Origin of the sequence: Pseudomonas sp. SD17-1 (genome assembly GCF_029201585.1) — a bacterium.
GTDB classification, from domain to species: Bacteria; Pseudomonadota; Gammaproteobacteria; order Pseudomonadales; family Pseudomonadaceae; genus Aquipseudomonas; species Aquipseudomonas palmensis.
The window spans coordinates 623,008-675,000 of the sequence record NZ_CP104044.1; the positions used below are offsets into that span (position 1 = coordinate 623,008).

Consider the following 51,993-nt stretch of genomic DNA (forward strand, 5'->3'; position numbering starts at 1 on the left):
GGGCTCAAGCTGGAGGGGCCGTTGCTGGCCTCGCCGCTGACCGTGACCAACACCAGCGACAAGACCGTGTACCAGCAGTTGACCGTGTCGGGTTACCCGCGCTTCGCACCCCGTGCGGTGGGCACCAACATGAGCATCTACCGCGAGTACCTGGGCATGAATGGCCGGGCACTGAACATCAAGTCGCTCAAGAGTGGCGACCTGGTGCTGGTGCACATTGGTATCCGCGCCAACGAGCGGGTGCCGGACGCGCTGATCGTCGACCTGCTGCCGGCGGGCCTGGAGCTGGAAAACCAGAACCTGGCGCAAAGTGCCGCCAGCCTGGACAACGCCAGCAGTGCAGTGAAGGAATGGCGTGAAGCAATGCAGAACGCCAACGTGGTGCACCAGGAGTTTCGCGATGACCGCTACGTGGCGGCGATGAACGTCGACCCGTACGGCGTGACGCACCTGCTGTATCTGGCCCGTGCGGTCACGCCGGGCACCTATCGCGTGCCGCCGGTGCAGGTGGAGTCGATGTACCGGCCCAACTGGCAGGCGGTGGGCGAGAGCCCGGGTGACATGGTGATTCTGGGACGCTAATCAGGCCCCATCGCGGGTCAAGCCCGCTCCCACAAGGGGCGCAGTAATCCCTGTGGGAGCGGGCTTGACCCGCGATGCTGTCACCGCACCACCCAGCTCAACACCCACAACCCCAGCATCAGCCAGATGATCCCCATGATGATCGAGGCGCGCATGAACGCGCGCACCGCCGAGTACAGCAACAGCAGGCCGATCACCAGCATCAGGATGCTGACCAGCGAGGTGTCCATGCCCAGTGTGCGTGCCAGGCCGTCGATGAAGTTGCCGCCGGCATTGGCCAGCAGATTGAACAACCCGCTCAGGGCATCCACCACGAAGCGGATCACCGCGCCGAGCGCTTGCCCCAGCCATTCGAAAAAACCTTCTACATGCATAATCGCTTCCTGATCGACGCTACGGCGCAGTCGCCGTGCCCAGAGCTTTGGCCATCATCCTGCCGGCTCGGTTCCTCACCCACGCAAAAAGGTGTCCGCGCCTGATGTTCAGCTTAGCCCGACCCCGCTCGCGCATCGCCCGGCTGCTGTGCGCCGCCTTTGCCTGCGTGCTGTTGCTGTGGCTGGCTGATCGCCTGTGGCCATTGCCGATGCCGGCCGACGATCTGGCGCGGGTGGTGCTGGCCGAAGACGGCACGCCGCTGTGGCGCTTTGCCGATGCCGAGGGCGTGTGGCGCTACCCGGTCACCCTTGATCAGGTGTCGCCTTACTACCTCGAAGCCTTGCTCACCTACGAGGACCGCTGGTTCTACCGGCACCCCGGGGTCAACCCGCTGGCCCTGGGCCGTGCCGCCTGGCAGAACCTCACGGGCGGGCGCGTGCTGTCGGGCGGCAGCACGCTGTCGATGCAGGTGGCGCGCCTGCTCGACCCGCACTCGCGCACGCTGCCGGGCAAGTTGCGCCAGGTGTGGCGCACCGCGCAGCTGGAATGGCACCTGTCCAAACGCCAGATCCTGGAGCTGTACCTCAACCGCGCACCGTTCGGCGGCACCCTGCAGGGTGTGGCGGCGGCCAGCTGGGCGTACCTGGGCAAGTCGCCCTTGCAACTGACCCCGGCCGAGGCTGCGCTGCTGGCGGTGCTGCCCCAGGCGCCCAGCCGTCTGCGCCCCGACCGCCACCCGGAGCGCGCGCGCCTGGCCCGGGACAAGGTGCTGCAACGCCTGGGCGAGTACCAGGTGTGGCCGCAGCAGCGCATCGCCGAAGCGCAGGAAGAACCGCTGCTGCTGGCACCACGCCAGGAGCCGGCGTTGGCTCCGCTGCTGGCTCGCCGGCTGAACCGTGCCGACAGCCCGCCGCTGATCCACACCACCCTCGACGCTGCGCTGCAACGGCGCCTGGAAGACCTGCTGCTGGGTTGGCGCGCACGCCTGCCCGAGCGCACTTCGGCGGCGATCCTGGTGGTGGAGTCGCAGACCATGGCAGTGCGCGCCTACCTGGGGTCGGTGGACCTTGGCGATGAGCGCCGTTTCGGCCACGTCGACATGATCACTGCCCTGCGTTCGCCGGGCTCGACCCTCAAGCCGTTTCTGTACGGCATGGCCATGGATGACGGCCTGATCCATTCGGAGTCGTTGCTGCAGGATGTGCCACGCCGCTATGGCGACTATCGCCCCGGCAATTTCTCGATGGGTTTCAGTGGCCCGGTGGCGGCCAGCTCGGCATTGGCGTTGTCGCTCAACCTGCCGGCGGTGCAGTTGCTCGAAGCCTACGGGCCCAAGCGCTTTGCCGCGCAGATGCGCATGGGCGGCATGCCGCTGAGCCTGCCGACGGCGGCCGAGCCGAACCTGTCGCTGATCCTGGGCGGCGCCGGCAGCCGCCTCGAAGACCTGGTCAGTGGCTACAGTGCGTTCGCCCGCGACGGCATGAGCGCGCCGCTGCGCCTGCAACCGGATGCGCCGCTGGTCGAGCGCCGGCTGCTGTCGCCGGGCTCGGCGTGGATCATCCGGCGCATCCTCAGTGGCCAGGCGCGTCCCGACCGCGACCCGCACGCCGAACTGGTGCAGCGCCCGCAGCTGGCCTGGAAGACCGGCACCAGCTACGGCTTTCGCGATGCCTGGTCGATCGGCGTGGGGCCGCGCTACCTGATCGGCATCTGGATCGGCCGCCCCGACGGCACCCCGGTGCCGGGGCAGTTCGGCCTGGCCTCGGCCGCGCCGCTGATGCTGCAGGTGCATGACGTGCTGAGCAACCGCGACAGCCAGCGCGGCATTGCCGCCCCGGTGCCGGCAGTGCCGGGCAACGTCGGGGTGGCCGCGATCTGCTGGCCGCTGGGCCAGCCGATGGCACGTACCGACCCCAACTGCCGGCGCCAGCGCTTTGCCTGGACCCTGGACAACACCACGCCGCCGACCCTGCTCGCGCAGGACCAGCCCCTGGGTGTCGGCCTGCTGGAGAAGGTGTGGGTGAATGCCCGGGGCCTGCGGGTGGATGCAGCCTGTGCGGGGGCCGCGCCGCGCGACATCGCGCTGTGGCCGGCACCACTGGACCCGTGGTTGCCGCGCCTGGAGCGGCGCGAGGCGCGTTTGCCGGCCATCGACCCGAGCTGCCCGCCGCAGGTACCGGCCAGTGCCGCGCCGTTGTCGGTGGTGGGGATACGCCCGGGCGACCAGTTGCGCCGTCCCGCCACCAGCCGCGATGCCCTGCACCTGAGCGTTTCGGCGCTGGGTGGCGAAGGCCAGCGCTGGTGGTTCCTCAACGGCGCACCCCTGGGCGAGACCACAGCCCAGGCGGCGCTGGCCGTGAACCTGGAGGAGGTGGGGCGCTACGAGCTCAGCGTGCTGGATGCCAGCGGGCAGACCGCGCGGGTCGAGTTCCAGGTCAACGACTGACCCGGCACCCGTAAGATGGATATAACGCGAAAGGGGAAGGGCTGCCAAAGCACCTTCCCCTTGCTTTCAAGTGCCTGAAGCAAAAGGGCTTTTGCTGGTGCTGCGACTGTATATATCGGGTTAATACCAAGCTCAGAATTGTTCCCATTGCGCCTGCGCGCTCAGATAGCTGCAACGGACGTGGAGTGGCCGGAAACCCGGTGCTTCACACCTATAAAAGCAGCGGCAGCAGTAGCAGGGAGTCGCCATGAAAACTCAAGCGTGGATCAAAGCAAGTACGGCAGTGATGTTGATCTTGACCGTGAGCCTGGCCGGTTGCAGCAGCGGCGGTGGCGGTCACAAGAGTCACGTAAGCAGTTCCACACCCGATTCGGGTACCGATGGCGGCAGTGGTGGTGGCGGTACCGGCGGCGGTACTGACGGTGGTGGCGGCACAGGTGGTGGCGGTACGGACGGCGGCGGTGGTACTGGCGGTGGCGGTACGGACGGCGGTGGTGGTACTGGCGGTGGCGGTACGGACGGCGGTGGTGGCACCGGCGGTGGCGGTACGGATGGCGGCGGTGGCAACAACGGCGGTGGCGGTAACAATGGCGGCGGTGGCAACAACGGTGGTGGCACGACCTCGACCACGGTCGTCGGCCAGGTGGTGGCTCAGGTTGGCAGCGGCGTGTCGGGCGTGGGCACGGGCGTGTCCGGCGTGGGCAACGCCGTCAGCGGCGTACCGGTAGTGGGCAGCACCGGTGCCGGCGACCTGGTGACGGCCACCGGCAACGCCGTCACCAGCATCGGCGATGGCCTGGGCAAGGGCCTGGGTACGCTTGGCACTGGCAGCAATGCCCTGGGCGAGACGGTCAAGGGCGTGGGCAACGGGGTGTCGGATATCGGCGGCGGGGTCAAGTCGGTGGCCAGCAGCCAGTTGATCGAACAGATACCCGTGGTCAACGGTGTGGTGGACAAGGTCGGCGACGTGGTGGTGATGCTTGGCGATACCCTCAGCACCCAGAGCACCACCGGCAAGCTGGGCAACCTGAACCAGCAATTGAGCAACCAGGTGGTCAAGGTGGTGTCGCTGGTGGAAGGCGCCACCGGCAAGGTGGGTGATGCCACCGGGGTGGGTGCACCGGTCAGCGGCCTGTTGAACAAGGTTGGCAGCGCAGTCGACGGGGTGGGCGACAAGGTCGCCAGTGCCGGCAACGGCAACCCGCTGACCACCGCCGTCGGCGGGCTGGTAAGCCATGTCGGCACGGCGGTCGGCACCAGCGGTGGCCTGGTCAACACCGGCACCGGCAGCGGTGGCAGCGCCCCCGGTGCGGGGCTGCTGGAAACCGCCGGTGGCGCCGTGGCGGGCCTGGGCAGCGGGCTCGGCGCCGGCAGCAGCAACGGCCTGCTCGACGCCGCAGGCAGCACGGTCAACAAGGTGGGCCAGACCGTGGCCTCGCTGGGGCCGGTACTGGGCGGCAATGGCGTGGCCAGCGTGCCGGCCGGGGTGCCCACCGCTGCGCTGGGCAACAGCGTGGGCGCCGGCCTCACCCCGGTGGTGAGCGGTGTGACCAGCGTTACCCAGCAGGTAGGCGCGGCAACCGGCATCGGTGCGCCGGTCAACGGCCTGGTCACCCAGGTGGGCAGCGCAGTCAGCGGGGTGGGCAATCAGATTGCCGCGGCCGGCAACAACCCGGTCACCACCCAGCTGGGTGCGACGGTCAATGCCGTGGGCGGCACCGTGGGCCAGGTCGGTACCCTGGTCAACGGCAACGGGCAAGGGGGCGGCGGCGTGGGCGGTCTGCTCAATGGCCTGACCACCGGCCTGAAAGGCGGCCTCGGGGGTAACAAGTAACTAAATGGCCATCATCGATTAGACGATTTTACGGGCAACACCTACGCTTGAGGCTGACGAGGGAACCGTCTTTGGTTCCCTCGTATTTTTCAGGATCATGGAGTGTCCTATGCGATCGATGTTCGTCGCGTTATTGGGTCTGTCCTGGGTGGCTTCGCTGCATGCCGAGCCCCTGCCGAGCTTCCTCAACAGCAACGAGACCGAGCGCAAGCTGCCAGCGCCCAACCTGCCCGCCGATGCCTTTCGCCCCGTCACTCCCCAACTGAACCTGCCCGCACCGGATGCCGGCCAGCAGCCACAGCCGCTGCTGATGGGCACGCGGGTGCGCGTGCAGCGGGTGCGCATCGAAGGCGGCACCATCTACCCGCTCAGCGAACTGCGCGACAACTACCAGGGCCTGCTCGACCGCGAGGTGACCCTGGGCGAGCTGATCGAGGCCACCCGCCGCCTCACCCAGCGCTACCAGCAGGATGGCTACCTGTTGTCGTATGCCTACCTGCCGCCGCAGGACTTCGCCGAAGGCCGTCTGCGCGTGGTGCTGGTGGAAGGCTACATACGTGATTACGAACTGCAGGGCGATGTGGGGCCGGTGTCGGCCTACCTCGACAAGCTGGTGGGCAAGCTCAAGGCCGAGCGCCCGCTCACCCGCAAGACCTTCGAACGCTACACCGCGCTGATGAGCCGGGTGCCGGGCCTGACCTTGCAGGCCCAGGTGCCGCCGCCGGGCACCACCGACGGCGCCACGCGGCTTATCGCGCAGGCCTCGCGCAAGCCGTTCACCAGTACCTTGAGCCTCACCGACGGCAGCCGCGACGACACCCAGGCGCTGCTCGGCCTGAACAGCAACGCCCAGACCGCGGTGGCCGAGCAGTTGAGCTTCAGCGCGCTGTTCCCGCCGGGGCAGGATGACGAACGCTACTACCGTCTCGACTACTCGCAGTACGTGGACGCCGAAGGCACCCAGCTCAATCTTTCGGCTTCGACCTACCGTAGCAATCCGGCGGCACGGGTGCGCCTGGAGAACGGCATCGACCTCAAGCAGCACCGCGAGAACGACCGTTACTCCATCGGCCTGAGCCAGGCGCTGATCGCCTCGAGCAACGAATGGCTGAACGTGGCAGCGCGCTTCTATGCGGTGAACGACAGCACCGACTACCGGGTGGTCGGCCTGCCATTGAAGGTCAGTACCCGCACCGATGTGCGCGCCTTTGCCTTCGAGGCAGACTGGAGCAAGTCGGATGCGCAGCAGCTGCGCATCCTCAGTGCCGGTGTGTACCAGGGCCTCGATCACTTCGGTGCCAAGACCGACAGCGACTACGACCTGGACTTTTTGCGCCTGCGCCTGTCGGGGGTGCAGAGCGACCGGTTCTTGCAGAACTGGCAGGGGGTGGCATCGGCGGCGCTGTACTGGACCGACGACAGCCTGCCCGACAGCGAGCGCGCGGTGTTCGGCGGGCAGAACTTCGGCCGCGGCTACCCCAGCGATCAGGCTTCCGGCGACAAGGGCTGGGGTGCGGCATACGAGGTCAACTACAGTTTCAAGCGCGATGGCAGCTGGCTCAAGGTACTGCAGCCGTACGTGGTGGTGGACGCCGCGCGTACCTGGTTCAACGAGCTGGCGGTGCGTGATTCACGGCTGTCGTCGGCGGCGCTGGGGCTGCGCTTTGGCGATGCGCGCTACTACAACATCTCGCTGGAGGCGGCCAAGCCGATGTCGGATATCGCGCTGGACAGCTTCAATCGGCGGCCACGGTATACGTTGAGTTTCAGTTACCAGCTGTGACGACCGATCGCGGGTCAAGCCCGCTCCCACAAGGTATGCGCACTACCTGTGGGGAGCGGGCTTGACCCGCGATGGCCGCGTGGCGGCCAGGCGCTACTGAACCAGTTGCAGGCGGGGCTTGGGGAACAGGTTGTCCAGGGTCTCCAGCAGGCGCAGGTGGTAGATCGGCTTGCGGAACAGGTCGAGTACCTGCAGGCGCAGCAGATCGCTGACCGCATCCATGTCGGCATGCCCCGAGGTGACGATCACCGGCAGGTGCTGACGCGCCGTGTGCTCGCGCAGGCGCCTGATCAGCGAGATGCCGCTCTCTTCCGGCATGTTCAGGTCGGTGATCACCAGGGCAATGTCGGGATGTCGCGTCAACTGCTGCAGGGCGAGCTTGACCGAGGTTGCCGTGTGACAACAGAAGCCCTCGCCCTCCAGCAGCTCGGCCAGCTCCAGCAGTGCGTCTTCTTCGTCATCCACCAGCAGCAGCTGTTGACGTGAGTGGGAAGCCGGCATGTTCAGTTCCTGTCATCAGGCTGAGGGCAGGGCGGCGACGATGTCGTCGAAGACCTTTTTCACCCCGCCCCCCACATCGGTCGAGACCCCGATGATCACCACGGCCACCATGGCGGCCACGATGGCATATTCGATACCGGACGCGCCGTCCTTGCGATGGAAGAACAGCTTGCAGTGCTTGAGGATGCGGGAAAGGACCATGGTACTTCTCCTTGCGCCACAGGCGCGGGTAATGGGGCCCGGAAACGGTGATTCCCCTTTGCCATCACAGCATCGTCAAGCGGTTCGAAACCGGCAAATGTAAGAAGGCATTAATACCAAAGTAAGGGTGTCAACGCTGGCGCCAATAAGCTGTTGTTTTCAGGGGGTGTCGGGTTTCGGACCGAAAAAAAACTGACGGGTAATGGCGTTTCGTCCTAGCTGCGCTACCGTCAAATAGCGAAATAGTTACTTGCAACTTCATGTTTGCGGGCCAGTTCGCACACCGCGCGGCCGAAGGGATGTTCAGGCAGAGGGAGCGCCGACATGAGCAGTCGCATCACCATGATCCTTGCCGTGCTGTTCCTGATCGGTGCCGTGCTGGCAGGTTACTGGGGGCTGGTGCTCAGCCGTGCATCCGAGGCACCGGAGCCCCCGCAAGCGGCGGCGCCAGGGCCGGCCGGCCCGGCTCAGCCGGTGGACCAGGCCACGGAGGCTGGCACCGACGCATTGCGCAAGCCCGTGCTGGTGCTGCGCCGCGACGTACCCGCCTACACCGTGCTGACAGCCGAGGATCTGAGTGTCGAGCGCCTGCTGGTGGCCCCGGCCGGCAGCTTCCAGCGCCCCGAGCAGGTGCTGGGCCGCACCAGCTGGCGGGCCCTGCCTGCAGGTACCTGGCTGGAGGAGAGCAGTTTCGAGGCCGGTGGGCCACTGGCGCGCATGATCCACCCCGGCGAGCGCGCCCTGGCGGTGGCGGTGGACGAAGTGGTCGGCGCCGCCGGACAACTGCGCCCCGGCGACTACGTGGATGTGCTGCTGTACCTGCGCGAAGACAACCTCAACCCGCAGGCCTCGGCCCAGGTGGCCGTGCCGGCCTTGCGCCTGCTCAGCGTGGGCGAGCAACTGGGGCTGGCCAACGATGGCCGCCCGCCGGAGGCCGACACCGATGCCAAGGCGGCCCAGGAACAGCGTCGCGCCATGGCGCGCACCGTGGTGCTGGCGGTACCTGAAGCCCTGGCCAGCCGCCTGTTGCTGGCCGCCCAGGCAGGCAGCCTGCGCCTGGCGGTACGCAGTGCCGAAGAGAAACGCCTGGCCAGCTACTGGGCCGACCCGCAGGCCGCTGCACCGCAACTGGACAACGCCAACCGCGACCTCTTTCGCTTCAGTCAACTGGCCATGACCCCGGCCGCAACCCCGGTTGCAGGCCAGGCGCCCAGGCACCAGATGCAGATCATTCGAGGCCCCCAGGCTTCAACGCCCACCCCCTGATCGAAGCAAGGATGCCCGTTGATGAGCAGTCGTTCCGAGCTGATGTTCAAGCGTTCCATCCTGACCCTGTTGTTGCTGGGGGGGCCGGCTGCCCATGCCCTGGCGGCGCCGTCGGGTTGTGCCGGGCTGAGCCCGGTGCCGGCCAGCATCGAGCTGGACCAGGGCCTGCAGCAGGAGATCCGCCTGCCGGTGCCGATCACCCGGGCGGCAGTGGGCGACCCCAACATCGCCGATGTGCAGGCCAGTGGCGAGCGCGGCGTGGTGGTCAGCGCCGTGGGCCCCGGCGCCACCAGCCTGATGCTGTGGACCGCATGCGCCAGCGTGCCGCGCCAGAGCATGCTGTTCATCAAGGGCCGGGCCACTGCCGAGATGGCCGACAGCGCCTTGCCGCCCAGCCTCGACCCGTTGCTGCCGAGCCAGGTGCAGGCCGATATCCGCTTTGTCGAGGTCAGCCGCACCAAGCTCAAGGAGGCCGGTACGCGGCTGTTCTTCAAGGGCTCCAACAACTCGCTGTTCGGTTCGCCGGGCAGCGTGCCCAACACCACGGTGTCGCCGGGCTACGTGCCGGGTGCGGTGACCAGCCCCGATGGTGGCGGCGTTGGCGGGCTGGTCAAGGTGCGCCCGAGCATCCCGCTGAACAACGATGTGTTCAATATCGTGTGGGGCGGCGGCAGCAGCCGCTTCCTGGCGGCCATCGATGCGCTGGAGAGCAGCGGCTTCGCCTACACCCTGGCGCGCCCCAGCCTGGTGGTACTCAGCGGCCTGACCGCGAGCTTTCTGGCCGGCGGCGAAATCCCCATTCCGGTGCCCAGCACCGGCAGCGACACGGTGACCATCGAGTACAAGGAGTTCGGCATTCGCCTGGCGTTGTCACCCACGGTGGTCAGCCGCGACCGCATCACCCTCAAGGTGGCGCCGGAGGTCAGCGAGCTGGACTACAACAACGCGGTGCGCATCGCCGGCGTCACCGTGCCGGGCCTGACGGTGCGGCGCACCGACACCAGCGTGTCGCTGGCCGATGGCGAGAGCTTCATCATCAGCGGCCTGATCAGCAGCAGTGCGCGCTCGGCGGTGGACAAGTTTCCGGGCCTGGGCGACGTGCCGATCCTGGGCGCGTTCTTTCGCCAGTCGTCGATCAGCCGTGAGGAGACCGAGCTGCTGATGATCGTGACCCCGCGCCTGGTGCAGCCGCTGGCGGCCAATGCCAAGTTGCCCGAGCTGCCCGGCGAGCGCCTGCGCACCTACGACCCGAGCTGGGGGCGCCTGTTCTTTCTCGAGAACGGCAATTTCGAACAGCGCAGTGGATTGAGCCAATGAGCCAGAGCCTGAGCCAGACCTTCCTTGCGATCACCCGTGACGACGGTGACCTGCAATGGCTGAAAACCGCCCTGGCGCCGCTGGGCCAGGTGGTGGGGGCCGGCAGCGGCAGCCTCGACGAACTGCTCGCACTGGTGGATGTGACCTTCGCCAACCTGGTGTTCGTGGGCCTGGACCGCGAGCAGGTGGTGAGCCAGTGCGCGCTGATCGAAGGGGTGCTGGAGGCCAAGCCGATGCTGGCGATCGTTGCCCTGGGCGATGGTATGGACAACCAGCTGGTGCTCAATGCGATGCGCGCCGGTGCGCGGGACTTCGTCGCCTACGGCTCGCGCTCAAGCGAAGTGGCCGGGTTGGTGCGCCGCCTGAGCAAGCGCCTGCCACCGGTGACCAGCAACCCGCACCTGGGCGGCCTGACGGTGCTGTACGGCACCCAGTGCGCCAGCGATGGCGCCCTGCTCACCAGTCACCTGGCGCGGGTGGTGCAGGGCAGTGGTCAGCAGACCCTGTTGCTGGACCTGGGCCTACCCCGTGGCGACAGCCTGGCGCTGCTGGGGCTGGAGGCCTCGTTTCACTTCGGTGATGCGCTGCGCCACCTGCGCCGCCTGGATGCCACCCTGATCGACAGCGCGTTCGCCCGCGAACCCTCGGGCCTGCGCCTGCTGGCCTATACCGACAGCGACGAGGCACTGGAGCGCACCAGCGCGGCCGAGCTGTACATGCTGCTCAGCGCGCTGCGCCAGCACTTCCAGCATATCGTGGTGAACCTGGCCGGGCAGCCCGACAGCGAGCCCTTGCGCACCTTCGTCAGCCATTGCGACAAGCTGATCTGGTACACCGACCAGAACGTGCTGGACTGCCGGCGCAACCTGGAGGTGCTGACCCTGTGGCGCGAAAAGGGCATGAAGCTGGAACACGCGAGCCTGCTGGTGGACCGCTACCTGCGCAGCGTGGCGCCCGACTCTGACGCGCTGGGCAAGCGCTATGGCCTGCCGGTGCTGGTGGTGCTGCCCTACAGCCCCGAGGTGCGCCTGAACGCCAAGAACCAGGGGCTGTCGCTGTTCGAGGTGGCCCCGCGCGAGGCCTTGACCCAGGCGCTCAAGGCCTTGGGCGAGCGGCTGGCACGACGTTCGGAAAGCCTGCAACCGAAGGCGGGCAACTGGATGAAGCGCCTGTGGGGGCACAAGTAGATGAGCGGCGACGAGCTGTTCGGCGGCCCGCGGCAAAACCCGGGCAGCGACCCGCAGGGGCTCAAGCGGGCCTTGCACCGGCACATCATCGATGCCATCGAGGACACCGGCCTCAACCTGCTGGAGGGCGCCCGCCCGGCGCTGGCGCAGTTCGTGGTGGAGCAGGTGGGCGACTACATCGCGCGTCAGCACCTGGCCGTGTCGCGCTACGAGATGGAGCGCCTGGCCGAGGAGATCGTCGACGAGCTCACCGGCTTCGGCCCGCTTGAGGTACTGCTGCGCGATGCGGGCGTCACCGAGATCCTGGTCAACGGCCCGCACCGGGTGTTCATCGAGCGCGCGGGCGTGCTGCAGCAGACCGACCTGCGCTTTATCGACGCGCATCACGTGGAGCGTGTGATGCAGCGCATCCTCGCGCCTTTGGGGCGGCGCCTGGACGAGTCGTCGCCGATGGTCGATGCGCGCATGCCCGACGGCAGCCGGGTGAATGCGATCATCCCGCCGGTGGCGCTGGACGGGCCGTGCCTGTCGATCCGCAAGTTTCGCAAGGACATGCTCAAGAGCGCCGACCTGCTGGCCACCCGCGCCATCGACCAGGCGATCCTCGACTTTCTGCAACGAGCCGTGGGCAAGCGCTGCAACATCCTGGTCAGCGGCGGCACCGGCACCGGCAAGACCACCTTGCTGAACATTCTCAGCCAGTTGATCAGCCCCCGTGAACGCCTGGTGACCATCGAGGACGTGGCCGAGCTGCAGCTGGATCACCCGCACGTGGTACGCCTGGAAACCCGCCCGCCCAATGCCGAGGGGCATGGCGAGATCAAGGCCAGCGAGCTTATTCGCAACGCCCTGCGCATGCGTCCGGACCGCATCATCCTGGGCGAGATCCGCGGGGTCGAGGTGCTCGATGTACTGACCGCGATGAACACCGGCCACGACGGTTCGATGAGCACGGTGCACGCCAACAACGCGCAGGACGCGCTGCTGCGCCTGGAGACCCTGGTGGGCCTGACCGGTCGCCAGGTGGCCGAGAAGACCTTGCGCCAGATGATCTGCGCCGCGCTCGACGTGGTGATCCAGCTGGCTCGCCTGCCCGATGGCCGTCGCTGCGTGAGCGAGGTGCTGGAGGTGGTGGGGGTGCGCGACGACGTGTATGTCACCAACACGCTGTTTCGCCTCGACCGGCGCGGCGGCGACACCTTCCTGCGCGAGGCGGTCAACCCGGCCAGCGACAAGCTGCGTCGTGACCTCAACGATGCGGAGCCCGGGCCGTGAGCGGCGCGGTGTGGTTGTGGCTGGGGGGCGTGGTCATGCTCGGCATCTCGATGCGCCTGTTCTATACCAGCCTGCACCGCTCGGGCAACGAACGCATTCTGCAGCGCCTGGGCCAGCACCAGCAGGCCGCCGACAACAGCGGGCCACGTGGCCCCGACTGGCTCGAGCTGATGCTGCTGCGTGCAGGTTTCGACCGCCGCAATGATCGGCTGATGGCGTGGGTGGCAGGCTGGCTGCTGCTGGCCGTGTGCGCCGGGCTGTACGGCGGCTGGCCTGGCCTGCTGCTGGTGCTGCTGGCGGGGCCGTTGCTGTTGCGCCTGTTCCTGGCCTGGCGCTACCAGCACCGGGTACGCCGCCTTATCGAACAGTTGCCGGTGCTGCTCGACCATTGCGTGCGCAGCCTGAAGGCCGGGCGCACGCTGAGCGATGCGGTGCTGGGGGCCATCGATGCCTCGCGCGAGCCGTTGCTGGGGGCCATGCAGCGGGTCAAGCGCAACGTGCAGTTGGGGGTGAGCCTGGACGATGCGATGTCGGATCTGGCCGAACTGTACGCGCGTGAAGAGCTGCGCCTGTTCGCCCTGGGCCTGCGCATCAACCACCGCTATGGCGGCAATGCCAGCGAGTTGCTGGAGAACCTGATCAAGGTGATTCGCGAGCGCGAGCAGGGCGCGCGGCAGCTGCGCGCGATGACCGGTGAAACCCGCATCACCGCCGTGGTGCTGGCGGTGCTGCCGGTCAGCGTGGCCGGCTACTTCATGTTCAGCAACCCCAATTACCTGCTGACCATGTGGCATGACAGTGTCGGGCAGCGCCTGCTGTTCAGTGCCTTCGTGCTGCAGGCGCTGGGGTGTCTGGCGCTGTGGCGCATGTTGCGGAGTATCTGAGATGGCCTTGTTGCTCAGTGCGGTGTTGTTGTTTGGCGTGTTCGCCCTGCTGCTGGGTCAGTGGCTGCGTCAGCGGCGCAGCCAGCGCCTGGTGGAGCAACGCCTGCAGGGGCGTGCGCCGGACGAGCCGGCACTGCGCGGCTGGTTGCAGCGCATGGGCGACAGCCGGCTGGGGCAGCGTTCGCTGAACCTGGACGGCGAGACCCGCCAGTTGCTCGACCGGGTGGGTTGGCGGCGTTCGCGCCAGCGCTCGCTGTTCGCGGCCTGCCAGGTGGGCTTGCCGCTATGCCTGATGGGGGCGGCGGTGCTGGTGCAGGAGGTGTTCTTTCGCGAGAGCCGTTCGCCCTGGTTGTTCCCGCTGATGGGGCTGGGGTTGGGCTACCTGCTGCCCAAGCGGTTGCTGGCGCTGCTGGCGGCACGCCGTCAGCGCCAGGTGGCGCAGGAGGTGTCGACCTTCATACCGCTGCTGCGCATCATGTTCGAGTCGGGCCTGGCGGTGGAGCAGAGCCTGCGCCTGCTGAGCCTGGAGGGGCAGCGCCTGCTGCCCGTGTTGAGCGAGGAGTTGCGGCTGTTGCTGGCGCGGGTCGATTCGGGGTTGGCGCTGGCGCCGGAGCTGGAGAAGAGCGCGCAGTTGCTGGGGGTGGAGGCGTTCAGCGACACCTGCATCATCCTGCGCCAGTTGCTGACCCAGGGGGGCGGGGCGATGAAGTCGCTGCTGGCACTCAAGCAACTGCTCGATGACCGGCGCCTGACCACCTTGCAGGAACGGATTTCGAAGATGTCGGGAAAGATGTCGGCAGTGATGATGCTGTTTCTGTTCCCGGCGTTGCTGATCGTACTCGCCGGCCCGGGCTTCACCGCCCTGGCCAGGGCATTCGGGGCTTGAGAGGAGTGGACGCAATGAAGGCATGCATCGCGGCGCTGGGGTTGTTGTTGCTCGGTGGTTGCGCCACGGATGGCTCGGCGCCGTGGCTGGCCATGCCGGGCTCGACGGCCAGTTGTGCCAAGCCCGATTCGAGCCAGGAGCTGTCGCTGAACATGGCCGACGAGATGCTTGCCGACGGGCGCCCGCATGCCAGCCTTGCGCACCTGGAGGCGCTGCCGGCCGATCTGGCCCAGGTGCGGGTGCGCAAGGCCAAGGTGCTGCGCCTGCTTGGACGCAGCGAGGCCGAGCCGCTGTACCGCAGCCTGCTCGGCGGGTGCCTGGCGGCCGAGGGTGAGCATGGGCTGGGGCAGATGGCGGCGGCCCGTGGCGACAACGCGCAGGCGCTGCAGCATCTGCAACGGGCCATGCAACTGGCCCCCACCGACGAGAAGATCCGCAACGACCTGGGGGTGGTGTACCTGAACCAGGGCAAGCTGGAGCAGGCGCGCTTCGAGTTTCTGACCGCAATCGAACTCAAGGACAGCGACCGTCTGGCGGCGGTCAACCTGGTGACCTTGCTGCTGTACCAGGACAAGTGGCAGCAGGCGGCCGACCTGGTGAGCCGGCTGGGCCTGAGTGCGGCGCAATTCAACGAAGCGCAGGCGCGCGCCCAACAACTCAAACCTGGCAGTGTGGCTGCCGTGCAGAGGTCGTCATGAACAGTCGGATGCTGGTGATGCTGGTAGTGCTGCCGGGCCTGGCCCAGGCGATCGAGCCCGGGCCTTCGTCTAGGGCACAGTCGGCCACCGAGGCGTGGTTGCAGGTGCAGGCCAGCGGCGCGCAGGCCTCCAAGACCCCGCAGAGCGCCACCCCCAAGGAGCGCGACCAGAGCATGCAACGCTGGCTGGATACCTACAAATACGTGATCCCGGATTTCTTCCGGTGGGAGAAGACCAGCAATAGCGACAAGTGAGTCATGCCCAAGAAAAAGCCCAGCGTCGGCTGGGCTTCATTCACGATTTGGGCTTGGCGGAGAAGTTTCTGAGCACCATGCTCTTGAGGGCTTCCCGGGTTTGCTCGGAGGAGCGCTTGCTGGGGCTCTCTTCCTTGTATCTGGTTTTTAGTACTTTTAGGGAGGTCATCTACGGCTCCTGAAAGTAATGGAAATATACGCTGAGTGTCATGTTTCAGGTTCTATTTGCGCTAGGGATACTAGCATTTTCCCGAAATGATAGCAAATCGGCTCCAGAAGTTGAGCAAAGTTCATCGCGCTGTCTTCATCGCGGAAAATCCCCTTTTTGTTGCGGTATATATTCATTACGGCGATGGTTTCATAGACAGGTAGTTGTTCCGCATCCGCCTCGCGTCGAACCTGAATGGGAATGGAGAGTATCGACTGGGCTTCTTCTATATCGTTGTAATACTCCAGTACATCATGTTTGAAGCGATTGCAGAACTCGCGGTTCTTGTATGCAAGATTGTCCAGAAACAGAGATATTTCGCTTTGGGTATGGTGCAGGTATTGCGCCATACCGAAACTGGCGCACATGGGGGCACCGGGGATGATGGGTTGCGTTGTGACACCGGCATAACCCTGTTCGACATAAGGGAAGCAAATCGGCTCTTTTATGAAGTCGTCCCGCTCGCCGAACTCGACTTTGGTAGACACTGTGAAAGTCGTATCTTCAAGCACCAGGATGCCACTGCACTTTGCAAGTTTGCCAAGTGTTGAGTTGTTGTACAGAAATAGCTTGCTGGAATCGATGATGCGGGCAATGTTGTCCATGCTGCCGTCGGCAAGCGTTACCGTATCGAGAAAACCCGACGGCACCAGGGTCATGATGTTGGCTCGATAGACCGACGACTTGCCTTCATTGCCATCCCAGTCCTTGGCCAGCGACAACACACCGTGCAGGCACTCGCGCATCAGCTTGTGGACCACGTCGGGTTTGGGCGCCTCGCTGTTGAGCTCCGCTTTGATTTCCAGACGCCGGGCGCCGAGGATACGCATGTAGGCAGAGTAGTTTCCGAGAAACGACTTTGACGGAGTGCTTTTTATGTAACTGTGCAGTTGGCTGCGCGCCGAGTTGTTTTCCCGGTTGACGGCTATTTCCCGTAGCAACAGGAACAGGCCGAGGTAGAGCAACAGCCTGAATGCCGTGGACGCTTCATTCAGCGGCGCCCCCTCGCAGGTGGGTAACAGCCCAAGGCACAGGTTGTTGAACTGTCCTGTTATTGCCGAGCTGTAAAGGGAGATGTAAGCACCCACCAGAACGGTAGCGAAAATGGCGATAGAGCCGAAGAACGCACCGCTGGGGGCAAACAGCCCTTTGAGAAATGAAGTCATGCTTGAGCAGGCCACACATCGACGAGAAGTGGCCCGGATTCTTGCATAGCCCAAGGGGGCTGGCATATCCAATTTGTTTCAGGTTTCACCGCTGCCTTCGAAGGCTCGAAGGCAGCGGTGACCTGTTCAATGCGCCGTTATGCGCTGACGCAGCGCCGAGGGGTTGGGCGCCAGCGCCAGGGCCAGCTGGGTGCGGTTGTGCATGTGGGTCAGGCGCAGCACCTGCGACACATACAGCTTCACCGTGTTCTCGGTAATGCCCAGCTCGCAGGCGATCTGATAGTTGGTCTGGCCCTTGCCCACCAGCCGCGCGACGTCCAGCTGGCGCGGTGACAGCTGGTCGAAGATCGCCGGCATGCTCTCGGCTGCCGTTGCATCCTCGCCACCCAGGCCCGTGCCCACCACCTGCTCGCGGGCCTTGCCCAGGTCCTGGTAGAGGTCGTCGATGGATTCGGCCAGGTACTGCAGCTTCTGGTTGAGGTGGCCCAGGTGCTGGAAGTTCTTCTGCCGCTCCAGCAACGCGGTCTCCTGGCGCTTGAGCCCTTCGAGCAATTCGGGGAGGTCCACCGGCTTCTGGTAGTAGTCGGCGAACCCCTCGCGCAGCGCCTTGATCACATCCTGCTTCTCGGCCCGCCCGGTGAGCATGATCGCCTCGAAGATCCGCTGCTTGCCGGCAATGGCCTTGAGCGCCTTGACCAGCTCGATGCCGTCACGCTCGGGCATGTGCAGGTCGCACAGCACCAGGCCGATTGCCGGGTCTTCGGTAAACCGCTCGATGGCCTGCTGGCTGCTGTGGCACGGTACGCACCGGTACCCGCTGCCCTCGATGAATTCACACAGCTCTTCGACGATCAACGGCTGGTCGTCGACGATCAACACCTTGAATGGACTCACTGGCTTGTTCACACGCAACTCCCTGCTGACGTGCCCTTCCTGGTACGGCCATGAAGCTTGTGGTATCGAGGGGCAGTGACTAGAAAAATAGACGCAGTTGGCGGCTATGTACAACGTATGTACAGCAGGTTAGACGGGTTGTTCGATCAATGGATCCATACCGCAGCCAATAAAAAGCCGGCCAGCACGAAGGGGGCGAAGGGCTGTTTTTTTGACGCTTCTTCGATCACCTGCCTGAAGCGTTGCTTAACCTTCTGACTCAGAAGGGACCACAGCCAGCGGCGGCTGAGCAACCAGATCACCACCGCCACCCCGGCACCGATGAAGGTGCCCAGCAGGTACATCCGATCAGTGGCAAGCGCCAGCGCACCCAGCAGTTTCACATCGGCGGCGCCCAGGCGCCCGAGCATGTAGCCGGGCAGGGTCAGCAGCATCACGATCAGCAGCGCCCAGCCGCCTTCGCTGGCATCGGCGCCGATCCAGGTGTGTCCGGTGATGAAGAGATAGGCCAGGGCGCAGGCTGCGGCGCCAAGGGTCAAGGTGTTGTTGATCTGCCTTTCTCGGGCATCCTGTTCGGCACACAATGCGAGCCACAGCAGCAGGACGATGCTTTGCATAGGCGAAATGCCATCCCTTGGTCGTGATTGATTCTATGCTTGATTGCGGGTGTCATTGTCAGGGTAGACGCGATCATGAAAGCAGGCCTTGCAAGACGGCAAAAAGGTGCGGCGGCGATCGAATTCGCCGCCGTGTTCGTGGTGTTCTTCGCGGTGTTCTACGGGGTGGTCAGCTACGCCCTGCCACTGCTGATGCTGCAGTCGTTCCACCAGGCCAGCAGCGAGGCGGTGCGTCGCTGCATGGCGCTGGACCCGACCAGCGCCACCTACCGCACCGATGTGCCGGCACTGGCCCGCGAGGTACTGGCCCAGCAGCTGGCGTGGATGCCGGGAACGCTGAAGTTCCAGCCCGGCACCGACGCGGTCGTGACCCTGAGCAACACCAACCTGCTGACCGTGCGCATCAACTACGCCAAGGCCCGGCTCACGACGGTGCTGCCGGTGCTCGACCTGCCGGTGGTGGGCGAGGTGCCACGCCTGCCGGCAACCCTTGGCGCCACCGCGAGCCTTCAGCTTTGAGCGGTGGCCACGGCCTGTTCGAGCGCTGGCGCGGGCGCCCGGCCGCCGCGGTGGCCGCACCGCAGGCCCCGGTACCGGCGGCGGTGGGCCTGCAGCTGTGGCTCGATGACAAGGGCCGCGTGCTGCGCCTGGGCGGCCCGCTGCGCAGCGCCCTGGCGCTGCCCGCGCAGGCTGCTGCGCGGGTGCAGGACTACGTGCAGGCGCACAGCCTGCTGGTGCTCGAAGGCGAGCCCGCCGACTGGCAGGCACAACCGCTGGACCTGGACTTCAGAACCGCCAATGGCAGCACCCTGCACACCCGCGGCTGGTTGCTGGCCCAGGGCGAGGACTGGCTGTTGCAGTTATTCGATGTGGGCGATCTGCTGCAGCAGCGTCAGCAGGGCCAGGATGCCCGGCGCCAGCAGCAACTGGCCCGCCAGGTCGGCGCAGCACTGCGCGATTGCAGCCTGGAGCGCCTGCCCCAGGTGGCCGCCGAGCAGTTGCAGCGCCTGGCCTGGCACTGGCGCATGGGCTGGGCGGCGCTGCTGCTGCGCACCCCCGGCGGCTGGCACACCTTCGCGCGGGATGCATCGAGCGTGCCCTGGGCCGACGATGCACGCCTGAGCGCGGTACTCGACCGCCTGCCGTCGGGGCGCGTGCTGTGCAGTGCCGAGTTTCCGGCCTTGCAGGTGCTCTGCCCGACTCACCCGCTGTATGTGGTGGGCCATGCGCAGCAGCATCAGGCCCAGGCCTGGCTGCTGTGCGCGGACGAGGGTGGGCAGGCCCGGCCCGAGGCGGCCCCCCTGCTGCTCGATGCCATGGCCGAGCCGCTGCTGGCGCGCCTGGCCGGCGACCGGCTGCAGGCCAGCCAGCAGCGCCTGGACAATGTACAGGGGTTGCTCGGTGCGGGCTGGTGGGAGTGGTCGCTGCGCGAGCCCTACCTGCACCTGGCACCGGGGCTGGCGGCCAGTTTCGGCGTGAGTGCGCAACTGGCGCTGCCGGCCTGGTGGGAGCTGCTGCACCCGGCCGACCGGGAGGCGGCGCAACTGGCGTTCGAGGCGCTGCAGCGCGAGGGCTGCAGTCTGCAACTGTGCGTGCGCCTGCAGGCCGCGTCGCTGCGCTGGTACCGCATCTGTGGCGATGTGCACGGGCAGGGGCAGCAGCGACGTCTGCAGGGTTTCATGCTCGACATCAGCGATATCAAGGCCCAGGAGCAGCAGGCCAGTGCCGCGCACGCACGGCTGGACAACCTGATCGCCAGCTCGCCGGCAGTGATCTATATCCAGCGCTATGACGCCGGCGCGCTGCAGGCCGAATTCTTCAGTGCCAGCCTGCAGCCGCTGCTTGGCTGGACGCCCGCTGCCGACCTGCAACCGGCGCACTGGGTACACCCCGACGACCAGGCGCTGTGGCTGCAACGTACCCGCGACCTGCTGCGCGAGGGCCAGGTGCGCAGCCGCTACCGCCTGCGCGATGCGCAGGGCATCTACCACTGGGTGCTGGATGAAGCGCGCCTGCTGCGTGACGACCTGGGCCTGCCGGTGGAAGCCGTGGGTATCTGGCTCGACGTGACCGAGGCGACCCTGGCCGCCGAGCGGGTGCGCGAGAGCGAGGAACGTTACCGGGTGCTGGTGGAGGACTCGCCGGCGATGATCTGCCGCTACCGGCCCGACCTGACTGTGTTGTTCGGCAACCGCCCGCTGGCCGACTACCTGGAGTGCCTACCTGACCAGTTGCCCGGGAGCGACCTGGGGCAGTGGATGTCGCCGGCCCAGCGCGAGGCGTTCGTGCAGCGCCTGGCCGGCCTGACCCCGCAGCAGCCGGTGAGCAGTGCCGAAATCTGCCTGGAGCTGCCGGGGCGCGAACATGCCTGGTGGGTGTGGTCCGACCGCGGCCTGTTCGATGAACAGGGCCGTCTGCTGGAGGTACAGGCGGTGGGGCGCGACAACACCGCGCTGCGGCGCAGCCAGCAGCAGCTGTTGCAGAGCGCGAAGATGGCCACCCTGGGCGAAATGGCCACCGGCCTCGCCCACGAGATCAATCAGCCGTTGAACGTGATGCGCATGGCGGTGGTCAACGCGCTCAAGCGCCTGGAGAACGGCGACGTGCAGGTGGAATACCTGCAGGACAAGCTCAGGCGCATCGATGCGCAGGTGCTGCGGGCCTCGAAGGTGGTGGACCACATGCGCGTGTTCGGGCGACGTTCGGAGGTCGAACAGCAACTGTTCGAGCCTTGGCAGGCGGTTGAGGGTGCCGTGTCGTTGCTGGCCGACGGCCTGGCCGGCAAGGGCGTGGCGCTGAACCTGGGCCCGGCGCTGAGCGGCTGCCATGTGCGCGGCCATGCCGATCAGCTGGAGCAGGTGCTGATCAACCTGGTGGTGAATGCCCGCGACGCCTTGCTGGGCCGGCGTGAGGCCGACCCGCAGTTGCGCCCCTGGATCGCGGTGGAGGCCGAGCCGGTGGCGGGTGGGGTGCGCCTGCAGGTGCGCGACAATGCCGGCGGCATCGACCCGCGGCTGCTGGAGCGGATTTTCGAGCCGTTCTTCACCACCAAGCCCAGCGGCGTGGGGACCGGGCTGGGCCTGTCGGTGAGTGGCGGAATCATCGAGGGCATGGGCGGGTTGCTCAGCGCACACAATGGCGCCGAGGGCGCGTGTTTCGTGATCGAGCTGCCGGTTCAGAGCATCAACTGAGCGCGGTTGCCGTCACAGGTGAGGTTGGCACCGACCTCGACGTTCACCAGGTCCAGCCCCAGTGCCTTGAGCAGTGTGTTGACCAGCGGGTCGACCAACTTGCCGAGCAGGTTCCTGATCACTGGCTGCAGCAGCGCCTTGACGTCATCGAGCAGGTTGCCGGCCACCACCAGCACGTTGCCGAGCAGGTTGCCGTTGAGCGGGCGGTACACCTGCAGCTCGATGCCATTGATGGTGTTGTTCAGGCTCTGCACGATATCGCTGGCCGAGGTGGCCATGTAGGCCGGTGGCAGGTCGATGTCCGGTGGTGCGCTGGCGTTGCGAAACAGCAGGTCGGTGGCAGGCCCGGTGGAGTTGCTGCCCAGCAGCGGCGCATCGACCTTGAGCCCTACGCCACCGCCAGCGAAGGCGGTGCGCGCGCCGCAGGTGGACGGCAGTATCAGGAAGCGCGTGCAGTATTTGCTGCCGATGTCGATCAGCGGCAGCGGCGAGATGGCGGTGTTGCCCGTGCTGAAAAAGGCTTGGGGATCGCTGAACATGCCCACCGAAACGTTGAGCGCCGAACTGCGGGTGCTGGCGGTCAGGGTCTTGTCCGGCTTGCAGCTGTAGCGGGTGACCTGGCTGCTGGCGCTGGCGACTTCCAGGCCGATGTCCAGGTGTACCACCCCAGGCAGCAAACGGACGTCGCTGACCTTGCACGGGATCGCCAGCAGGCAGAACACCGACTCCAGCGTGGCCACCAGATTGAGGCTGAGCAGGTTGCTGACCACGTTGGTCAGCGGTTCGGCCAGGTCGAGCACGGCGTTGAGCAGGCCGGTGATGCTGTTGAGCAGCGGCAGCTCCAGGCTGACCAGCGCACGGACCTGAGCGGTGTGCACCTTGATGGTGTCGTACTGCGGGTTGCCCACGGCGGAGATCTGTTCGGGTTCTATGACCTTGAGGCGCAGGTTGGCCTTGACCAGCGGCGGGATGTTGAGCGGCACCTCGGCGGTGGCCGCAGTGTTCTTGTTGGCCAGCATCACCGAGGCCTTGAGCAGTTGCAGCAGTTGCATCTGGGCATCCAGGCCGGACTGGACCGCGCCGTTCTGGATGTCGAGGATATCGCCCAGCTTGACCAGCGGGTTGTTGCCGGCACCGAGTACCAGCTTGCCGAGGTCAGTCACCACCTGGGCCGCCGCGCCGCCGCGCCGGGCGAGGTCGACGGCGACATCGAGCAGGTCGGTCAGGTGCAGCTGTTTGCCCAGCAGTTCATCGTAATTGCCCACCTGCACCCCGGCCTTGATGGCCAGGGCATCGAGAAAGCTCAGCAGGTCGACGTTGACGTCGGCGATGCCCTGCCAGCCCAGTACGTCGAGGTTGACGTTGCCGCCAAGGGCCTTGAACAGGGCGTTGAGCACATCGGACTTGCGTGTGTCGATGGTCAGCAGGGTGCTCTTGAGACGCAGCATCGCCTGCGGTGGCTTGGGCAGCGAGGCCACCGCACTGGCGTGCAGGGTGGTGGTGGCCGGCACGGCGACGCCGCTCAGCAGGGCCTGTACACCGGCGGCAATGCTGGTGGCCACGGTGCTGCTGGCACTGACCCGGATCGCTTCGCTCTTGCTCGGGTTGACGGTATAGGTGCGCCGGCTGCCGGCACCGGTCTGCAAGGTGCCGCAGGTGGTGGCCAGGGTATGCTTGGCGCCGGGCGCGAAGCCGTTGCGTGCGGCGCTGGCCTGGGCCACGGTCGCCGCCTGCGGGCCGCTGCCGGTGCACACCGCACTTTGCCCAGCCGCTTCGAGGGCGGCCATGTCGACCACCCGCTGCAGCGAACGCTGTTCCAGATAGAGCCGCCCGCTATCGATCACCAACAGGGCGAACACCAGCGCCAGGGCCAGTGTCAGGGCGGCCATCAGGCCGATCGCGCCACGCTGCCGGGTTGGGAATCGGGTAGCCACGAGCACTCCTTTGCCGGCACCAGGCCGTGCGCGAACGCATGCGTCAAAGAAGTGTAGTCAAGATAATGGCCAGTCGCCTTGAGGTGGCGACCGGCCATCGCCGGCTCAGTGGGGCGGGTAGTTGGCCAGTACCTTGGCCACGGTATTCTGGATCGCGGTGTTGCGCTCGGTGGGGCCGGGCGGGTAGTTGTTCATGATCTGCTCGGCGCTGCCGCGCCATACCAGCTTGCCGTCGCGGCTGTCGAACAGGTCGACCTGGATGGTGGCGACCTTGTAGTCGACGCTGCGGGTCTCGTTGTAGGCCGGGCCGCCCCAGTAGCCACCCCAGTAACCGCCCCAGGCACCGCCGTAGTTGGTGGTGATCTGCTGCTGGCGGTTTTCGACGATCAGGTAGGTTTGCACCTTGAGGTCACCCCTGGCGTTGCCCTGGGCCGGGCGCAGGCCACGCTGGTCGAGCTGTTCGCTGACGGCCTGGCGGATGCGCTGCTCGGTGAGGTCGCTCTTGATTCGCGGGTCGTCCGGGCGATATTGCAGGGCCGGCTCCTGCCAGCTCCAGCTGCGGTAGGCCGCAAAGTCGCGGCTGGCATCGAAGTCCTGGGTGACGTTGTTGCTCTGGCAGGCGCCGAGCAGCGCCAGCAGGGCCAACAGGGGGAGTAGAGCGAGACGGCGCAGCATGATGATTCTCCGGTTGCCTTCAGCTTGGGGGGTAGCCATCCAGGGCCTTGTGCACGGCATCGCGCAGGGCGCGGGCGCGCTCGCTCGGTGAGCCCTGGCTGGTGGTTTCTGCGCTGGCGCTCCAGACCGGCTGGCCGCTGCCGGCATCGAACAGGTCCAGGCGCACCACCATCACGTCGACCTGGTAGGTGCGTATGATCGGCACGCTGCCATACACACCATAGCCGTTGCGATAGCCGCCGTAGCGGTTGTAGCCGATGCCCCCGTAGCCGTAGTCGTCATAGGGGTAGTAATCGTCGCGCACCTGGCGCAGGCGCCGTTCCATGCGCAGGTCGGCACTGACCAGCAGGTCGCTGCGGGTGTTGCGCGCAGGCCGCAGGCCGCGCTGGTCGAGGGCGGCGCTGACTGCGTCGGCAAGCTCGGCCGGGTCGCTGGAGGCGCTGCCGGCCGGGAGCTGGCCGTTGCGCCATGACCAGCTGCGGTAACGGCCATAGTCACGGGCCGGTGCCGGGTAGGCGCTGGCGTCGAAGGTGGTGGCCGCCTGGGGCGGGGCCGGCGGCAGCGGTCGGGAGCTGGCCACATACGGGTTGCTGCCCTGGCAGGCGGCCAGGGCCAGGCACAACAGGCCCAGGGTCAAACGGTACGGCATGGCAGTCTCCCGGCAGACACGGCTCGGTACTCAGCGTGGGTGGCACATCCAGTGCAGGTAGCGGCCCAGGCCGGCGAAGGCCGGGTGGCGGCGGTGCGCCAGTTCCATTTCGAGCAGGTCGAGCAGTTCTGCCTTGGCCTGGAACTCGACGGGCATGTAGTCGTGGAACACCCGTACACCGCTCTCGCTGTGTATATCCCACAGACCTTCAAGGTGCGCCCGGAGTTCGCGCGGATCAAGTGGTTTTTGCGGGGTCAGGCTCTGCTTTTCACCGGCCAGGCTGGCCCCGCGCAGTTTGCGGAAATGGCCCTTGAGCAGGTTGCGATACACCAGTGCGTCGCGGTTGTAGAAGGCCAGCGACAGCAGGCCGTCGGCGCGGGTGAGCTGGTGCAGCACCGGCAGGATGGTCTCGGGTTCGGCCAGCCATTCGAGCACGGCGTGGCACAGCACCAGGTCGTAGGGTTCGGTGAGCTGGCCGAGCAGTTCCTGCCAGGGCGCCTGGATGAAGGTGGCCGGCTGGCCGGCGGCGGCGAAGCGTTCGCGGGCGCCCTCGAGCATCGGCGCGGCGGGTTCGGCCAGGGTCACCTGGTGGCCACGCTCGGCCAGCCACAGGGCCATGTGGCCCAGGCCCGCGCCGATGTCGAGCACGCGCAGGGGGCGGTCGGGCAGGGCTTCGGCGAGGTCGGCCTGGAGCACCGCGAGGCGGATGGCGCCCTTGGCGCCGCCGTAGATCTTTTCGGCGAAGCGGGTCGCCAGGGCGTCGAAGTGGCGGTCTTTCATCGGGCGAAGCGCCGTTCGCTGTCGGCCAGCTTGCTGCGCACCACCTGGTCCATGTCCAGGCCCAGTTCGCTGCACAGCAGCAACAGGTAGAGCACCACGTCGCCGACTTCCTGGCCGGCGTGTTCGAGCTGCTCGGGGGACAGCTGGCGCGACTGGTCCTCGCTGAGCCACTGGAAGATCTCCACCAGCTCGGCCATTTCCACGCTGGCGGCCATGGCCAGGTTCTTGGGGCTGTGGAAGCCGCGCCAGTCGTTGTTGTCGCGGATGGTGTGCAGGCGGGTGGTGAGTTCTTGCAGGTTCATGGGTGGGGGCTCTCCTCGTGCGGCGTAGCTTAGCGCGGGTCGGCGGGTTTTTCAGGGGATTGTGCTGGCCTGTTCGCCGGCAACGCCGGCTCCTACAAGCCCTGTGTCAGGTGCATGGGGCCTTACTGCCAGAGGCTGGCCCAGGCCGACACCAGCAACAGCAGCGCCAGCCCCTGATTGACCCGGCGCAGCACCACCGGCGAACCGCTCAGGCGCCGCGCCCCGCTGCCGAGCAAGGCCCAGCCACCCAGGCACGGCAGCGCGATCACGAAGAACACCAGGCTCAGGTGCGTCACCTGCAGCAGGCGGTCGCTGGCTGCGGCATCGATGAACACGCTGGCCACCGCCAGCGCCATCATCCACGTCTTGGGGTTGATCACCTGCAACGCCGCCGCGCCCCACAGGCCGAGCCTGGCCGACGTCGCGCCCGATTGCTGCACCTGCACTGGGCTGCGAAAGATCTTCCAGGCCAGCCAGGTCAGCCAGGCCACGCCCAGCCCGTTGAGCAGCGGCTGCACTGCCGGGGCCCGGAACAGTGCCTCGCCCATGCCACTGCCCACCAGCCAGACGATCAGCGCGGCCCCTGCACCGGCCCCCAGGATGATTGGCAATGCAGCGCGCAGGCCATGGCTGGCGCTGTTGCTCAGTACCAGGAAATTGGTCGGCCCGGGGGTGATGGACGCAACGAAGGCAAACAGCATGAAGGCCAGCATGGGCAGGCTCCTTGGTAGAGGGGCTTGCATGCTCGCGTGTTGGCGCGCGTCAGTCTGGAAGCTTTGTGCAGCGCCTGCGGTACTGTGCCGGGGTCATGCCATAGGCGCGCAGGAACCAGCGCCCCAGATGGCTCTGGTCGGCAAAGCCCAGCGCTGGCGCCACCTGTGCCGGGCTCGACCCTGCCGCCAGCAGCCGGCGTGCATGGGCCAGGCGCAGTTGCACCAGGTAGGCGTGGGGCGCCAGGCCGAACGCGGCCTTGAAGGCGCGGCTCAGACGAAAGCGGTCGATGTTGCACGCTGCGGCCAGTTGCTCGAGGCCGATGTCGTGGTGCAGGTGTGCATGCAGGTAGTCGCGCGCCCTTTGCGCCACCAGCGGCAGGCGCGGGTCGGGATCGAGCCGGCGGCGCCATTGCAGATGCCCGCTCAGGTGCTCCAGCAACTGGTCCAGTGCCGCCTGGCGCACCATGCGCAGCTCCGGTTCGTGCAGCGACTGGAAGGCGCACGCGGTGGCCGCTGCCAGGCGCGGGTCGCTGGCCAGGGTGTGGGCAAAACCGGGTTGGCTGGCGGGCGGGGCATGCTCGGTGAAGCCGCGCAGCTCGCGCTCCAGCCATTGCGGGTCGAGGTAGAGCATGCGGTAGGTGAAGCCCTCGGGGCTGGGCGCATCGCCGTCGTGCAACTCGCCGGGTTCGAGCAGAAACACCTTGCCCGGTGTGCTCTGGTGGCGGGCGCGGCGACAGGTGAACTGCTGGACGCCCTGTTCGGTCACGCCCACCAGGTAGCTGTCGTGCCAGTGCGGATCATAGGCATGCCCGCGAAAATGCGCGCGCAGGGTCTCGATGCCGGTATCGGGCTCCTGGCGCAGGTCTATCCAGTTGCTGTTCATCGTGTGCTACCGGCAAAGAAAACCGTTATCGCCCGGTCCGTCAGGCAGGTCTAGAAGATTCGTGCAGCGTGTGCCAACTGCCGGTCATGTGCACCAGGTCGCCATGGCCTACCAGGCGGAACTGGCCGTCGGGTGCGACTGCGCTGCCCTCCAGCACCACTTCGCTGGGCAGGCGCACAGGCTTGTGAAAGGCCACGTCCACCTCGTAGCCGCTGAGCGGCAGGTGCCCGCGCAGCGCGGCCAGCGCCATGGCCTTGCTCCACATGCCATGGGCGATGGCCTGGGGAAACCCGAACAGGCGAGCGCTGAGCGCACTCAGGTGGATGGGGTTGTAGTCGCCGCAGACCTTGGCGTAGCGCCGGCCGATGTCGCTGTCGGCATACCAGCGGGTCAGCTCGCCCAGAGGCAGCGGTTCAGGGGTGTCGACGGCGGGTGGCTCGCCTTCGAGCTTGACGCCGCGACACAGCATGCGGCTGCGCTCGTGCCAGAGCAGCCCCAGGCTGTCTTCGGCTTCGGTCATCAGGTCGAAGGTCGCGCCCTTGGCGTGGGGCTGCAGGTTGTCGACGAACACGCTGAAGCGCAGCGTGCCGATGCCACCCAGCGGGCGCACCACGCGGATGCGGTTGTTCAGGTGCACCAGGCCCAGCAGCGGAAACGGGAAGTCGTCGGCGGTCAGCAGTTGCAGTTGCAGGGCGAACGCCATCACGTGGGGGAAGGTCGGCGGCAGGTGGCTGTCGTCGCCGAAGTGGCAGAGCTTGCGGTAGGCCTGCAGGCGCTGTGGGTTCACGCCGATGGCGCAGTGCAGGCCGCTGGCGGGCAGGCTGTCGCCGGTGATGCTGCGCTTGCGCGCAGCCTTCAGGTACAGCCCGCTCAGCCCTTGCGTGCAGTGCAGATCGTGCCAGTGTCGGTCCATGCTCATGCCCCCATCACGGCCTGGCCGCATACGCGCAGCACCTGGCCGTTGACCGCGCCACTGCCGGGCTGTCCCAGCCAGGCCACGGCTTCGGCAACGTCCTGCGGCAGGCCGCCCTGGCCCAGGGAGCTCATGCGTCGCCCGGCTTCGCGCAGGGCGAAGGGGATGGCCGCCGTCATGCGTGTTTCGATGAAGCCGGGGGCCACCGCATTGATGCTGGCACCCCGCTTGGCCAGCAGCGGCGCCCAGGCCTGGGCCAGGCCGATCAGGCCGGCCTTGCTGGCGGCATAGTTGGCCTGCCCGCGGTTGCCGGCGATACCGCTGATCGAGGCCAGCAGCACGATGCGTGCGTTGTCGTGCAGCGCGCCGCCGTCGAGCAGCGCCTGGGTCAGCACCTGGGGGGCCTTGAGGTTGACCGCGAGCACGGCGTCCCAGTATTCGGGGGTCATGTTGGCCAGGGTCTTGTCGCGGGTGATGCCGGCGTTGTGCACGACGATGTCGATGCCCTCGGGGAGCGCTTCGAGCAGGTGCGCCGATGCATCGCTGGCGCAGATGTCCAGCGCCACGCTGCGCCCACCCAGGCGCGCGGCCAGGGCGTCGAGGTCGGCCTTGGCCTGGGGCACGTCGAGCAGCACCACCTCGGCGCCGTCACGGGCCAGGGTTTCGGCGATGGCGGCGCCGATGCCGCGGGCCGCACCGGTGACCAGCGCCTTGCGCCCGGCCAGCGGGCGCGACCAGTCCTGTACCTGGGTGGCGCAGGCGGTCAGGCGCAGCACCTGGCCGCTGATGAAGGCGCTCTTGGGCGAGAGGAAGAAGCGCAGCGCGCCTTCGAGCTGGTCCTGCGCGGCCTTATCCACATACAGCAGTTGCAGGGTGGCGCCGTTGCGCAGTTCCTTGGCCAGCGAACGGCTGAAACCTTCCAGGGCCCGCTGCGCCACGCTGGCCAGCGGGTCGTCCAGCGATTCGGGCGCGCGCCCCAGGATCACAATGTGCGCACTGGCAGCCAGGCTGCGCAGCAGCGGCTGGAAGAACTCGCGCAGTTGCTTGAGCTGGTCGCTGTCGGTCAGGTGGCTGGCGTCGAACACCACGGCCTTGAGCTTGGGCCCCAGGCCCGCGACCCAGGCCGGCAGTTCGAGGCTTTCATCGGCATAGCTGTAGACCTCGTCGGTCAGGCGCCTGGCAAAGGCGGCCACGTTCGTCACCAGCGGCCCGCCGCCGAGCAGCAGGGCGCCTTCGACCGGGCGCAGCCTGCCGGCTTCCCAGCGCTCCAGGCGGGCGGGGGTGGGCAGGCCGACGGCACCGGCCACGCGCCGACCGAATGAAGAGTTGGCGAAGTCGATATAGCGGTCGCTCATGTGAACGTCTCCCGGAAATTAAGCACCAAAGTGTGGACCATGTTTCGCCTTCGGTCGTTCGACTGGCGAAAAAACACCTACGCTATAGCGGGTCTATCCCGTCTCGGAATAAGGAAGTCTGTGCATGCGCGCTTTACGTCGGGTCGCGATCATCGGCGGCAATCGAATCCCGTTCGCCCGCTCCAACGGGCCCTACGCCACGGCCAGCAACCAGGCGATGCTGACTGCGGCAATCGAAGGGCTGGTGGAGCGTTTCGGCCTGCATGGCCTGCAACTGGGCGAAGTGGCGGCGGGCGCGGTGCTCAAGCACTCGCGCGACATGAACCTGACCCGCGAATGCGTGCTGGGCTCGCGGCTGTCGCCGCAGACCCCGGCCTATGACCTGCAGCAGGCCTGCGCCACGGGGCTGGAAACCGCGCTGATGGTGGCCAACAAGATCGCCCTGGGGCAGATCGACAGCGGCATTGCCGGCGGCGTGGACACCACCTCCGATGCGCCGATTGCGGTGAACGAGGGGCTGCGCAAGTTGCTGCTGCAGGCCAATCGGGCCAAGACCACGGGCGACAAGCTCAAGGTGTTCCTGCAACTGAGGCCCTGGCACCTCAAGCCCGAGCTGCCGCGCAATGGCGAGCCGCGTACCGGGCTGTCGATGGGCGAGCACTGCGAGCTGATGGCGCAGACCTGGCAGATAGGGCGTGCCGAGCAGGACGAGCTGGCCTTGCGCAGCCACCAGAACCTGGCCCGGGCGTTTGCCGAAGGCTGGCAGGACGACCTGCTCACGCCCTTTCTGGGCCTGACCCGCGATCACAACCTGCGCCCGGACCTGACCCTGGAGAAACTTGCCAGCCTCAAGCCGGTGTTCGAGCGCAGCGCCAAGGGCACGCTGACGGCGGGCAACTCCACGCCACTGACCGATGGCGCTTCGGTGGTACTGCTGGCCAGCGAAGAGTGGGCCCGCGAGCGCGGCCTGCCGATCAAGGCGTATTTTCTCGATGGTCAGAATGCTGCGGTGGATTTCGTCAAAGGCCAGGAGGGGCTGCTGATGGCGCCGGCCTATGCGGTACCTCGACTGCTGGAGCGCAACGGCCTGACCCTGCAGGACTTCGACTTCTACGAGATCCACGAAGCCTTCGCCGCCCAGGTGCTGTGCACGCTGAAGGCCTGGGAAGACGCCGACTACTGCCAGAGCCGGCTGGGCCTGAGCGAGCCGTTGGGTGCCATCGACCGCGACAGGCTCAACGTCAAGGGCAGTTCGCTGGCTGCAGGGCACCCGTTCGCCGCTACCGGCGGGCGCATTCTGGCCAACCTGGCCAAGCTGCTGGACGAGGCCGGCCAGGGCCGCGGCCTGATTTCGATCTGCGCCGCGGGCGGGCAGGGCGTGACCGCGATCATCGAGCGCTGACCAGCGGCGCCTCCTTGGCCAGGGGCGCCGGGCGGTTGGCGTAGTGTTCGGCCATGATCGAGCACACGATCAACTGCAGCGGGTGATAGATCATGATCGGCAGCAGAATCAGCCCCAGCCCGGGATGGGCGCCGAAGATCAATGCGGCCATCGGTGCGCCGGCGGCCAGGGATTTCTTGCTGGCGCAGAACACTGCGGCGATCTCGTCGGCCGGGCTGAACCTGAGCAGCCGCGCGCTGCGGGTGGTCAGCCACAGGATCAGCGCCAGCAGCAACGCGCTGCCCAGAACGGCGGTGAGCAGTACCGAGCCACCCTGCTGCTGCCACAGCCCCGAGATCATCGAGTTGCAGAACGCCGCGTACACCAGTAGCAGGATCACCACCTTGTCCATCACGTTGGTGTAGCGCTTGTGGCGGGCAAAGAAGCGGCCCAGCCACGGGCGCAGCAACTGCCCCAGCACCAGCGGCAGCAGGAGCATGGCGCACAGGTCGAGCAGGGTGGCGCCCAGGTCGATGCCATCGCTGCCGTTGCCCACCACCAGGCTCACCAGCCACGGGGTCAGGAAGATGCCCAGCACGCTGGACAGGCTGGCGTTGAGGATCGCGGCGGGCACGTTGCCGCCGGCGCTGCCGGTCAGCGCCACCGACGAGGAGATGGTCGAGGGCAGGGCGCACAGGTACAGAAAGCCGAGCATCAGCAGCGCCGGCACATGGCTGCCCAGCACGCTGTTGCCCAGCCACCACAGCAGCGGGAAAACCACGAAGGTGAAGCCCTGCACCATCAGGTGCAGGCGCCAGTTCTTCAGGCCATGGCGGATCTGTTCGCTGGACAGGTTGATGCCGTGCAGGAAGAACACCACGAACACGCCGATGTTGATCACGTATTCGGCGTGCATCGAGCCGCCGCTGGCACCGAAGTGCGGGAACAGCCAGGCGAGGAAGGTGGCGAGAAACATGCCGCACAGGAACCAGTCGGTTACCACGCGCTTGAGGTGAGCTTGCATAGGCGGGCCTGCGAATCATCTTGTAATAAACAAGCGGCAGGCTAACCTGTGGCCATTCTTCCGTCTCGCGACACAAGGCCAAGCGATGCCGAGTAACGGACAAAATCTGCTGCCACGCCCAATCCCGCTGCTCGATGCCCTGCCGCGGCCACTGTATGCGCGTGCCGAAAGCCTGGGGGCCGGCTCGTGGACGCCGCGTCATCGACACGACTGGATACAGTTTTCCTATGCGATCAGCGGGGTGCTGGGGGTGTACACCGCCGAGGGCAGTTTTTTTGCGCCGCCGCAGTGGGGCGTGTGGATACCGGCCGGGGTGGAGCATGAGGTGATTACCTCGACTCGTGCCGAAATGCGCAGCCTGTATGTGCGTCAGGCCGATGCGGCGTGGGCCGGGCCGCGCTGCCGGGTGCTGGAGGTGACGCCGCTGGCCCGTGAGCTGATCAAGCAGTTCTGCCTGTTCCCGGTGGATTACGCCGAAGGCGAGAGCCCCGAGGCCCATCTGGTGCAGGTGCTGCTGGAGCAGTTGCAGGGGCTGCCGGAGGTGGGTTTTTCGTTGCCGCTGCCGCAGCACCCGCGCCTGCTCGAGGTGTGCAATGCATTGTTGGCGCACCCGGAGCAGGACGCCGGCCTGGCCTACTGGGCCGAGCGCCTGGGGCGTTCGCAGAAGACCCTGATGCGGTTGTTTCAGCGCGAGACGGGGCTGAGCTTTCGCGGCTGGCGCCAGCGCATGCGCCTGCTGTCGTCGCTGCAGGCGCTGGAGCAGGGGCAGAGTGTGACCCAGGCGGCGCTGGGTTGCGGCTATGAGTCGACGTCGGCGTTCATCGTGGCGTTCAAGGGCTTGTTCGGGGCAACGCCGGGGGAACTGTTCAGGCAGTGAGTGTCTGCCATGTCCGGGAAGCCAGGGGGCACTCGGTGCAGGCGGGATTAAATTATTTGGACATTATCGGGTCCACTTCCTTTGAGGGCCTTGTTGTATCGTGAGCGCGCATCTGGCTCATGGCTGTGAGACGATGGCCGGCAACCCGTGATACCCGTGTGTTTGGCAAAACAGGACCCAGAACAAAAGCCGATGAAGACTCCAAAACGCATAGAACCACTGATAGAAGACGGGCTGGTCGATGAAGTCATCCGACCCCTGATGAGTGGCAAGGAAGCCGCGGTGTACGTGGTGCGGTGCGGTACCGAGCTGCGCTGCGCCAAGGTCTACAAAGAGGCCAACAAGCGCAGCTTCCGTCAGGCCGCCGAATACCAGGAGGGCCGCAAGGTGCGCAACAGCCGCCAGGCGCGGGCCATGGCCAAGGGCTCCAAGTATGGGCGCAAGGAGGCCGAGGAGGCCTGGCAGAATGCCGAGGTGGCAGCCCTGTTTCGCCTGGCCAGTGCCGGCGTGCGGGTACCCAAGCCGTTCGACTTTCTCGATGGCGTGCTGTTGATGGAGCTGGTGTCCGATGCCCATGGCGATGCGGCGCCACGCCTGAACGACGTGCACCTGGAGGCCGATCAGGCCCGCGAGTACCACGACTTCGTGATCCGCCAGATCGTGCTGATGCTGTGCACCGGCCTGGTGCATGGCGACCTGTCGGAATTCAACGTGCTGCTCGGCCCTGACGGCCCGGTGATCATCGACCTGCCCCAGGCGGTGGATGCGGCCGGCAACAACCATGCGTTCAGCATGCTCGAGCGCGATGTGGGGAATATGGCAGGGTACTTCGGCCAGTTTGCCCCGGAGCTCAAGGCCACCCGCTACGCCAAGGAAATGTGGGCGTTGTACGAGGCCGGCGAGCTGACTCCGGAAAGCCCGCTGAGCGGGCAGTTCGCGGAGGACGAGCACAGCGCCGATGTCGACGGGGTGATGCGCGAGATCGAAGCGGCGCGCCTGGACGAGGCGCGCCGGCAGGCTGCACGCGCCGAGGCGGAGAACGGCCCGGCCAAGGCCGAGGAACCGCCACCGCCATGGATGCAGTAATGCGCTAGTGACAGCAGCTGCCGGCTGCCAGGTCCTTGAGGATCGGGCAGTCGGGGCGATCGTCCCCCTGGCAGTGGGCGACCAGCTCGCTCAGCGTATCGCGCAGGCTCACCAACTCGTCGATGCGCCGGTTCAGGTCGGCTATATGCTCGTTGGCCAGGGCTTTCACGTCGGCGCTGGCGCGCTGGCGGTCCTGCCACAAGGTCAGCAGTTTGGCCACTTCCTCCAATGAAAACCCCAGGTCTCGCGAGCGCTTGATGAATGCCAGCGCGTGCAGGTCGTCCTGCTGGTAGAGGCGGTAGCCACTGTCGCTGCGCGAGGCCGGCTTGAGCAGGCCGATGGACTCGTAGTAGCGGATCATCTTGGCGCTCAGGCCGGTACGTTTGGCGGCTTGTCCGATGTTCATGGGGCATCGTCCTGTGGCGGCGTTTGCGGTTTCCAGGTTTTGAGCAGCAAGGCGTTGCTGACCACGCTGACGCTCGACAGGGCCATGGCCGCACCGGCCAGCACCGGGTTGAGCAGGCCGAAGGCCGCCAGCGGAATACCGATCAGGTTATAGATGAAGGCCCAGAACAGGTTCTGGCGGATCTTGGCGTAGGTCTTGCGGCTGATCTCCAGGGCGGCTGGTACCAGGCGCGGGTCGCCGCGCATCAGGGTGATGCCGGCGGCCTGCATGGCCACGTCGGTGCCGCCACCCATGGCGATGCCGATGTCGGCGGCGGCCAGGGCCGGCGCGTCGTTGATGCCGTCACCCACCATCGCTACCACACCCGATTTCTTCAGTTCGAGAACAGTGGCGGCCTTGTCGGCCGGCAGCACCTCGGCGTACACGTCATTGATGCCAAGGGCCTGGGCCACCACCTTGGCGCTACCGCGGTTGTCGCCGGTCAGCAGGTGGCTGCTGATGCCCTGTTGGCTCAGCTGGCGTACGGCGGCGTCTGCGCCAGGCTTGAGGCTGTCGCCGAAGGCGAACAGGCCCAGCACCCGTGATTGCGCACCGCGCTCGATCAGCCACGACAAGGTGCGCCCCTCGGCCTCCCAGGCCTGGGCGCTGGTGGCGAGTTCACCCGGTTGCAGGCCGCTTTCTTCCAGCAGGCGACGGTTGCCCAGGGCCAGGTCGCGGCCATTGAGGTGGCCGGCGATGCCGCGGCCGGTCAGCGATTGGCTGTCGTCGATGTCGGGTACGGTCAGGCCCTGCTCCTGGCAGGCATCCAGTACCGCCTTGGCCAGCGGGTGTTCGCTGCCGCGTTGCAGGGCGCCGGCCAGTTGCAGCAGTTCGCCTGCCTCGATGCCCTGGGCCTTGCTGTGAACGATGCGCGGGCTGCCGGAAGTGAGGGTGCCGGTCTTGTCGAACACCACGCGGTTGACTGCATGGGCACGCTCCAGCGCTTCGGCGTCCTTGATCAGGATGCCGTGGCGCGCGGCCACGCCGGTACCGGCCATGATCGCGGTGGGTGTGGCCAGGCCCAGGGCACAGGGGCAGGCGATGACCAGCACGGCCACGGCATTGATCAGCGCGGTTTCGATTGGCGCGCCGGCCAGCCACCAGCCGATCAGGGTTGCCAGGGCCAGCACCAGCACGGCTGGCACGAACACCTGGCTGACCCGGTCGACCAGTTTCTGGATGGGGGCCTTGGCGGCCTGGGCGTCTTCGACCAGGCGGATGATGCGCGCCAGCACGGTTTCAGTACCCAGGGCCAGCACACTTACCAGCAGGCGGCCTTCGCCATTGATGGCGCCGCCGGTCACGCGGTCGCCCGGCTGCTTGGGCACGGGCAGGCTTTCGCCGCTGATCAGGGCTTCGTCGGCATGGCTCTGGCCCTCGATCACCTCACCGTCCACCGGGAAGCGTTCGCCAGGCAGCACGCGCACCAGGTCATGCAGGCGCAGGGCGCTGATGGGTACGTCGCGCTCCTGGCCGTCGATCACCTGCAGGGCGCGCTCAGGGCGCAGAGCTTCGAGGGCGCGGATGGCACTGGCGGTCTGGCGCTTGGCGCGGCTTTCCAGGTACTTGCCCAGCAGCACCAGGGCGATGACTACCGCCGAGGCTTCGAAATACAGGTGCGGCATGCTGCCTGCGGTGGCCCGCGCCCATTCGTACAGGCTCAGGCCGTAACCGGCGCTGGTGCCCAGGGCTACCAGCAGGTCCATGTTGCCGGCCCCGGCGCGTACCGCCTTCCAGGCCGCGACATAGAAGCGTGCGCCCAGGATGAACTGCACGGGGGTGGCCAGTACGAACTGTGCCCAGGCCGGCAGCATCCAGTGGATGCCGAAGGGCTGCAGCAGCATCGGCAGCACCAGCGGCAGGGCCAGCAGTATGGCCAGGCCGACCGACCAGCGCTCCTTGCGCAGGCGTCGCTCGGCGTCGGCCTGGTCGGCCTTGCCCGCTTGCGGCAGGCTGGCCGTGTAACCTGCCTGGGTCACCGCGTCGATCAGTAGCGCGCTGTCGACCTGCCCCAGCAGCTCGATGTGCGCGCGCTCGTTGGCCAGGTTGACGCTGACCCGCTGTACGCCGGGCGCCTTGTTCAAGGCCCGCTCCACGCGCCCGGCACAGCTGGCGCAGGTCATGCCGCCAATCTGCAGTTCGAGGCTCTGGGCGGGCACGCTGTAACCGGCCTGGCTGACAGCGTCGACCAGTGCCGGCAGGGCGCCGGCAGGGGCTTGCACCCGGGCGTGTTCGGTGGCGAGGTTGACGCTGACGTGTTCGGCGCCGGCGACTTTGCGCAGGGCGCGCTCGACACGACCGGCGCAGCTGGCGCAGGTCATGCCTTGAATCGGCAGATCGAAGGTGGTTGATGCGGACATGGGGCTCTCCTCCTTGGACAGGCGCCAAGCATCAACCTTACCCCATTGGCAAGGTCAATAGCCCAGAGCGGCCTTCTTCAGGCTGAGGCCATTGTTGTCCATGACGATGCGGTACTTGTTGACCTGGCCCGCCAGTACGTTGATTCGCGTGCTGCGCTGGTTCTCGATGCCGTTGTTGCAACCCGGTGCCTGCCCGGGAAGCAGGCGCAGGCGCACGTTCACCGGGCCGCCCGGCAGGTTGAACGAGGTGGAGTGTTCCTGGAACAGTCGCGCCGACAGCTGGTCGTTGAGGTAGATGCCGATCTCGCAGGACGTGGCGACCTCCAGACGCTCGCGGGAAATGATCAACACGCTGTAGTCCGACGGTCCTTCGGCGCTGGCCAGGGGCACGATGCTGCACAACCCGAGCAAACCGATAAGGCCCAATGCTGCCCTGCCCATGAATGAATCTCCTGCTGATCGTTCGACAAGGGCGCAGCTTGGCCGAGCTTGGCGCGGATTTCCAGTTCGGCATGCACTTGACCTTGCCCCGATGGCAAGCTTGAGACTGCGCTCAAATCCCAAGGAGGTAGTTCCCATGCAAGTATTCACTGTTCAAGGCATGACCTGTGGCCACTGTGTGAAGGCCGTGACCCGTGCGGTACAGAGCCAGGATGCACAGGCCATCGTAGAGGTGGACCTGGCCAGCAAGCAGGTGCGCGTCGACAGTTCGCTGCAGGCGCCGCAGATCGTGCAGGCGATTGTCGATGAGGGTTACAAGGCCGAGCTTGTGGCCTGAACAAGCCGGTAGCCGCTTCGCCTGTAGGAGCCAGCCTTGCTGGCGAACCGGCGCGAAGCGGCTACCGACCCTGCATGGGCGGTGTGTCTGCTGCATTGTGCATTCCGGTGTGCGAGCGCTGCGCGCTCGATCCCCGGCAAGGCCGGCTCCAACAAGGGGCGCACGTGCCAGCGAATTCGGCAAAAGATTCGCGGCTTATCCATGGCAGCCCGGTTAGACTAAGGCACTTGCTTAGCCTGCTATGGATTCCCGATGAACCTGCGCACCATCCTGATCCTCGGCGCACTCAGTGCGTTCGGGCCGTTGGCGATCGATTTCTACTTGCCCGGCTTCCCGGCAATGGCCCTGGCCTTTGCGACCGACGAAAAACACATCCAGACCACCCTGGCGGCCTATTTCCTGGGCCTGTCGCTGGGGCAGCTGGCCTATGGCCCGGTGGCCGACCGCTTCGGTCGACGCATTCCGCTGCTGGTCGGGGTGACCCTGTTTACCCTGGCGTCGCTGGCCTGTGCCTTTGCACCGAGCCTGGACGCCCTGATCGCCGCGCGTTTTGTACAGGCCCTGGGTGGTTGCGCAGGCATGGTGCTGTCGCGGGCCATCGTCAGCGACAAGTGTGATGCAGTGGCTTCGGCCAAGGTGTTCTCGCAACTGATGCTGGTGATGGGCCTGGCGCCGATCCTTGCCCCGATGCTGGGCGGGGTGCTGGTCAACCTGTATGGCTGGCAGTCGATCTTCCTCGTGCTCACCCTGTTCAGCGCCGGCTGTACGCTGGCTGTTGCCCTGGGCCTGCCGGAGAGCCTGCCTTCCAGCCAACCACGCCAGCCGCTGTCGGGGGCGTTGCGCCAATACGGGCGCCTGCTCAAGGACCGCGTGTTCATGGGGCATGCACTGACCGGCGGCATCGCGATTGCCGGCATGTTCGCCTATATCGCCGGTTCGCCCTTCGTGTTCATCAAGCTTTATGGCGTACCGGCCGAACATTACGGCTGGCTGTTCGGCAGCAATGCGGCGGGCTTCATCCTGGTGGCGCAGGTGAATGCGCGATTGCTGGCCAAGCGTGGGCCTGCCTTTTTGCTGGCCCGCACGGTGTGGGTATACCTGGCGGCCGGGCTGGTGCTGCTGGGAATCAGCGCGCTGCATACGCAGGCGCTGTGGCCGTTGCTGGTGCCGCTGTTCGTGTGCATTGCCAGCCTTGGCTGCATCATCCCCAACGCCTCGGCCTGCGCCATGAGCGGGCAGGGTGCCCGCGCCGGCAGTGCCTCGGCGTTGCTGGGGTGCGTGCAGTTCAGCGTGGCGGCGGGTGCGGCTGCCCTGGTGGGAGTGCTGCATGACGGCAGCGCGCTGCCGATGGCGCTGGTCATCAGCCTGTGCGGTACGGCGGCAGTGGGCGTGGCTATGTTGACCCGACGCCTGCAGCTCAGCCGACCTGCTTGAGCGGGTGCGGGGCCCGCAAGCGTTGTTGCAGGGTGTCGACAAAGGCGCGAGCCTCGGCCTCACTGCGAAAGCTGACCACATGCTGGTCGAGCTGAACCTGCCACGGGCACCCGGGTTTGCGGGCTGATGCACTGACGATAATCTTCATCGCTGCCTACCTGTGTGGTTGGGTAAATGCAGCAGCATTGTAGCGCCGCGACCGGGCCCCGGCATGGCCGGCGTCAGTGTACTGACTGACGGTCATGCCGGGGCCCGGAGGGGCTCAGAACCCTTCCAGCACGATCTTGCCCTTGGCTGCACCGCTTTCGAGCAGCGCATGGGCCCGGCGCAGGTTGGCTGCATTGATCGGGCCGAAATGCTCGCCCAGGGTGGTCTTGAGGGTGCCTGCGTCGATCAGCTCGGCCACGCGGTTGAGCAGCGTGTGCTGCGCCTGCATGTCGGCGGTTTCGAACAGCGAGCGGGTGTACATGAATTCCCAGTGCAGCGACAGGCTCTTGCGCTTGAGCTTGGTCACGTCCAACTGCTTGGGGTCGTCGATCAGCGCCAGCTTGCCCTGCGGGGCGAGTGCCTCGACCAGCTGGTCCAGGTGCTGGTCGGTCTGGGTCAGGCTGGCAACGTGGGTAACGCTATCGATACCCTGCGCCTTCAGGGCCTGGGCCAGGGGCTGACGGTGATCGACTACCACATCGGCGCCCAGCTCCCTTACCCAGGCCTGGGTTTCGGGGCGTGAAGCGCTGGCGATGACCTTGAGCCCGGTCAGTTGGCTGGCCAGTTGAGTCAGGATCGAGCCGACGCCGCCGGCGCCACCGACGATCAGCAGGCTCTGGCCCAGGTCGGCCTTGCCTTCGGCGATCTGCAGGCGTTCGAACAGCAGCTCCCAGGCGGTAATGGCGGTCAGCGGCAATGCGGCGGCTTCGGCGAAACCCAGGGTTCGGGGCATGTGCCCGACGATGCGCTCGTCGACCACGTGCAGCTCGCTGTTGCCCCCGGCGCGGGCGATGGAGCCTGCGTAGTAGACCTTGTCGCCAGGCTGGAACAGGCTGACCTCGCTGCCCACCGCCTTGACCACACCGGCAACGTCCCACCCCAGCACCTTGGCCACGCCGGCCTCGGGCTGCACGTTCTGGCGCACCTTGGTGTCGACCGGGTTGACCGAGATGGCGTGCACCTGCACCAGCAGGTCGCGCGGGCCAGGCTGCGGGGCGGGCAGCTCGATGTCCTGCAGCGCGGCGGGGTCGGCGATCGGCAACGATTGATAGTAGGCAATGGCTTTCATGAAGAGGTCCTTGAGGGGGGGAGTGCCGCCATCATCAGTGCTTTCACTTGGGGTTAAAACCCGATAAAACGGCAGATACTTTCAATTTTTTTTTGATAATGAGGCCGACAAGTGCTGCGTACCGATGATCTGCAACTGTTCGTGCGCGCCGCGGAACTGGGCAGCCTGTCGGCCGCTGCGCGCCAGCTCGACCTTTCGCCGGCAGTGGCGAGCGCAGCGCTCAAGCGCCTTGAGGCGCAATTGAAGGTGCGCCTGCTGGCCCGTTCGACGCGCAGTCTGCGCCTGACCGCTGAAGGCGAGGGGTTCCTCAACCACGCCCGGGTAGCCTTGGCCAGCCTTGAGGAGGGGCGGCGGGCGTTGGCTCAGGGCCAGGCCGAGGTGAGCGGCGTGCTGCAGTTGTCGGCACCGTCGGATTTCGGACGCAATGTGCTGTTGCCCTGGTTGGACCAGTTGCAGCAGGCGCACCCATTGCTGAACGTGCGCCTGCTGCTGGGCGATCGCAATGCCGACCTGTTTCGCCAGCCGGTGGATGTGGCGCTGCGCTACGGCACCCCCGAAGACTCGAGCCTGGTGGCGTTGCCCCTGTGCCCCGACAACCGCCGGGTGCTGTGCGCCGCACCTGATTATCTGGCGCGCCATGGCCAACCGGCGACGGTTGCACAGCTGGCCGAGCACAACTGCCTGCTGTACCAGTTGGGTGGCCGTGTGCATGACCAGTGGCGCTTCAGTGACGGGGCCGCGACACAGACGGTGCTGGTGCGTGGCGACCGCTTTTGCGACGACGCCGACGTGGTACGGCGCTGGGCCGTGGCAGGTGTGGGCATTGCCTACAAGTCATGGCTGGATGTGGCAGCCGATGTGAAGGCCGGGTGCCTCGAAGTGCTGCTGCCCGGGGTGCGGGGTGAAGCTGCGCCGCTGAATCTGCTGTGCACCCACCGGGCGCAGCTCGGCAAGCCTGTGCAGTTGCTGCGCGACGAACTCAAGGCCAGATGCCGGCACCTGCTGGAGCCGCTGCTGGCGATGACCGGCTAGGCAGGGCCGGCTGTCGGGCGCTGGATCAGGGTCATACATTTCATTTTAGGTTGAGTGACTTGTTTACCTTGGATGTAGGGCGTTGCGCGCTCATCGGCCCTTGAGCGCAACCCTCGCTCTGCAGGGAAAGCCGCCCCCATGCGGCTGTGGTGCCAGGGGCGGAAGGCCCGCCACCCGAAAGTGACCTTTGCAGAAGGCCACATGGTTGCCCAAAACGGGCAATTTTGCCGGAGATAGAGGCCGTTTAAGTGCTTACAGGCCGGCATATACTTGCCCCCGCAGTCGTTACCAGCAAGAGACGTTTCCATTGCAGGGGCGGGCAAGTTACGTCTTCGGAATCCGCAGGGAGTGCAGATATGAAACCTGTAGCAAGTATCAGTGTGATCGCCAGCCTGCTGGCTGACCCCAAGCGCAGCGCCATGCTGTGGGCCTTGATCGACGGTCTGGCCCGCCCCTCCGACGAGTTGGCCAGGATGACCGGCCTGACACCTTCTTCCACCTGCGCTCACCTTGGGCGCCTGCTGGCAGGGGGGTTGCTGAAGATAGAGGCGCGCGGGCGCAAACGGTATTTTCGGCTGGCAGCCCCGGAGGTGGGCGCCGCTGTGGAGGCGCTGGCCAGTGTGCCGGTGCGCGAGCATTTTCGTCAGGGCGTGCGTGTCAGCCGGGAGGCGCCGGGGATCCCGCTGGCGATGCGCCGCGCACGCTTGTGCCGTGACCACCTGGGCGGTGAGCTGGCGGCCGACCTTTACCAGCGCTTGCAGGAGGCCAAGTGGCTGGAGCTCTGCGACCGCCAGTTGGAGGTCAGCTCGCTGGGGCGCCTGCACTTTGCCGACTTTGGCATCTTCGTCGAGGCATTGGCACTGCGCGAGGGCAGAGCCTGCAGCGCGTGCAGTTGCTGCAGCGAGTGGAGCGAGCAGCGCCCGCACCTGGGCGGGGCTCTGGGCAGCAGCCTGCTCAGGCTTTTCGTGCAGTCGGGCTGGGTGCGCATGAACGGTGACTCGCGCGCCTTGCACGTCACCCCCGCCGGGTTGCGTGAAATCCCGCTGATTGCACAGTCGCCCATGCCGTTGGCGGTGGGGGAGTAGCCGCAGGTGGCGGGCAAGGCCGACCCACCGGTGATGGGTCGACCTGCCCGCGCAGAGGTCAGGGCTTGAGCAGGCGCGCATCCAGGCTGTTCTGCGCCAGACGCCTGGCCTGGTCCTGGGTCATGCCGAGGTGGGTATGCAGGGCATGGAAGTTCTCGGTCACGTAGCCACCGAAATAGGCTGGGTCGTCCGAGTTCACCGTGACCTTCACGCCACGCTCGAGCATCTCGAGGATGTTGTGTTCGCGCATGTGGTCGAACACGCACAGTTTGGTGTTGGACAGAGGGCAGACGGTCAGCGGGATCTGTTCGTCGATGATGCGCTGCATCAGGCGCTCGTCCTCGATGGCGCGCACGCCGTGGTCGATACGCTGGATCTTGAGCAGGTCCAGGGCTTCCCAGATGTACTCGGGCGGGCCTTCCTCGCCGGCGTGCGCGACCGTCAGGAAGCCTTCGCTACGGGCGCGGTCGAACACGCGCTGGAACTTGCTGGGCGGGTGGCCTTGCTCCGAGCTGTCCAGCCCCACGGCGATGAAGGCATCGCGAAAGGGCAGGGCCTGATCGAGGGTGGCGTGGGCCTCGTCTTCGCTCAGGTGGCGCAGGAAGCTCAGGATCAGGCCACTGCTGATGCCCAGCTTGCGCTGGCCATCCTTGAGGGCTGCGCTTATGCCGGCCAGTACCACCTCGAACGGGATGCCCCGGTCGGTATGGGTCTGGGGGTCGAAGAACGGTTCGGTGTGGATCACGTTCTGTGCCTTGCAGCGCAGCAGGTAGGCCCAGGTAAGATCGTAGAAGTCCTGCTCGGTGCGCAGCACGTCGGCGCCCTGGTAGTACAGGTCGAGGAACTCCTGCAGGTTGTTGAACGCATAGGCCGCGCGCAGGGCCTCCACATCGTTCCAGGGCAGGGCGATGCCATTGCGTTCGGCCAGAGCGAACAGCAGTTCGGGCTCGAGCGATCCCTCCAGGTGCAGGTGCAATTCTGCCTTGGGCAGCGCGTTAAGCCAGTCGTACATAGCGTGTTCTCATCAAGGTGCGGTTGCGCGCCATTCTACAGCGGTTGACGAGGGGCGGCGCGAAACCTGGCCGGATGGTCCGGCAGCAGGAAACCTTCCACAGCAGCTACAGTCTCTAGCCACACCCCTTCTGTTCAAGGCCGCCGATGCTCAAGCTACTGACCCAGGAAAAGCTCTTGCTGCTGGCCGTGGTGACCGCCCTGCTGGCCTGGCCATTGGAGCCGTTGTTGCTGGGGCACGGCCATGGCGTGGCGTTGTTGGCCGGGTTCGCGCTGGTGGGGGCGATCGTGTGCGCCTCGATGCGGGTTGCACAGCATGCCGAGCTGCTGGCGGAAAAGGTCGGCGACCCCTACGGCACCATGATCCTGACCCTGTCGGCGGTCTTGGTGGAGGTGGTGATCCTGGCCATCATGATGAGCAATGAGGCTTCGCCGACGCTGGTGCGCGACACCATCTACTCGGCGGTGATGCTCGATATCAACGGGATCCTGGGCCTGGCCGCGTTGATGGGCGGGCTCAAGCACGGCGAGCAGAGCTACAACGACGATTCGGCACGCACCTACAGCGTGATGATCATGACCGCGATGGGCGTGTCGATGGTGGTGCCCGAGTTCATCCCCGAAGCCCAGTGGCATCTGTATTCGGCCTTCACCATCGGCGCGATGGTGGTGCTGTATACGCTGTTTCTGCGCATGCAGGTGGGGCCGCACAGCTACTTTTTCAGCTACAGCTACCCGCAGAAGAAACGCCGCGACCCGGTGGCAGGGACGCCGGGCGGCCACAAGGCGCGATCGATCGCGATTCTGATTTCGGGGGTGGTGGTGATCGGCCTGCTGGCCGAAGTCATGTCCAAGACCCTGGACTATGGCCTGGAGGGCAGCGGAGCACCGCCGGTACTGACGGCAATCGTGGTAGCGGCCATCTCTGCCGCGCCGGAGATTCTCACCGCATTGCGCGCGGCGCTGGCCAACCGCATGCAATCGGTGGTCAACATCGCCCTGGGGGCCTCGCTGTCGACGGTGATCCTCACCGTGCCGCTGATGGAGGCCATGGCCCTGTACACCGGTCAGCCGTTCCAGATGGCCATGACCCCGGTGCAGACGGTGATGATCTTCATCACGCTGATCGTCAGCGCCATCAACCTGAACGATGGCGAAACCAACGCGATCGAGGGTATGACCCACTTCGTGCTGTTCGCCACGTTCATCATGCTGGCGCTGCTGGGCCTGTAGCTGCCTAGCCGGCGATCAGTTGCGCGGCGGCCTGGCGGTGATCGGCGATCAGGCCCTTCACGTCCAGCCCTTCGATCTGGCCATCGATCACTCGCCACCGGCCGCCGACCATCACCCGGTCGGCCCGGTCGGCACCGCACAGCAGCAGAGCGGAGAGCGGATCATGGCTGCCGGAAAAACGCAGTTCATCCAGCTTGAACAGGGCCAGATCGGCCTGCTTGCCCACGGCCAGCTCGCCGATGTCGTCGCGCCCCAGCAGTTGCGCCGAACCTCGTGTGGCCCAGCCCAGCACGCGCTCGGGGGTGATGGCCTCGGCACCGTAGCGCAGGCGCTGCAGGTACAGGGCCTGGCGGGTTTCGAGGATCATGTTGGACGCATCGTTGGAGGCCGAGCCATCCACACCCAGGCCCACTGGCGCACCCGCGTCGGTCAGTTCCACGGTGGGGCAGATGCCCGATGCCAGGCGCATGTTGGAGCTGGGGCAATGGCAGATGCCGGTGCCGGCAGCGCCCAGGCGGGCAATCTCGTCGGGGTTGAAGTGGATGCCGTGGGCCAGCCAGGTGCGCGGGCCGAGCCAGCCGACACTGTCCAGATAGTCGACGGTACGCAGGCCAAAGCGCTGCAGGCAGAAGTCCTCCTCGTCGAGGGTTTCGGCCAGGTGCGTGTGCAGGCGCACGTCCAGCTCTTGGGCCAGGGTCGCGCTGGCGCGCATGATTTCGGGCGTGACCGAGAACGGTGAGCAGGGGGCCAGGGCGATCTGGATCTGCGCGCCCGCGTCACGCTCGTGGTAGCTGTGGATAAGTCGTTGGCTGTCGGCCAGGATCACCTCGCCCTGCTGCACCGTCTGTTGCGGTGGCAGGCCACCATCGGCTTCGCCCAGGCTCATGGAACCGCGGGTGAGCATGGCGCGCATGCCGAGTTTGCGCACACTCTCCACTTGCACGTCGATGGCGTTTTCCAGGCCGTCGGGGAACAGGTAGTGGTGGTCGGCAGCGGTGGTGCAGCCCGACAGCAGCAGTTCGGCCAGGGCTACCTGGGTCGCCAGCTCCAGCTTGGCCGGGGTGAGCCGCGCCCACACCGGGTACAGCGTCTTGAGCCAGGGGAACAGCGGCTGGTTGACCACCGGAGCCCAGGCACGGGTAAGGGTCTGGTAGAAGTGGTGATGGGTGTTGATCAGGCCTGGCAGTACCACGTGCTCACGGGCATCGAAGGTTTGCTGGCAAGGTGTGGCGGGGGTTTGGCCGAGGCCGAGGACTTCGCGGATGATGCCGCCTTCGAGCACCAGGCCGCCACGGGCGTCGAGGGTGTTGGCGGTAAAGATGGCAAGCGGGTTTTTCAACCAGATACGGGTCGCAGGCATGGTGCCGGCTCCTCTGAAAGTGGGTTCAGGTTAGCCAGCTCAGTGTTGCCCTGTCTGCTGATCCAGGTCCGCCGCGGTGGGCGAAGGGCCGAGTCTACACCCACCGCGCGTCAGATCACCAGATCAGTTTTTCGCCCTTGTAGTTGATGAAATGCAGGCCACCCTTGCCGCTGTTGAGGGTGACCTGTTCAACCATCCCGCCCGTGCTGGTAGGCACGTCGATTTCAGCGCCTTCGCCGCCCATGTCGGTCTGGACCCAGCCCGGGTGCATGGCCAGCACGGTCAGGCCGGTGTCGCCCAACTGCACGACGAAGCTGTTGATCATGGAATTGAGCGCCGCCTTGCTGGCCTTGTACAGGGCCAGGTCGGGCGCGTCGGGGATGCTCACGCTGCCCAGCACCGAGCTCATGAAGGCGATGACCCCACCCTTGTCGTTGAGCTGCGGGCTCAAGCGCTGCGCCACGCGAATCGGCGCGACGCTGTTGGTCATGAACAGTTCGCCGATATCCGCCAGTTGTACCCGCTCCGGGTTCTGGTCATCAGGGCCCTTGACCCCCGCATTGACGAACAGCAGGTCGAAGGTCTGACCCTTGAGGCGCGCCTGCAGTACATCGAGCTGATCGGTGCTGTTCATTTCCAGGGTCTCGACCTGTACGCCGGGCACCGCGGCCAGCGCAGGGGCCCTGGCAGGGTCCCGAACGGTGGCGGTCACGTTCCAGCCCTGCTCGCGCAGGCGCTGCGCAAGGCCAAGGCCCAGGCCACGGGATGCGCCAATGATCAGTGCGGTTTTGGGGGCGGTCATGGGATAACTCCGTACAGGTGGGCAGAGGATACGCAGCGTAGCATGGCCTGGAGGCTGCTCATAAAATGATCAATCGACGCTGAGCATTGGCCGGCAGGCCTTTGGCGCAGGCGCTCACGGTTTATCCACAGCTTGCTCCACAGTATTTGTGTGCAAGCGCCAGGCACGGTTTTGTGGCCATGGAGCCGGCCCTCGAGGACACCTGGCTGGGGATAAGTCACTGATTCGACGCCGCTTGATGGCCTGTCATCAAATCTTGATCAAAATATGATCGTTTCTCTGCGAGCCTTGATCCAGAAGGGCTGCAGCCGAGTGCTAAGAGGTTATCCACAGCCGGGCCCACAGTGGATGTGGGCAAGTGTCAGCGCCGTTCGAGCAGAATGCGCCCGCGGCTCAGGTCGGCCAGTTGTCGTTGCACCGGTTCGATCTGCTCCTCGCCAAGCGCCAGCAACAGGTCGACACCGTTGGCGGTGAACTGCTCGTCCATCACCAGGCCGTCGGCTTCGGCGACGCGTAGCTTGAGCAGGGCCAGTTCGCTGAATGCGCAACTGCAGTGCAGCTCGACACGGCTTACCAGCAGGCGCTTTTCGGCCTGTTGCAGGCACTTGTTGGCGCCACCGCCATAGGCCCGGGCCAGGCCACCGGTGCCCAGCTGAATGCCGCCGTACCAGCGAATCACCAGCACCACTACCTGGTCGCAGTCCTGCGCCTCGATGGCCGCCAGGATCGGGCGCCCGGCCGTACCGCCGGGTTCGCCGTCGTCGCTGCTGCGGTACTGCGGCCCCAGTTTCCAGGCCCAGCAGTTGTGGGTGGCGGCCAGGTCGCTGTGCCGTTCGATGAAGGCCTGGGCCTCGGCCGGGCTGCTGATGGGGCCGGCCAGGGTGATGAAGCGGCTCTTGCGGATCTCTTCGCGAAACTCGCAAGTGTCCAACAGGGTAAAAGGCATAAGCAGGGTTCAGTTCGGTGGGGTCAGGCCACAGCCTTTGAGGATGATGTGGATAAGGTTGTTGCTGGCGTCTTCCATGTCCTGCTTGGTCAGGCGGCTGCGGCCGGTTACCTGGCAGATCTGTGTGGAGAAGTCGGCATAGTGCTGGGTGCTGCCCCAGAGCAGGAAGATCAGGTGTACCGGGTCGAGGCGGTCCATCTTGCCGGCATTCATCCAGCTTTCGAACACGGCGGCCCGGCCCTTGAACCAGTCGCGGTAGTCCTGGCTGAAGTAGTCGGTCAGGCACTGGCCGCCGCTGATGATCTCCATGGCGAAGATCCGCGAGGCCTGCGGGTTGCGCCGCGAGAATTCCATCTTGGCGCGAATGTAGCGGCTCAGCGCCTCGGCCGGGTCGTCGTCGGCACTCAGGGTGTTGAAGGTGCTGTCCCACAACTCGATGATGTTGCTCAGCACCGCCACGTACAGGCCCAGCTTGTTGGTGAAGTAATAGTGCAGGTTGGCCTTGGGCAGCCCGGCGTTCAGCGCGATGGTGTTCATGCTGGTGCCCTTGAAGCCGTGACGGGCGAACTCGTCTTCGGCAGCCTGGATGATGGCCTGCTCGTTCTTCTGGCGGATACGGCCGGCAGGCCTGGCAGCCTGGAGGCGGTGTGCGGGGACTTCGAAGGTCATGGGCGATTCCGGACAGAGCGGGGTAGTGTGGCACATGCACTGATAACCCAGCCGTGGCAGGCGGGCAAGCGCTCATCGGCGAAAAAGCCTATAAACCGCATCAGCGGGTGGCCGCCAGGCTGTCCAGAAAGCTCTCGAGCACCAGGTGCGGGCGCCGTCCCTTGCGGGTAACCCAGCACAGGCTCAGGTCATAGAAGCGTTCGTCGGGTTTGAGGGCGCGCAGGCGCCCCTGCTGTACCCAGGCGTTGGCGTAGTGGTCGGGCAGGTAGCCGATGTAGCGCCCGGTAAGAATCAGGAACGCCATGCCTTCGCGGTCCGAGGCGCTGGCGGTGCAGTGCAGGTCCTGATACTGGGCCTGGATCTCGGCCGGCAGGCGGAAGGTGGGGGCGATCGCGTCCTGGCTGTTGAGGCGGTCGTCGTCCAGCTGGCGGTCATCGGCATAGAACAGCGGGTGCCCGACCGCGCAATAGAGCAGTGAGCGCTCACTGTACAGTGGCTGGTACTCGAGCCCCGACAGCGGGCTGGTCTGGGGGACCACGCCGACGTGCAGGCTGCCGTCGAGCACGCCCTGTTCGACCTGGCTGGGAGCGATCATGCGGATCTGGATGCGTACCTCCGGCCCCCGGTCCTTGAGCTGCGCCAGGGCATGGGTGATGCGCATGTGCGGCAGGGTCACCAGGTTGTCGGTGAGGCCGATGTTCAGCTCGCCGCGCAAGTGCTGGTGCAGGCCGTTGACCTCGGTGCGAAAGCTTTCCAGCGCGCCGAGCAGTTGCAGGGCGCTCTGGTACACCTCGCGGCCCTCTTCGGTCAGCGAGAACCCGGCACGGCCGCGCTGACACAAGCGCAGGCCCAGGCGTTGCTCCAGGTCGCTCATCTGCTGGCTGATGGCCGAGCGGCCGATGCCCAGCACGTTCTCGGCTGCGGAGAAGCCGCCGCATTCCACCACGCTGCGGTAGATTTTCAACAGGCGGATGTCGAAATCACTGACCTGCGCAAGCGGCTCCGGGCGACGGCTCATAGTTTAGTGTCCAGCTAACTGAAGATTAGAAAAGTAGGCTTTTTCAGACTTTATCCCCGTGACAACTTAGCTGCAACAACGTTTGCCTCCCTCATGTTGCTCATTGCCTTGCGAGGTTTGTCCCATGAATCTGCCTGAAAACGCTCCCCTCGGCCTTGCCAGCCAGCTCAAGCTGGATGCGCACTGGATGCCCTATACCGCCAACCGCAACTTTCAGCGCGACCCGCGCCTGATCGTCGCCGCCGAAGGCAGTTACCTGACGGATGACAAGGGGCGCAAGATCTATGATGCGCTGTCGGGGCTGTGGACCTGCGGCGCCGGGCATACCCGCAAGCAGATTCAGGAAGCGGTGTCGCGCCAGCTGGGTGTGCTGGATTATTCGCCGGCCTTCCAGTTCGGCCACCCGCTGTCGTTCCAGCTGGCCGAGAAGATCACCGACCTGACCCCGGGCAACCTGAACCACGTCTTCTATACCAACTCCGGTTCCGAATGCGCCGATACCGCGCTGAAGATGGTGCGTGCCTACTGGCGCCTCAAAGGCCAGGCGACCAAGACCAAGCTGATCGGCCGTGCCCGTGGCTACCACGGTGTGAACATCGCCGGCACCAGCCTGGGCGGCGTCAACGGCAACCGCAAGATGTTCGGCCAGTTGCTGGATGTGGACCATATTCCGCACACCCTGCTGCCGGGCAACGCGTTCAGCAAGGGGATGCCGGAGGAGGGCGGTATCGCCCTGGCCGACGAGATGCTCAAGCTGATCGAGCTGCACGATGCGTCGAACATCGCGGCACTGATCGTCGAGCCGCTGGCCGGCTCCGCCGGTGTACTGCCACCGCCCAAGGGCTACCTCAAGCGCCTGCGCGAGATCTGCGACCAGCACAACATTCTGCTGATCTTCGACGAAGTGATCACCGGTTTTGGCCGTATGGGTGCCATGTTCGGTGCCGACGCCTTTGGTGTGACGCCCGACCTGATGTGTATCGCCAAGCAGGTTACCAACGGCGCCATCCCGATGGGCGCGGTGATCGCCAGCAGCGAGATCTACCAGACCTTCATGAACCAGCCTACCCCGGAATACGCGGTCGAATTCCCGCACGGCTACACCTACTCCGCGCACCCGGTTGCCTGCGCTGCCGGCCTGGCTGCACTCGACCTGCTGGAGAAGGAGAACCTGGTGCAGTCGGCTGCCGACCTGGCACCGCATTTCGAACGTGTGCTGCACGGAGTCAAGGGCGCGAAGAACATCGTCGACATTCGCAACTACGGCCTGGCCGGTGCCATCCAGATTGCCGCGCGGGACGGGGATGCCATCGTGCGCCCGTTCGAGATCGCCATGAAGCTGTGGAACGCCGGCTTCTATGTTCGCTACGGCGGCGACACCCTGCAGTTCGGCCCGACTTTCAACACCACCCCGCAAGAACTGGATCGCCTGTTCGATGCGGTGGGCGAAGCGATCAACCAGGTCGGCTGATCCTTCTCTTTATATAAGCAGGCGCGCGGTGCCGCGCCTGAACCCCCTTTCTGGAGTTCTGCATGAGCATTGTTCAGCATCTGATCCACGGTGAAATGGTTTCCAGCGGTGAGCGCACCGCCGATGTGTTCAACCCGTCCACCGGCCAGGCGGTACGCAAGGTGGCGCTGGCCAGCCGGGAAACCGTGCAGCAGGCCATCGATTCGGCCAAGTCGGCATTCCCGGCCTGGCGCAATACCCCGCCGGCCAAGCGGGCCCAGGTAATGTTTCGCTTCAAGCAACTGCTTGAGCAGAACGAGTCGCGCATTGCGCAGATGATCAGCGAAGAGCATGGCAAGACCCTCGAGGATGCGGCGGGTGAACTCAAGCGCGGTATCGAGAACGTCGAGTTCGCCTGCGCTGCCCCCGAAGTGCTCAAAGGCGAGTACAGCCGCAACGTGGGCCCGAACATCGATGCATGGTCCGACTTCCAGCCGCTGGGCATCGTTGCGGGGATCACCCCGTTCAACTTCCCGGCCATGGTGCCGCTGTGGATGTACCCGCTGGCGATTGCCTGTGGCAACTGCTTCATTCTCAAACCGTCCGAGCGCGATCCGAGCTCGTCGCTGTTCATTGCCCAGCTGTTGCTGGAAGCCGGCTTGCCCAAGGGCGTGCTGAACGTGGTGCATGGCGACAAGGTGGCGGTGGACGCGCTGATCGAAGCCCCAGAGGTCAAGGCGCTGAGCTTTGTGGGCTCCACGCCGATTGCCGAGTACATCTATGCCGAGGGCACTCGTCGTGGCAAGCGTGTGCAGGCGCTGGGTGGTGCGAAGAACCACGCGGTGCTGATGCCCGATGCCGACCTGGACAACGCGGTCAGCGCACTGATGGGCGCGGCGTACGGTTCGTGCGGTGAACGCTGCATGGCAATCTCGGTAGCGGTGTGCGTGGGTGACC

52 protein-coding genes (2 of these 52 cut by a window edge) are annotated in these 51,993 nt (G+C 66.1%); 24 read left to right on the forward strand and 28 right to left on the reverse strand.

Features of this window, described 5'->3' with window-relative positions; genetic code table 11:
* Positions 1-582, forward strand: partial view of an alpha-2-macroglobulin gene (locus N0B28_RS02815; RefSeq protein WP_116052647.1) — the 3' portion only. It extends 4,368 nt beyond the left edge of the window; 582 of the gene's 4,950 nt are visible here — the last part of the coding sequence; its start codon lies off the left edge, out of view; it ends in the stop codon at positions 580-582.
* Between the two features lie 80 nt (positions 583-662).
* On the opposite strand, the gene N0B28_RS02820 is transcribed toward N0B28_RS02815, so the two are convergent.
* Positions 663-956 (reverse strand): hypothetical protein, encoded by a 294-nt coding sequence (locus N0B28_RS02820; protein ID WP_043860925.1) that lies wholly within the window; start codon positions 954-956, stop codon positions 663-665.
* Between the two features lie 104 nt (positions 957-1,060).
* Here N0B28_RS02820 and pbpC point away from each other — a divergent pair, with 104 nt between their 5' ends.
* From pbpC to N0B28_RS02835, 3 genes are all read left to right on the forward strand, one after another.
* Positions 1,061-3,403, forward strand: coding sequence for a peptidoglycan glycosyltransferase PbpC (gene pbpC, locus N0B28_RS02825; RefSeq protein WP_043860926.1), 2,343 nt, complete (start codon positions 1,061-1,063; stop codon positions 3,401-3,403).
* 247 nt (positions 3,404-3,650) lie between these two features.
* Complete coding sequence (locus N0B28_RS02830) at positions 3,651-5,237, forward strand: collagen-like triple helix repeat-containing protein (protein WP_123753272.1); 1,587 nt, start codon at positions 3,651-3,653, stop codon at positions 5,235-5,237.
* A 109-nt stretch (positions 5,238-5,346) separates the two neighbouring features.
* Positions 5,347-7,020, forward strand: a complete 1,674-nt coding sequence (locus tag N0B28_RS02835; RefSeq protein ID WP_043860928.1) for a POTRA domain-containing protein — start codon at positions 5,347-5,349, stop codon at positions 7,018-7,020.
* Between the two features lie 93 nt (positions 7,021-7,113).
* Here the strand turns inward: N0B28_RS02835 and N0B28_RS02840 are convergent, their stop codons facing one another.
* Together N0B28_RS02840 and N0B28_RS02845 are read right to left on the reverse strand one after the other, a co-directional pair.
* Positions 7,114-7,521, reverse strand: a complete 408-nt coding sequence (locus N0B28_RS02840; protein ID WP_043860929.1) for a response regulator — start codon at positions 7,519-7,521, stop codon at positions 7,114-7,116.
* Between the two features lie 15 nt (positions 7,522-7,536).
* Positions 7,537-7,722, reverse strand: a complete 186-nt coding sequence (locus N0B28_RS02845; RefSeq protein ID WP_043860930.1) for a Flp family type IVb pilin — start codon at positions 7,720-7,722, stop codon at positions 7,537-7,539.
* Positions 7,723-8,046: 324 nt separating this feature from the next.
* Here N0B28_RS02845 and cpaB point away from each other — a divergent pair, with 324 nt between their 5' ends.
* From cpaB to N0B28_RS02885, 8 genes are read left to right on the forward strand one after another with little or no spacing between them, the layout of a single operon-like run.
* Complete coding sequence (gene cpaB, locus N0B28_RS02850) at positions 8,047-8,988, forward strand: Flp pilus assembly protein CpaB (protein WP_100632882.1); 942 nt, start codon at positions 8,047-8,049, stop codon at positions 8,986-8,988.
* A 21-nt stretch (positions 8,989-9,009) separates the two neighbouring features.
* A complete protein-coding gene (locus tag N0B28_RS02855) occupies positions 9,010-10,305 on the forward strand; it encodes a type II and III secretion system protein family protein (RefSeq protein WP_054916708.1) in 1,296 nt (431 codons plus the stop codon).
* Positions 10,302-11,492, forward strand: coding sequence for a pilus assembly protein (locus N0B28_RS02860; RefSeq protein ID WP_043860933.1), 1,191 nt, complete (start codon positions 10,302-10,304; stop codon positions 11,490-11,492). Before N0B28_RS02855 ends, N0B28_RS02860 begins: the two co-directional genes overlap by 4 nt.
* Positions 11,493-12,767: a CpaF family protein gene (locus N0B28_RS02865; RefSeq protein ID WP_043860934.1), complete on the forward strand. Its 1,275-nt coding sequence runs from the start codon at positions 11,493-11,495 to the stop codon at positions 12,765-12,767. It abuts the gene before it with no gap.
* A 35-nt stretch (positions 12,768-12,802) separates the two neighbouring features.
* Positions 12,803-13,651 carry a type II secretion system F family protein gene (locus tag N0B28_RS02870; RefSeq protein ID WP_043860971.1) on the forward strand — a complete coding sequence of 283 codons (849 nt, stop codon included), beginning with the start codon at positions 12,803-12,805 and terminating at the stop codon, positions 13,649-13,651.
* Position 13,652: 1 nt separating this feature from the next.
* Positions 13,653-14,537 carry a type II secretion system F family protein gene (locus N0B28_RS02875; RefSeq protein WP_275730248.1) on the forward strand — a complete coding sequence of 295 codons (885 nt, stop codon included), beginning with the start codon at positions 13,653-13,655 and terminating at the stop codon, positions 14,535-14,537.
* A 14-nt stretch (positions 14,538-14,551) separates the two neighbouring features.
* Entirely contained in the window at positions 14,552-15,235 is a 684-nt protein-coding gene (locus N0B28_RS02880) for a tetratricopeptide repeat protein (protein WP_043860936.1), read from the forward strand.
* On the forward strand, positions 15,232-15,489 hold the full coding sequence (locus N0B28_RS02885; protein ID WP_078481559.1) for a DUF3613 domain-containing protein: 258 nt from the start codon (positions 15,232-15,234) through the stop codon (positions 15,487-15,489). The genes N0B28_RS02880 and N0B28_RS02885 overlap by 4 nt, the downstream gene beginning before the upstream one ends.
* A 40-nt stretch (positions 15,490-15,529) precedes the next feature.
* Here N0B28_RS02885 and N0B28_RS02890 read toward each other — a convergent pair whose 3' ends face one another.
* From N0B28_RS02890 to N0B28_RS02905, 4 genes are all read right to left on the reverse strand, one after another.
* A complete protein-coding gene (locus N0B28_RS02890) occupies positions 15,530-15,658 on the reverse strand; it encodes a hypothetical protein (protein WP_256582768.1) in 129 nt (42 codons plus the stop codon).
* A 38-nt stretch (positions 15,659-15,696) separates the two neighbouring features.
* Positions 15,697-16,863, reverse strand: coding sequence for a hypothetical protein (locus tag N0B28_RS02895; protein WP_058540787.1), 1,167 nt, complete (start codon positions 16,861-16,863; stop codon positions 15,697-15,699).
* 126 nt (positions 16,864-16,989) lie between these two features.
* The gene (locus tag N0B28_RS02900) at positions 16,990-17,769 is read right to left on the reverse strand and encodes a response regulator transcription factor (RefSeq protein WP_043860938.1); all 780 of its coding nucleotides are present in this window, start codon (positions 17,767-17,769) and stop codon (positions 16,990-16,992) included.
* 134 nt (positions 17,770-17,903) lie between these two features.
* The gene (locus N0B28_RS02905; protein WP_043860939.1) at positions 17,904-18,374 is read right to left on the reverse strand and encodes a prepilin peptidase; all 471 of its coding nucleotides are present in this window, start codon (positions 18,372-18,374) and stop codon (positions 17,904-17,906) included.
* A 75-nt stretch (positions 18,375-18,449) separates the two neighbouring features.
* Here N0B28_RS02905 and N0B28_RS02910 point away from each other — a divergent pair, with 75 nt between their 5' ends.
* Together N0B28_RS02910 and N0B28_RS02915 are read left to right on the forward strand one after the other, a co-directional pair.
* The gene (locus N0B28_RS02910) at positions 18,450-18,893 is read left to right on the forward strand and encodes a TadE/TadG family type IV pilus assembly protein (protein ID WP_043860940.1); all 444 of its coding nucleotides are present in this window, start codon (positions 18,450-18,452) and stop codon (positions 18,891-18,893) included.
* The gene (locus tag N0B28_RS02915; protein ID WP_275730256.1) at positions 18,890-21,565 is read left to right on the forward strand and encodes an ATP-binding protein; all 2,676 of its coding nucleotides are present in this window, start codon (positions 18,890-18,892) and stop codon (positions 21,563-21,565) included. The genes N0B28_RS02910 and N0B28_RS02915 overlap by 4 nt, the downstream gene beginning before the upstream one ends.
* On the opposite strand, the gene N0B28_RS02920 is transcribed toward N0B28_RS02915, so the two are convergent.
* The 9 genes from N0B28_RS02920 to N0B28_RS02960 form a co-directional block, all read right to left on the reverse strand.
* Positions 21,550-23,499, reverse strand: coding sequence for a pilus assembly protein TadG-related protein (locus N0B28_RS02920; protein ID WP_238596462.1), 1,950 nt, complete (start codon positions 23,497-23,499; stop codon positions 21,550-21,552). The genes N0B28_RS02915 and N0B28_RS02920 overlap by 16 nt on opposite strands.
* A 105-nt stretch (positions 23,500-23,604) precedes the next feature.
* The gene (locus tag N0B28_RS02925; RefSeq protein WP_043860942.1) at positions 23,605-24,174 is read right to left on the reverse strand and encodes a DUF4136 domain-containing protein; all 570 of its coding nucleotides are present in this window, start codon (positions 24,172-24,174) and stop codon (positions 23,605-23,607) included.
* Positions 24,175-24,193: 19 nt separating this feature from the next.
* Complete coding sequence (locus N0B28_RS02930; RefSeq protein ID WP_078481562.1) at positions 24,194-24,823, reverse strand: DUF4136 domain-containing protein; 630 nt, start codon at positions 24,821-24,823, stop codon at positions 24,194-24,196.
* A gap of 30 nt (positions 24,824-24,853) precedes the next feature.
* A complete protein-coding gene (locus N0B28_RS02935; protein ID WP_054916639.1) occupies positions 24,854-25,603 on the reverse strand; it encodes a methyltransferase domain-containing protein in 750 nt (249 codons plus the stop codon).
* Positions 25,600-25,905: a MazG-like family protein gene (locus N0B28_RS02940; RefSeq protein ID WP_043860945.1), complete on the reverse strand. Its 306-nt coding sequence runs from the start codon at positions 25,903-25,905 to the stop codon at positions 25,600-25,602. Before N0B28_RS02940 ends, N0B28_RS02935 begins: the two co-directional genes overlap by 4 nt.
* 122 nt (positions 25,906-26,027) lie before the next feature.
* Complete coding sequence (locus N0B28_RS02945) at positions 26,028-26,618, reverse strand: LysE family translocator (protein ID WP_104572955.1); 591 nt, start codon at positions 26,616-26,618, stop codon at positions 26,028-26,030.
* A gap of 49 nt (positions 26,619-26,667) precedes the next feature.
* Positions 26,668-27,501: an AraC family transcriptional regulator gene (locus N0B28_RS02950; RefSeq protein WP_043860947.1), complete on the reverse strand. Its 834-nt coding sequence runs from the start codon at positions 27,499-27,501 to the stop codon at positions 26,668-26,670.
* Between the two features lie 40 nt (positions 27,502-27,541).
* A complete protein-coding gene (locus tag N0B28_RS02955) occupies positions 27,542-28,414 on the reverse strand; it encodes a MaoC/PaaZ C-terminal domain-containing protein (RefSeq protein WP_100632879.1) in 873 nt (290 codons plus the stop codon).
* A gap of 2 nt (positions 28,415-28,416) precedes the next feature.
* Positions 28,417-29,769: a 3-oxoacyl-ACP reductase gene (locus tag N0B28_RS02960; RefSeq protein WP_123753264.1), complete on the reverse strand. Its 1,353-nt coding sequence runs from the start codon at positions 29,767-29,769 to the stop codon at positions 28,417-28,419.
* 124 nt (positions 29,770-29,893) lie between these two features.
* On the opposite strand from N0B28_RS02960, the gene N0B28_RS02965 reads away from it, so the two are divergent.
* Entirely contained in the window at positions 29,894-31,171 is a 1,278-nt protein-coding gene (locus N0B28_RS02965) for an acetyl-CoA C-acetyltransferase (RefSeq protein ID WP_043860950.1), read from the forward strand.
* On the opposite strand, the gene N0B28_RS02970 is transcribed toward N0B28_RS02965, so the two are convergent.
* Positions 31,158-32,174, reverse strand: coding sequence for a bile acid:sodium symporter family protein (locus N0B28_RS02970; RefSeq protein WP_043860951.1), 1,017 nt, complete (start codon positions 32,172-32,174; stop codon positions 31,158-31,160). The two genes, N0B28_RS02965 and N0B28_RS02970, sit on opposite strands and share 14 nt — an antisense overlap.
* An 85-nt stretch (positions 32,175-32,259) precedes the next feature.
* On the opposite strand from N0B28_RS02970, the gene N0B28_RS02975 reads away from it, so the two are divergent.
* Positions 32,260-33,051, forward strand: coding sequence for a helix-turn-helix transcriptional regulator (locus tag N0B28_RS02975; RefSeq protein WP_088514185.1), 792 nt, complete (start codon positions 32,260-32,262; stop codon positions 33,049-33,051).
* Positions 33,052-33,243: 192 nt separating this feature from the next.
* Complete coding sequence (locus N0B28_RS02980) at positions 33,244-34,137, forward strand: PA4780 family RIO1-like protein kinase (RefSeq protein ID WP_043860953.1); 894 nt, start codon at positions 33,244-33,246, stop codon at positions 34,135-34,137.
* A gap of 4 nt (positions 34,138-34,141) precedes the next feature.
* Here the strand turns inward: N0B28_RS02980 and cueR are convergent, their stop codons facing one another.
* Genes cueR through N0B28_RS02995 form a run of 3 tightly spaced genes read right to left on the reverse strand, consistent with a single transcriptional unit; the run spans position 34,142 to position 37,383 of the window.
* Complete coding sequence (cueR, locus tag N0B28_RS02985) at positions 34,142-34,543, reverse strand: Cu(I)-responsive transcriptional regulator (protein WP_043860954.1); 402 nt, start codon at positions 34,541-34,543, stop codon at positions 34,142-34,144.
* Complete coding sequence (locus N0B28_RS02990) at positions 34,540-36,942, reverse strand: heavy metal translocating P-type ATPase (protein ID WP_275730269.1); 2,403 nt, start codon at positions 36,940-36,942, stop codon at positions 34,540-34,542. The genes cueR and N0B28_RS02990 overlap by 4 nt, the downstream gene beginning before the upstream one ends.
* Before the next feature lie 54 nt (positions 36,943-36,996).
* Positions 36,997-37,383, reverse strand: a complete 387-nt coding sequence (locus N0B28_RS02995) for a hypothetical protein (RefSeq protein ID WP_054916634.1) — start codon at positions 37,381-37,383, stop codon at positions 36,997-36,999.
* Between the two features lie 136 nt (positions 37,384-37,519).
* Between N0B28_RS02995 and N0B28_RS03000 the strand changes: the two genes are divergently transcribed.
* Both N0B28_RS03000 and N0B28_RS03005 read left to right on the forward strand, forming a co-directional pair.
* On the forward strand, positions 37,520-37,720 hold the full coding sequence (locus tag N0B28_RS03000; protein WP_043860957.1) for a cation transporter: 201 nt from the start codon (positions 37,520-37,522) through the stop codon (positions 37,718-37,720).
* A 252-nt stretch (positions 37,721-37,972) separates the two neighbouring features.
* Positions 37,973-39,154 carry a multidrug effflux MFS transporter gene (locus tag N0B28_RS03005; protein ID WP_275730272.1) on the forward strand — a complete coding sequence of 394 codons (1,182 nt, stop codon included), beginning with the start codon at positions 37,973-37,975 and terminating at the stop codon, positions 39,152-39,154.
* Here the strand turns inward: N0B28_RS03005 and N0B28_RS03010 are convergent.
* Together N0B28_RS03010 and N0B28_RS03015 are read right to left on the reverse strand one after the other, a co-directional pair.
* A complete protein-coding gene (locus N0B28_RS03010; RefSeq protein WP_116052671.1) occupies positions 39,138-39,302 on the reverse strand; it encodes a sensor domain-containing protein in 165 nt (54 codons plus the stop codon). The genes N0B28_RS03005 and N0B28_RS03010 overlap by 17 nt on opposite strands.
* Positions 39,303-39,416: 114 nt before the next feature.
* Positions 39,417-40,430, reverse strand: coding sequence for a zinc-binding alcohol dehydrogenase family protein (locus tag N0B28_RS03015; RefSeq protein WP_043860959.1), 1,014 nt, complete (start codon positions 40,428-40,430; stop codon positions 39,417-39,419).
* 111 nt (positions 40,431-40,541) lie between these two features.
* On the opposite strand from N0B28_RS03015, the gene N0B28_RS03020 reads away from it, so the two are divergent.
* Positions 40,542-41,462 (forward strand): LysR family transcriptional regulator, encoded by a 921-nt coding sequence (locus N0B28_RS03020; RefSeq protein ID WP_275730275.1) that lies wholly within the window; start codon positions 40,542-40,544, stop codon positions 41,460-41,462.
* Positions 41,463-41,818: 356 nt separating this feature from the next.
* A complete protein-coding gene (locus tag N0B28_RS03025) occupies positions 41,819-42,547 on the forward strand; it encodes a helix-turn-helix transcriptional regulator (protein ID WP_043860961.1) in 729 nt (242 codons plus the stop codon).
* 58 nt (positions 42,548-42,605) lie between these two features.
* Here N0B28_RS03025 and N0B28_RS03030 read toward each other — a convergent pair whose 3' ends face one another.
* Positions 42,606-43,559 carry an adenosine deaminase gene (locus N0B28_RS03030; protein ID WP_054916632.1) on the reverse strand — a complete coding sequence of 318 codons (954 nt, stop codon included), beginning with the start codon at positions 43,557-43,559 and terminating at the stop codon, positions 42,606-42,608.
* Between the two features lie 146 nt (positions 43,560-43,705).
* Here N0B28_RS03030 and N0B28_RS03035 point away from each other — a divergent pair, with 146 nt between their 5' ends.
* Positions 43,706-44,791 (forward strand): calcium:proton antiporter, encoded by a 1,086-nt coding sequence (locus N0B28_RS03035; protein ID WP_043860963.1) that lies wholly within the window; start codon positions 43,706-43,708, stop codon positions 44,789-44,791.
* Between the two features lie 4 nt (positions 44,792-44,795).
* On the opposite strand, the gene N0B28_RS03040 is transcribed toward N0B28_RS03035, so the two are convergent.
* The 5 genes from N0B28_RS03040 to N0B28_RS03060 form a co-directional block, all read right to left on the reverse strand.
* Positions 44,796-46,151, reverse strand: coding sequence for an 8-oxoguanine deaminase (locus N0B28_RS03040; RefSeq protein ID WP_043860964.1), 1,356 nt, complete (start codon positions 46,149-46,151; stop codon positions 44,796-44,798).
* A gap of 115 nt (positions 46,152-46,266) precedes the next feature.
* Positions 46,267-46,953 (reverse strand): SDR family oxidoreductase, encoded by a 687-nt coding sequence (locus tag N0B28_RS03045; RefSeq protein WP_275730281.1) that lies wholly within the window; start codon positions 46,951-46,953, stop codon positions 46,267-46,269.
* Between the two features lie 361 nt (positions 46,954-47,314).
* Positions 47,315-47,899, reverse strand: coding sequence for a YigZ family protein (locus N0B28_RS03050; RefSeq protein ID WP_275730283.1), 585 nt, complete (start codon positions 47,897-47,899; stop codon positions 47,315-47,317).
* Between the two features lie 9 nt (positions 47,900-47,908).
* Positions 47,909-48,568: a TetR/AcrR family transcriptional regulator gene (locus N0B28_RS03055; RefSeq protein WP_043860967.1), complete on the reverse strand. Its 660-nt coding sequence runs from the start codon at positions 48,566-48,568 to the stop codon at positions 47,909-47,911.
* A 100-nt stretch (positions 48,569-48,668) separates the two neighbouring features.
* Complete coding sequence (locus N0B28_RS03060) at positions 48,669-49,586, reverse strand: LysR family transcriptional regulator (protein WP_043860968.1); 918 nt, start codon at positions 49,584-49,586, stop codon at positions 48,669-48,671.
* Positions 49,587-49,710: 124 nt separating this feature from the next.
* Between N0B28_RS03060 and N0B28_RS03065 the strand changes: the two genes are divergently transcribed.
* Both N0B28_RS03065 and N0B28_RS03070 read left to right on the forward strand, forming a co-directional pair.
* On the forward strand, positions 49,711-51,057 hold the full coding sequence (locus N0B28_RS03065; RefSeq protein ID WP_043860969.1) for an aspartate aminotransferase family protein: 1,347 nt from the start codon (positions 49,711-49,713) through the stop codon (positions 51,055-51,057).
* 62 nt (positions 51,058-51,119) lie between these two features.
* Positions 51,120-51,993: the 5' portion of a CoA-acylating methylmalonate-semialdehyde dehydrogenase gene (locus tag N0B28_RS03070; protein ID WP_043860970.1), read on the forward strand. The gene runs 620 nt beyond the window's last position; 874 of the gene's 1,494 nt are visible here — the first part of the coding sequence; it begins with the start codon at positions 51,120-51,122; its stop codon lies off the right edge, out of view.

Bases quoted from the DNA above. Each gene is read 5' to 3' on its own strand.
- N0B28_RS02955 (WP_100632879.1), bottom strand. From the start codon at position 28,414: ATGGACCGACACTGGCACGATCTGCACTGCACGCAAGGGCTGAGCGGG.
- N0B28_RS02875 (WP_275730248.1), top strand. From the start codon at position 13,653: ATGGCCTTGTTGCTCAGTGCGGTGTTGTTGTTTGGCGTGTTCGCCCTG.
- N0B28_RS02990 (WP_275730269.1), bottom strand. From the start codon at position 36,942: ATGTCCGCATCAACCACCTTCGATCTGCCGATTCAAGGCATGACCTGC.
- N0B28_RS02940 (WP_043860945.1), bottom strand. From the start codon at position 25,905: ATGAACCTGCAAGAACTCACCACCCGCCTGCACACCATCCGCGACAAC.
- N0B28_RS02845 (WP_043860930.1), bottom strand. From the start codon at position 7,722: ATGGTCCTTTCCCGCATCCTCAAGCACTGCAAGCTGTTCTTCCATCGC.
- N0B28_RS02835 (WP_043860928.1), top strand. From the start codon at position 5,347: ATGCGATCGATGTTCGTCGCGTTATTGGGTCTGTCCTGGGTGGCTTCG.
- N0B28_RS02950 (WP_043860947.1), bottom strand. From the start codon at position 27,501: ATGAACAGCAACTGGATAGACCTGCGCCAGGAGCCCGATACCGGCATC.
- N0B28_RS02975 (WP_088514185.1), top strand. From the start codon at position 32,260: ATGCCGAGTAACGGACAAAATCTGCTGCCACGCCCAATCCCGCTGCTC.
- N0B28_RS03010 (WP_116052671.1), bottom strand. From the start codon at position 39,302: ATGAAGATTATCGTCAGTGCATCAGCCCGCAAACCCGGGTGCCCGTGG.
- cpaB (WP_100632882.1), top strand. From the start codon at position 8,047: ATGAGCAGTCGCATCACCATGATCCTTGCCGTGCTGTTCCTGATCGGT.
- N0B28_RS02895 (WP_058540787.1), bottom strand. From the start codon at position 16,863: ATGACTTCATTTCTCAAAGGGCTGTTTGCCCCCAGCGGTGCGTTCTTC.
- N0B28_RS03060 (WP_043860968.1), bottom strand. From the start codon at position 49,586: ATGAGCCGTCGCCCGGAGCCGCTTGCGCAGGTCAGTGATTTCGACATC.
- N0B28_RS03035 (WP_043860963.1), top strand. From the start codon at position 43,706: ATGCTCAAGCTACTGACCCAGGAAAAGCTCTTGCTGCTGGCCGTGGTG.
- N0B28_RS02925 (WP_043860942.1), bottom strand. From the start codon at position 24,174: ATGCTGCGCCGTCTCGCTCTACTCCCCCTGTTGGCCCTGCTGGCGCTG.
- N0B28_RS02965 (WP_043860950.1), top strand. From the start codon at position 29,894: ATGCGCGCTTTACGTCGGGTCGCGATCATCGGCGGCAATCGAATCCCG.
- N0B28_RS02870 (WP_043860971.1), top strand. From the start codon at position 12,803: ATGCTCGGCATCTCGATGCGCCTGTTCTATACCAGCCTGCACCGCTCG.
- N0B28_RS02840 (WP_043860929.1), bottom strand. From the start codon at position 7,521: ATGCCGGCTTCCCACTCACGTCAACAGCTGCTGCTGGTGGATGACGAA.
- N0B28_RS02980 (WP_043860953.1), top strand. From the start codon at position 33,244: ATGAAGACTCCAAAACGCATAGAACCACTGATAGAAGACGGGCTGGTC.
- N0B28_RS02885 (WP_078481559.1), top strand. From the start codon at position 15,232: ATGAACAGTCGGATGCTGGTGATGCTGGTAGTGCTGCCGGGCCTGGCC.
- N0B28_RS03050 (WP_275730283.1), bottom strand. From the start codon at position 47,899: ATGCCTTTTACCCTGTTGGACACTTGCGAGTTTCGCGAAGAGATCCGC.
- N0B28_RS03030 (WP_054916632.1), bottom strand. From the start codon at position 43,559: ATGTACGACTGGCTTAACGCGCTGCCCAAGGCAGAATTGCACCTGCAC.
- N0B28_RS03000 (WP_043860957.1), top strand. From the start codon at position 37,520: ATGCAAGTATTCACTGTTCAAGGCATGACCTGTGGCCACTGTGTGAAG.
- N0B28_RS02865 (WP_043860934.1), top strand. From the start codon at position 11,493: ATGAGCGGCGACGAGCTGTTCGGCGGCCCGCGGCAAAACCCGGGCAGC.
- N0B28_RS02930 (WP_078481562.1), bottom strand. From the start codon at position 24,823: ATGCCGTACCGTTTGACCCTGGGCCTGTTGTGCCTGGCCCTGGCCGCC.
- N0B28_RS02905 (WP_043860939.1), bottom strand. From the start codon at position 18,374: ATGCAAAGCATCGTCCTGCTGCTGTGGCTCGCATTGTGTGCCGAACAG.
- N0B28_RS02935 (WP_054916639.1), bottom strand. From the start codon at position 25,603: ATGAAAGACCGCCACTTCGACGCCCTGGCGACCCGCTTCGCCGAAAAG.
- N0B28_RS02970 (WP_043860951.1), bottom strand. From the start codon at position 32,174: ATGCAAGCTCACCTCAAGCGCGTGGTAACCGACTGGTTCCTGTGCGGC.
- N0B28_RS03005 (WP_275730272.1), top strand. From the start codon at position 37,973: ATGAACCTGCGCACCATCCTGATCCTCGGCGCACTCAGTGCGTTCGGG.
- N0B28_RS03065 (WP_043860969.1), top strand. From the start codon at position 49,711: ATGAATCTGCCTGAAAACGCTCCCCTCGGCCTTGCCAGCCAGCTCAAG.
- N0B28_RS02820 (WP_043860925.1), bottom strand. From the start codon at position 956: ATGCATGTAGAAGGTTTTTTCGAATGGCTGGGGCAAGCGCTCGGCGCG.
- N0B28_RS02860 (WP_043860933.1), top strand. From the start codon at position 10,302: ATGAGCCAGAGCCTGAGCCAGACCTTCCTTGCGATCACCCGTGACGAC.
- pbpC (WP_043860926.1), top strand. From the start codon at position 1,061: ATGTTCAGCTTAGCCCGACCCCGCTCGCGCATCGCCCGGCTGCTGTGC.
- cueR (WP_043860954.1), bottom strand. From the start codon at position 34,543: ATGAACATCGGACAAGCCGCCAAACGTACCGGCCTGAGCGCCAAGATG.
- N0B28_RS02855 (WP_054916708.1), top strand. From the start codon at position 9,010: ATGAGCAGTCGTTCCGAGCTGATGTTCAAGCGTTCCATCCTGACCCTG.
- N0B28_RS03015 (WP_043860959.1), bottom strand. From the start codon at position 40,430: ATGAAAGCCATTGCCTACTATCAATCGTTGCCGATCGCCGACCCCGCC.
- N0B28_RS03025 (WP_043860961.1), top strand. From the start codon at position 41,819: ATGAAACCTGTAGCAAGTATCAGTGTGATCGCCAGCCTGCTGGCTGAC.
- N0B28_RS02995 (WP_054916634.1), bottom strand. From the start codon at position 37,383: ATGGGCAGGGCAGCATTGGGCCTTATCGGTTTGCTCGGGTTGTGCAGC.
- N0B28_RS02945 (WP_104572955.1), bottom strand. From the start codon at position 26,618: ATGCTGGCCTTCATGCTGTTTGCCTTCGTTGCGTCCATCACCCCCGGG.
- N0B28_RS02890 (WP_256582768.1), bottom strand. From the start codon at position 15,658: ATGACCTCCCTAAAAGTACTAAAAACCAGATACAAGGAAGAGAGCCCC.
- N0B28_RS03045 (WP_275730281.1), bottom strand. From the start codon at position 46,953: ATGACCGCCCCCAAAACCGCACTGATCATTGGCGCATCCCGTGGCCTG.
- N0B28_RS02830 (WP_123753272.1), top strand. From the start codon at position 3,651: ATGAAAACTCAAGCGTGGATCAAAGCAAGTACGGCAGTGATGTTGATC.
- N0B28_RS02880 (WP_043860936.1), top strand. From the start codon at position 14,552: ATGAAGGCATGCATCGCGGCGCTGGGGTTGTTGTTGCTCGGTGGTTGC.
- N0B28_RS03055 (WP_043860967.1), bottom strand. From the start codon at position 48,568: ATGACCTTCGAAGTCCCCGCACACCGCCTCCAGGCTGCCAGGCCTGCC.
- N0B28_RS02910 (WP_043860940.1), top strand. From the start codon at position 18,450: ATGAAAGCAGGCCTTGCAAGACGGCAAAAAGGTGCGGCGGCGATCGAA.
- N0B28_RS02960 (WP_123753264.1), bottom strand. From the start codon at position 29,769: ATGAGCGACCGCTATATCGACTTCGCCAACTCTTCATTCGGTCGGCGC.
- N0B28_RS03040 (WP_043860964.1), bottom strand. From the start codon at position 46,151: ATGCCTGCGACCCGTATCTGGTTGAAAAACCCGCTTGCCATCTTTACC.